A 56,265-nucleotide genomic window follows, 5' to 3' on the forward strand; every position below is an offset into this window, starting at 1 on the left:
AGCTCGTCCCGCCAGTCCGAAAGGGATTGGCCCTGCCTCGCGTAGATCAGGTCGAAGGATACGCGGTCGAACGTGCTGCGCGCGACATCCAACGCCGCGAGTGCTTCATCCCGGCTGTGGAGCCGTCCGAGAGCCTTCAGCGACGCATTGTCCAGCGCCTGGACGCCGACGGAGACGCGGTTTACCCCGGCTTCCCTGTAGCTGGCGAAGCGGGAGGCCTCGACCGATGTCGGGTTCGCCTCGAGCGTCACCTCCCAGTCATTGGCGACGGACCAGCCGGCGCGGACGGCGTCCAGGATCGCCTGCACGGTCGCAGGCTCCATCAACGACGGCGTTCCGCCTCCGAAATAGACACTATCAAGGCGCCGTTCGCCCATTTCGGCGGCCAGGCGGGCAATCTCCCGAACGTACGCATCCGCCCACGCTCCATGGTCCACCGCTTTGGTGACATGGGAGTTGAAGTCGCAATACGGGCATTTGGCCGCGCAGAACGGCCAGTGGATGTACAGCCCGAACCCGCCTTCGACGATGTCAGCCAAAATGTGCCTTCACGAGCTTGGAGAAGGCGTCCGCCCTGTGGCTGACCTCGGCCTTCCGGTCCGGGTCCATCTCCCCGAACGTGATCGTCTCCCCGTCCATGACGAAGATCGGATCGTATCCGTGCCCGTTCTCTCCGCGGGGTGGCCACTCGAGATGCCCGCGAACGGTCCCCTCGACCAGCGATGTCACGCCGTCAGGCCATGCAAGACAGAGCGTGCAATGGAACACGGCGGCGGGGAGGTGTTCCGCGCCCTTCTCCGCGCAGGCCTTGCGGACCTTTTCCATCGCCATGGCGAAGTCCCGGCCGTCCGGCGTTTCCGCCCAATCGGCGGTGTAGACACCGGGATCGCCCCCGAGCGGCACCACGCTGAGGCCGCTATCGTCGGCGAGGGCGGGAAGGCCGCTGGCCTCGGCGCCCGCAAGCGCCTTGATGCGGGCGTTTTCGGCAAAGGTCGTGCCTGTCTCAACGGGCACGGGGAGGCCCAGATCGCCCGCAGTCACGACCTCCGTGCCATAGGGCGCGAGAAGCGCGGAGATCTCGGCGGCCTTGCCCGCGTTGTGCGTGGCGAGGAGGAGCCGCTCCGCCCCGATCTTCCGCGCGACGTTCATCGGCCGGTCGCCGCGTTCTGGGCCTTCACGAGCTCGGCGATGCCGCCCTCGGCGAGACCGAGAAGCGCGTCCAGTTCGTCGCGCGAGAAGGTTGCGCCCTCGGCGGAGGCCTGAAGCTCGATCAGGCGCCCCTTGCCGGTCATGACGAAGTTCCCGTCAGTCCCTGCTTCGCTGTCCTCGGCGTAGTCCAGATCGGCAACCGGCTGACCGCCATAAATGCCGCAGGAAATGGCGGCGACGTTGTCCGTCATCGGGTCTGTCGTGATCAGCTTCTTGTCCATGAGCTTGTCGATGGCGAGCCGCAGGGCCACCCAGCCACCGGTGATGGAGGCGCAACGCGTGCCACCGTCAGCCTGGATCACGTCGCAGTCGACGGTGATCTGCCGCTCGCCGAGCGCGACCCGGTCGATGCCGGCGCGCAGGGCGCGGCCGATCAGGCGCTGAATTTCCTGCGTCCGGCCGGACTGACCGTTCTTCGCCTCGCGGCGCCCGCGGGTATGCGTGGCGCGGGGCAACATGCCGTATTCCGCCGTGACCCATCCGAGGCCGGTGTTCCGCATGAAGGGCGGGACGCGGTCCTCGATGGACGCGGTGCACAGCACGTGCGTGTCGCCCATCCGGATCAGGCAGGAGCCCTCGGCGTGGAGCGTGAAGTTCGTCTCGATGCTGACGGGGCGGATCTGGTCGAGGGACCGGCCGGAAGGACGCATGTCTGGGGCTCCTGATGTCTCGCTGGCGTCGCTCTTCTGACACCAAGGCGGCACGGGGGAAACCCCCCCGTGCGGCTGCGGATACCTTGCACCCGGCGACGCGAGACCCCAAGATTCGTGAGGTCATGCCACGCCATATGCGGAGGAAATCGACGTCTCATGGGCGATGCATCCACCCTGCTCACAGAAATGAACGACCGCTCCCGGGAAGTCTTCCGGCGTGTCGTCGAATCCTACCTCGCCTCGGGGGAGCCTGTCGGCTCACGGACGTTGACGCGCCATCTGACGGAGAAGGTCTCCGCTGCGACGATCCGCAACGTGATGCAGGATCTCGAATATCTGGGGCTGCTGAACTCGCCGCATGTCTCCGCCGGACGCATTCCGACCCAGCTCGGCCTGCGGCTGTTCGTGGACGGACTTCTGGAGATGCGAGAGCCGGACGGATCCGATCGCGAGCGGCTCGACGCGACGCTTGGGAACAATTCGCACGATCTCGCTGATGTGATGTCCCGCATCGGGTTGGCGCTGTCGGGTGCGACACAAGGTGCGAGCCTCGTCCTCGCACCCAAGCACGAAGCTCCGATCCGGCATATCGAGTTCGTTCAGCTCGGCCACGATCGAGGGCTCGTCGTTCTCGTCTTCGCGGACGGACATGTGGAGAATCGCCTCTTCGCGCCGCCGCCGGGCCAGACGCCGTCCTCAATGCGGGAGGCTGCGAATTTCCTGAATGCGCTGATCGAGGGCAAGACCCTCACCGAAGTCCGGAGCATAATGGAAAAGGAGATCGCGGCGCGCCGTCAGGAGATCGACGGCCTCGCGCGGGACCTGATCGAAAGCGGCCTCGCCGCCTGGTCCGAGGATCCGGGCGGCTCCCCCGATCGCCTCATCGTGCGGGGCCGCGCGCATCTGCTCGGGGAGGGGACGGCGCCGGAGGAGCTGGAGCGAATCAAGGAACTGTTCGACGAGCTCGAGCGCAAGCGGGACATAGCCGAGTTCCTGTCCCTGACGGAGCACGGTGACGGCGTGCGGATTTTCATCGGTTCGGAGAACAAACTCTTCTCACTTTCGGGTTCCTCTCTGGTGGTCTCTCCATATATGAACAACGACCGAAAGATCGTGGGGGCCGTCGGCGTGATCGGACCGACGCGGCTCAATTATGGCCGCATCGTTCCGATCGTGGACTACACCGCCCAGCTCCTTGGGCGGCTGATGGCGGACCGGACATAAGGACTTGGAATGTCGAATTCGGAAAAGCACCAGACGTTGGACGAAATGATGAACGAGACGCCGGAAGAGCCCGGGGCCGAGCCGCCCCTGGATGCGCCGGCGGATGACGAGGTGGAAACGCTGCGAGCGGAGCGCGACGACATGCGCGACCGCTTCATGCGTGCGCTCGCCGACGCCGAGAACGCCCGGAAGCGCTCCGAGCGGGATCGCAAGGAGGCCGAGAACTACGGCGGCTCCAAGCTGTCGCGGGATATCCTGCCGGTCTATGACAACCTGCGCCGCGCGGTCGAGACGGTGACGGACGAGCAGCGCGAGGCGAACAAGGCGCTGATCGAGGGTGTCGAGCTGACGATGAAGGAGCTGATCTCGGTCTTCTCGAAGCACGGCATCATCCCGATCGAGCCCGAGACCGGCGAGAAGTTCGACCCGAACCAGCATCAGGCGATGTTCGAAGCCCCCGTGCCCGACACGAAGGCTGGCGAGATCATCCAGGTGATGGCGACCGGCTTCATGCTGCACGACCGCCTGCTCCGCCCCGCTCAGGTCGGCGTGTCGTCCAATCCGGGCTGAGCGTCCGGACCTGCGAGCGCGCGAAGCTCGTAGACCAGATCGAGCGCCTCGCGCGGGCTCAGATTGTCGGGAGAGATCCCGGCGATCTTCTCTAGAAGCGGCGAGGCTTCGGGGCGCGGAGCGGGGGCCGGCCTTGGCGGCGCGGCCGAGAACAGCGGCAGATCGTCGATCATCGCGCCCGGCTTGTGCCCCGCCTCCCTGTCCCCGGCTTCGAGACGTTCCAGGACCTCGCTCGCCCGTGCCACGACAGAGGCCGGAAGTCCGGCAAGGCGCCCGACCTGAACGCCGTAGGACCGGTCCGCAGCGCCGTCCCGGACCTCGTGCAGGAAGATGACCTCTCCCTCCCATTCCTTGACCGCCACGGTTGCGTTGCGCAGCCCCGGCAGCTTCGACGCCAGGGCAGTTAGCTCGTGATAGTGAGTGGCGAAGAGGGCGCGGCAGCCGTTCACCTCGTGCAGATGCTCAAGCGTCGCCCAGGCGATCGAAAGACCGTCATAGGTTGCCGTGCCGCGGCCTATCTCGTCGAGGATGACGAGGGCGCGCTCGTCGGCCTGGTTGAGGATCGCGGCGGTCTCGACCATTTCGACCATGAACGTGGAGCGGCCGCGCGCCAGGTCGTCCGCCGCCCCGACACGGGAAAACAGGCTCGATACAAGGCCGATATGGGCGCTTAAAGCCGGAACGTAGCTGCCCGCCTGCGCCAGGAGGGCGATCAGGGCGTTCTGCCGGAGCCACGTCGATTTACCGGCCATGTTCGGACCGGTCAGGAGCCGGATCGTCGCGCCGTCCTCTGCCGTCAGATCGCAGTCATTCGCGACAAAACTCTCGCCAGAGCGCTTGAGCGCACGTTCAACCACCGGATGCCGTCCGTCCGCGATATCGAACGCTCGGCTGTCGTCCACCCTGGGGCGGCACCAGTTCTCGCCGCGCGCAAGGTCGGCCAGTGCGGCGGCGACGTCGATCTCCGCCAAGGCGCGGGCCGCGGTCCCGATGGCGGGCGCGGCGTCGATGACGGCTTTGCGGAGGGTCTCGAAGATCCGTTTCTCCGTCTCCAGCGCGCGCCCGCCTGCATTGAGGATGCGCGTCTCCAGTTCGGAAAGCTCCGTCGTGGTGAAACGGACGGCGCTGGCCGTCGTCTGGCGGTGGATGAAGCGGTTCGCTTCGGGGCCCGCGCGCAGGCGTTCGGCATGGGCCGCGGTGGTCTCGATGAAGTAGCCGAGGACGTTGTTGTGCTTGATCTTGAGGGAGGCGATGCCGGTTGCCTCGGCATACTCCGCCTGCATCCCGGCGATCACGCCACGGCCCTCGTCCCGAAGGGTGCGGGCCTCGTCGAGGTCCGCGTCATAGCCGGGCGCGATCATGCCGCCGTCCCGTGCGAGGAGGGGAGGCTCGGCGACAAGGGCCGCATCCAGAAGGTCGATCAGCTCGCCATGGCCGCGCAGAGCGCCGGCCTGCTCCTTCAGAAGCTCGGGCGCGTCTTCGAGACGTGGCGACAAAGCTTCGCCTTGTGTCAGGCCCGCACGGATCGCGGCGAGGTCCCGTGGGCCGCCACGGTCGAGCGCGAGCCGCGACAGGGCCCGGTCCATGTCCGGCACCTTTCCAAGAGCGCCCCGCAGCTTTTCCGCCCGCCCGGTGTCCTCGCAGAGCCAGCTTACCGCGTCTAGCCGCGCCGCGATGGTCGCCACGGTGCGGGACGGCGCGGAGATCCGGCGTTCCAGAAGTCGGGCGCCCGGCGCCGTGAGCGTCCGGTCGATCGTCGCCAGAAGAGAGCCGTCCCGACGCCCGTCAGGGCCGCGCACGAGTTCGAGGTTCCGCCGGGTGGCCGCGTCGATCTGCATCGTCTGCGCGCCCGATTCACGAAGCGGAGCTCGAAGGAGCGGAAGCCTGCCGCGTTGGGTGATTTCGAGATAGGAGACGACGGCCCCGAGCGCTCCCAGTTCCGCCCGCCCGAATGTCCCGAACGCGGCCAGGTCGCCGACCTTGTAGAGCGCCTTCAGCCGCGCCTCAGCGCCCGAGCTGTCGAAGGCAGACCGGGCGATCGGGGTCAGGGCGGCGCCGCTGTCCTCCACGATCTCGGCCAGTTCAGCACCGGCGCCGTCCACGACCAGGACCTCGCGTGGCCCGAGCCGGGCGAGTTCGGGACCGAGCCGCACGGCGGGGCAGGGGGCGACGCGGATCTCGCCCGTCGAGATATCCGCCCAGGCGAGCGCGCCCTCCCCACGGATCTCCGTCCAGGCGGCGAGGAAATTGTGCCTCCGTGCCTCTAGAAGCGTGTCCTCGGTCAGGGTACCGGGGGTCACGAGACGAACGACGTCACGCTTCACCACCGACTTGGACCCGCGTTTCTTCGCCTCCGCGGGATCTTCCATCTGCTCGCAGACGGCCACGCGGAACCCCTTGCGGATCAGCGTGAGAAGGTAGCTCTCCGCGGAATGGGCGGGCACGCCGCACATCTCGATGTCGCGGCCGTCATGCTTGCCCCGCTTGGTGAGCGCGATGTCGAGTGCGGACGCGGCGGCGATCGCGTCCTCGAAGAACATCTCGTAGAAGTCGCCCATCCGGTAGAACAGCAGGGTCCCGGGATTGGCGGCCTTCAGGTCGAGATACTGGGCCATCATCGGCGTGATTTGCGCGGTCATCTCGCCTCCATTGCAGCGAGGCGCACCTTACCGCGTCCCGGCTTCCGGTTTGAAGGCACCACACGCGATTTCTGCGTATCCCGGCGCGAGATAAGTGCCTTCCCCGACGGCCGATCTGCGGTATGACGGTGGTCCTGAGCACCGATGGGAGGAGCCGGTAAGCCAATGTCGAAATCGAGGATCACGCGCGAAGAGGCACTGACGTTTCACCTCGAGCCTGTACCCGGCAAGCTCGAAATCAGCTCCACGGTGCCGATGACCACGCAGCGGGACCTTTCGCTGGCCTATTCTCCGGGTGTCGCCGTGCCGTGCGAGGAGATCGCGGCGAACCCCGAGACCGCCTACGACTACACGGCCAAGGGCAACCTCGTCGCCGTCATCTCGAACGGGACGGCCGTTCTCGGCCTCGGAAACCTCGGCGCCCTCGCCTCGAAGCCGGTGATGGAAGGCAAGGCCGTCCTCTTCAAACGCTTCGCCGACGTGAACTCCATCGACCTGGAGCTCGACACGGAGGATCCGGAGGCGTTCATCGCGGCGGTGAAGCTGATGGGGCCCTCCTTCGGCGGCATCAATCTCGAGGACATCAAGGCGCCCGAGTGCTTCATCATCGAGCAGCGCCTCAAGGAAGAGATGGACATCCCCGTCTTCCATGACGACCAGCATGGCACCGCCGTGATCTGTGCGGCCGGTCTCATCAACGCGCTGCACCTCACCGGCAAGAAGCTGGAGGAGTGTCGCATCGTCCTCAACGGTGCGGGTGCGGCGGGGATCGCCTGCCTCGAACTGATCAAGGCAATGGGTGCGAAGCACGACAACTGCATCATGTGCGACACGAAGGGCGTCATCTACCAGGGACGCACCGAGGGCATGAACCAGTGGAAGAGCGCCCATGCCGCGCGGACCGACCTGCGCACCCTCGAAGAGGCAATGGACGGGGCGGACGTGTTTCTCGGGGTGTCCGTCAAAGGTGCGGTGACACAGAAAATGGTCGCCAGCATGGCCGAGAACCCGGTGATCTTCGCGATGGCGAACCCCGATCCCGAAATCACCACCGAGGACGCGCACGAGGTCCGGCCCGACGCGATCGTCGCGACCGGCCGCTCGGATTATCCCAACCAGGTCAACAACGTCCTCGGGTTTCCCTACCTCTTCCGCGGGGCGCTCGACATCAACGCGACGGCGATCAACGACGAGATGAAGATCGCCTGCGCCGAGGCCCTGGCGGAACTCGCGCGTGAGGACGTCCCCGACGAGGTTGCCATCGCCTACGGGCGCAAGCTCTCCTTCGGTCGCGATTACATCATTCCGACGCCGTTCGATCCGCGTCTCATCTGGCGCGTGCCACCGGCGGTCGCGGAAGCGGGCATGGCAACCCGTGTCGCCCGCCGCCCCATCGTCGACATGGACGGCTATCGCCACACGCTGCAGGCCCGCATGGATCCGACCGCCTCGGTCCTGTCCTCCATCGCGGCACGGGCGCGCGCGGCGCAGGCGCGGATGATCTTCGCTGAGGGAGACGATCCTCGGGTGCTGCGCGCCGCGATCGCCTACCAGCGCGCCGGTCTCGGCAAGGCGCTGGTCGTCGGGCGCGAGTCTGATGTTCGGGAAAAGCTGGAGACGGCGGGCCTCGGCGAAGCCGTCCGTGAGCTGGAGGTGGTGAATGCCGCCAACACCCGGCATCTCGATACCTACAAGTCCTTCCTCTACGAGCGGCTTCAGCGGCAGGGCTACGATGCGCAGGACGTCCACCGCCTCGCCGCGCGGGACCGGCACGTCTTCTCGGCTCTGATGCTGGCCCATGGTCATGGCGACGGCCTCGTGACGGGCGCCACCCGCAAGTCGGCCCACGCGCTCCGGCAGATCTCGATGGTGTACGACACGACGACGGCGGCCGGCGTCGCCGGCGTGACGGCGGTTCTTCATCGCGGCCGCATCGTGCTGATCTCGGATACCCTCGTTGCCGAATGGCCGGATGAGAAGGATCTCGCGATCATAGCGCAGCGCGCCGCGGAGGTCGCGCGCGGGCTAGGTCTCGAGCCGCGCGTCGCGTTCGTCAGCTTCTCGACCTTCGGCTATCCCGTCTCGGAGCGGGCCGAGAAGATGACGCTGGCCTCGAAAGTGCTCGACGCGAAGGGCGTCGATTTCGAGTACGAGGGCGAGATGACCGTGGACGTCGCGCTGAACCCCGAGCAGATGCGCGCCTATCCCTTCAGCCGGCTGACCGGGCCTGCGAACGTCCTCGTCGTGCCTGCGCGGCACTCCGCGTCCATCTCGGTCAAGCTGATGCAGGAGATGGCCGGGGCGACCGTGGTGGGCCCGATCCTCGCGGGGCTCGATGCGTCGATCCAGATCTGCTCGACCGGCTCCACCGTCAACGACATCTACAACATGGCTGCCATCGCGGCCTGCAAGATCGGTGTTGCCCGGTAGTCGTCATGCAGAAAGGCCCGCGCCGGATGGTCCGGTGCGGGCCTTTCAGTCAGGCGGGACGGGCGGTCAGGACGCGCCCTTGATGAAGGGATTGTCCGCGCCCCAGATCTGCCGGAGGCGCGCGTCGCGGCCGCAGCCCTCGCGATATCGCTCGTAGGCCACCGATTTCGGAACGGCGAGCCCGACCGACGTCACCGGAAGACGATCGTCGGACTTGTAGTAATCCTGATGGTAGTCCTCCGCCTCGTAGAACGCGGCTTCATCGAGGACCGGCGTCACGATGTCCTTGCCAAGTTCCTGCTCCGCCGCGGCGATCTGCTCCTCGGCGATGCGGCGCTCTTCCTCGTTCCCAACGAAGATGGCAGTGGTGTAGCTCTCACCCCTGTCACAGAACTGACCGCCCGCATCGAGCGGATCGACGGACCGCAGGAACAGATTGATGAGCGTGGCATAATCGATTTGCGCTGGGTCATAGACGATCCGCGCTGCCTCCCGGTGTCCGGTGCCGCCGCGGACCACCTGCTTGTAGGTCGGGTTCTCCACCGTGCCGCCGGAATAGCCGGAAACGACTTCGCTCACGCCCTGAACCTTCTCGAAGTCCGCCTCGACGCACCAGAAGCATCCCCCGGCGACGACGGCGGTCTCGGTCTGCTGCGCGAGCGCAGGACCGGCGAAGCCAGACAGCGCGGCAAAGGCGGCGGCCGCGATTTGCGGTTTGAAGGTCATACTGTATCTCCCCTTTGTTCCTTACCTCGAAAGATGCGGCCCGGGCCTCCTTACGGCAACAAGTGCGATCCCTAACTCACGCAAGGGTGACGATCACGAAAGAGTTGGAGGCGCAGGCGCAACTCTCTTGCCCGGCTCTGCGTATCTAAGGGGAAGCCGCTGGCGAGGAACGCCGGGGGTCGACATACAGACTAGGAGACGATCAATGATGATGCGCCTTACGACCATCACCGCAATCGCCACCCTCACCGCGGGCGCCGCGTTCGCCCAGGACGACATGACCCCCTCCATCACCGCGTCCGACCAGCCGCTCGAAAACGGCGTCGTGAGCGCGGAGAGCATCACCGCCGCCGAGAATGGCTGGCTCGTCGTGCACCGCACCGATTCCGAGATGGCACCCGGTCCCGTGGTCGGTCACGCGCCGATCCGCATGGGCACGACCGAGGATGTTGCCGCGATCCTCACCGAAGACGTTGCAGCGGGCGACATGCTGATGCTCATGGTCCACTCCGAGGCCGGCGGCAACGAGACGGGTATCTTCGAATACACCCTCGGCGCGGAAGAGGACGGCCCGATCCGCGTGGATGGCGACCTTGTCACCACCGTGATCACGGCCGAGTAAATGCTCCAGTGAGCACCTGCGCCACGCGTGGCGCAGCGATGGGGCGGTTCCTCTCGGGCGACCGCCCCTTTTCACATCGTCAGCCTTTCAGCCGGCGGTCCCGCGCGGCGAGAAGCTTGAGGCGCAGGGCGTTGAGCTGGATGAAGCCCGCCGCGTCCTTCTGGTCGTAGGCGCCTGCATCGTCTTCGAAGGTGACGTGCGCCTCGGAGTAGAGGCTGTGGTCGGACCAGCGACCCACCGTGTGCGCGGATCCCTTGTAGAGCTTGAGACGCACCGTGCCGGTGACGTGACGCTGGGAGCGGTCGATGGCGGCCTGCAGCATCTCGCGTTCGGGCGAGAACCAGAACCCGTTGTAGATCAGTTCGGCGTAGCGCGGCATCAGCTCGTCCTTGAGGTGCGCCTCGCCGCGGTCGAGCGTGATCTGCTCGATGCCGCGATGCGCCTCCAGAAGGAGCGTGCCGCCGGGCGTTTCGTAGATCCCGCGGGATTTCATGCCGACGAAACGGCCTTCCACGAGGTCCAGCCGGCCGCATCCGTGCTTGCCGCCCAGCTCGTTGAGCTTCGTGAGGATCTCGGCGGGGGACATGCGCTGCCCGTCGATCGAGACTGCGTCGCCCTGTTCGAAGCCGATCTCGACATATTGCGGCTCGTTCGGTGCATCCTCGGGATGGGTCGTGCGCTGGTAGACGTAATCCGGCGCATCCACAGCCGGATCTTCCAGCACGACGCCTTCGGAAGAGGTGTGCAGAAGGTTCGCATCGACGCTGAACGGCGCCTCGCCACGCTTGTTCTTCGCGATCGGGATCTGGTGGGCTTCGGCGAACTCGATGAGCTTCGTGCGGCTCGACAGGTCCCATTCCCGCCAGGGCGCGATCACCTTGATATCGGGGTTGAGCGCATAGGCGGACAGCTCGAAGCGGACCTGATCGTTGCCCTTGCCCGTCGCACCGTGGGCGACGGCATCGGCGCCGGTTTCCTCCGCAATCTCCACGAGGCGCTTGGAGATCAGCGGCCGCGCGATGGAGGTGCCGAGCAGGTAGAGCCCTTCATAGACGGCATTGGCGCGGAACATCGGAAAGACGAAGTCGCGTACGAATTCCTCGCGCACGTCCTCGATGAAGATGTTCTCGGGCTTGATGCCGAGCAGTTCGGCCTTCTGACGGGCGGGATCCAGTTCCTCGCCCTGTCCGAGGTCGGCGGTGAAGGTCACGACCTCGCAGCCATACTCGGTTTGCAGCCATTTCAGGATGATCGAGGTATCCAGGCCGCCCGAATAGGCGAGAACGACTTTCTTCGGCGCGGTCATCTTCGGCTTCCTCTTTCCTCGTGGCATCCAGCGGCCGCGGTGTAATGCCGCCTATAGGGCGCGGCAAGGCGGTTTCGGGCGGGCCCGGGCGGTGCTAACGGGGTTTGCATGGACGATTTCATTCAAGGTGCGCAGGCCGCAGAGGCCGCGATGCGGGAACTCTTTCCCCCCACGCCTCTCTTGCGCAACGATTATCTGTCGGACCGGTTCGGCGGTGAGATCCTGCTGAAGCGCGAGGACCTGACCCCGGTGCGCTCCTACAAGCTGCGCGGAGCCTTCAACGCCATGCGCAAGGTGCGGCAGGCCGATCCGGGGCAGGACCTGTTCGTATGCGCCTCCGCCGGGAACCACGCGCAGGGCGTCGCGTATGCCTGCCGGCATTTCGGCGTGCGTGCGGTCATCTTCATGCCGGTGACCACGCCGCGCCAGAAGGTCGACAAGACTGTGACGCTCGGAGGCGATCACGTCGAAGTCCGAATGACGGGGGACTATTTCGACGACACGCTGGACGAGGCGCAGGAGTGGTGCGCGGCGGAGGGCGGGCATTTCCTCTCCCCCTTCGACGATCCGGACGTGATCGAGGGTCAGGCCAGCGTCGCGGCCGAGATCCTGAGCCAAATCGAACGCCCTGACGGGCTGATCCTCCCGGTTGGCGGCGGCGGCCTGTCCGCGGGCATCACCCGCTACCTTCGGTCCGAAGCCCCGGGAATCGACATCCGTTACGTCGAACCTGCGGGTGCGGCGAGTCTTGCGGCCGCCGTGAAGGGCGGCGCGCCCGAGACGTTGAGCCAAGTGGACAGCTTCGTGGACGGCGCCGCGGTCGCCCGCATCGGCGCGCGGCCGTTCGAGGTCCTGTCATCGGTGCGGCCCGATCAGGTCCTGCAGGTGCCCGAGAACCGGCTCTGCATCACGATCTCGGAGCTACTCAACGCCGAGGGGATCGTTCTCGAGCCTGCGGGCGCCCTGTCCGTCGATGCGCTTCGTGATCTCGGCGACTGGGTGCGTGGGCGGCGGATCGTCTGCGTGACGTCCGGCGGCAATTTCGATTTCGAACGCCTTCCCGAAGTGAAGGAACGGGCGCAGCGCTACGCGGGCCTCAAGAAGTACCTGATCCTGCGGATGCCGCAGCGCCCCGGCGCGCTCAGGGACTTCCTCGACCTGCTCGGCCCGGAGGATGACATCGCCCGCTTCGAGTATCTCAAGAAGTCCAACCGCAACTTCGGCTCCGTTCTTCTCGGTATCGAAACCACCGATCCCGTCAATTTCGACCGCTTCTTCGAGCGGCTCGCCGGCAACGGTCTCGTCTGGCGGGACATCACGAATGACGACACGATGGTCCAGTTCATCATCTGAGTGCGCGCCGGGCCCCCTGATCAGGCGGCGGATCTGCCCAGCAACCCCTCCCGCAGGGCTTGCCGCGCGGTATCGAGCGCGGCGAGGCAGGGCATCACGTGGCGCCGCGCCGAACTGCATTGTTCGTACGCGTCCCGCTCCCCGGCCGTGGACAACTCGATCACCTCGGTCAGGCCGAGGTTGAGCGCGGACCCCTTCATGGCGTGGAACGCGAAGGCGAGATCCTCGTCCGGCGCCGTTTCCAGCCGGAAGGCGCGGGTGTCCAGATCCGCGAAGATATCCGGCAGGAGGCGGTCGAACAGGTCCTGCCCCACGTCCCTGCGCAGGTCCGAAATACGTTTCCAGTTGATCATCCGCAGTCCCCGTTCAGCGGCCCCCCACAGGTCGGTGAAGATCGCGCCGAGGTATGAACGAACGGTGTCCGCCTGAGCTGGGATGTTGAGCATTTTACCCTTCATCCGCGATTAAGATGGATGTGGAAGGACTTGGTCCATCGAAAGGATCGGGTCGTGCAACCTTCCATTGAGATTCGGGCCGATGCGCCTGCCCTCGGGGTGTCTTCCCCCGCCTGCGTCCTCGTGGTGGACGACGATCCGATCCAGCGCCGGATCCTGTCCTCCATGCTGACGCGATGGGGCTACGAAGTGCGGGAGGCCGGCAGCGGCGAGGCGGCGCTCGAGCTTTGCGATGCCAAGGCGCCGGACATCGTCGTGAGCGACTGGATGATGCCGGGGATGGATGGCACCGAGCTCTGCCGCCGGTTCCGCGCCCGCGAAGGGGTGTCCTACGGGTACTTCGTGCTCCTGACCTCGAAGACCGAAACGCTCGACGTCGCGGAGGGCCTCGATGCCGGGGCGGACGATTTCCTGTTGAAACCGGTGGAGGCGACGGAACTCCGAGCGCGCCTCAATGCCGGGCACCGGATCCTGGAGATGGAGCGGGAGCTGACGCGGAAGAACGCCCAGCTCGAAAGGACGCTGGCCGAGTTTCAGGCACTGAACAAGGCTCTCGATGACGACCTGATCGAGGCGAAGCGGCTTCAGCAATCGCTGGTGACGGAGCGGTACAGGGAGTTCGGGACCTCCACGGTCTCGCTCCTTCTGCGGCCGAGCGGGCATGTCGGGGGCGATCTCGTCGGCGTGTTTCCCACCGGCCCCGGCTGCATCGGGCTCTTCGCGATCGACGTGGCCGGGCACGGCGTGACTTCGGCGCTCATGACGGCGCGCCTGGCGGGGTATCTTTCCGAAACGGCCACCGATCATAACATCGCGATGCTGCAGGACGAGAATGGCCGTCTGAAGGGTCGCCCGCCGGGGGAGGTGGCCACGCTTCTCAATTCGATCGTGCTGAGGGATCTGCAGACAGAGATCTACTTCACCTTCCTCTACGCGGAAATCGAACGGGCGAGCGGCGCGCTCCGCTTCGTGCAGGCCGGGCATCCGCATCCGGCGATCCTGCGCGCCGGCGGCGAGATCGAGTTCATCGGCGATGGCGGCATTCCGGTCGGCCTCCTGCCGGACGCGGACTTCTCCGAGAGTTCCGCGCACCTCGAGCCGGGCGACCGGCTTCTGCTGATGTCAGACGGAATGACGGAGCGGGAGGACGCATCCGGCATGCCGCTCGAGGAGGAGGGCATCGCCGGGCTGATCAGGCGCAACGCGGCGCTGACAGGGACGTCCTTTCTGGAGGCGCTCTACCGGGATCTGTCCGAGATCGGAAAGGGCGACTTTGCCGATGACGTCTCCGCGGTCCTCTTCGAGTTCGGCGGGCCGGACGAGGGGCCGTGATCCTCAGCCCGCCAGCCCCGCCGTCCTCAGGTGCCGGGCGAGGAAGCTGCGGTCCCCGGGATCGTCGAGCGCATCCAAGGCATCGCGCAGCGGCAGCCAGAGCGGTGCATGGTCTGGCTCCGTCGGCGGGCCGAGGCGCCGGCCGGGACGCGCGACATAGACGTGGCAGAGCTTCTCGGCGTTGAACCCGTAATCGGGCATCCAGACGAACCGGCGAAAGGCTCCCAGACGTCTGGGGCCGGACAGCGACCAGCCGGTTTCCTCGAACACCTCGCGGTGCAGCGCGTGCAGGGGGGACTCGCCCGGATCGATCCCGCCACCGGGCAACTGGATCTCATCCGTCGCGGTCAGGAGGACCTCCCGACCCCGCACCAGAACCGCGTAGGCGCCGGGGCGCAGGCGGTACGCCGTGCCACGCACGGGCGGCTTGCCGTATCTCGGGATCATCGCGCCCCCTTTCGCCCGAACGTTGCGGGCCCTACATGGACTGCGATATGCCACCCCCCGGCAAGCAGGAAAACCCATGACCATCGGCTCGCAAATCGCGTGGGACGATACCGTTCTGCCCTTTCAACTCGACCGCTCGGATATCCGTGGGCGCGTCGCACGGCTGGACGGTACGCTCGACCAAGTCCTGTCCAAGCATGATTACCCGCCCGCCGTGGAGGCGCTCGTCGCCGAGATGGCGCTCCTGACGGCGCTGATCGGCCAGACGATCAAGCTGCGCTGGAAGCTCTCCCTCCAGGTTCGGGGCGACGGGCCGGTGCGTCTCATCGCGACGGATTACTATGGCCCGACCGAAAGCGGACAAGCCGCCCGGATCCGCGCCTATGCCTCCTATGACAAGGAGGCGGATCTGTCCGGCGAGCCGTTCGACCTCGTGGGCAAGGGCTATTTCGCGATCCTAATCGACCAGGGTCAGGGCATGACGCCGTACCAGGGCATCACTCCGCTCGCCGGCGATTCGCTGAAAGCCTGCGCGGAGACTTACTTCGCCCAGTCCGAGCAGCTTCCGACCCGGTTCGAGCTCACCTTCGGCCGCTCCCGCGTCCCGGGGCAGGGGGAAGCGTGGCGAGCCGGCGGCGTGATGCTCCAGCACATGCCGAAGGCCAGCCCCCATGTCACCGGCGAAGGCGGCAGCGGCGACGAGGGCCTGCTGTCCGCCTCGGACATCGTGGACGGCGAGGAGGGCGAGAACTGGACCCGCGCCAACATGCTTCTCGACACGGTCGAGGCGATCGAGCTCGTCGGGCCGCAGGTTCAGCCGACGGATCTTCTGGTCCGGCTGTTTCACGAAGAGAGCCCACGCGTCTATGACGGTCAGCCTGTCACCTTCGGCTGCACCTGCTCGAAGGAACGGGTCCGCACGTCCCTGTCCATCTACTCCGCCAAGGACATCGCGACGATGACCACGGAGGAGGGGATCGTGACTGCGGATTGTCAGTTCTGCGGCGCGCATTACGAACTCGACCCCAGGACGCTCGGCTTCGAGGCCGAGGAGGCGCCCGATGACGGCGAGGGCGCCTGAGACTACGGATCCGCTGCGGGCCGCGCTTTCGCGGCCCGGGCGCCCGTCCTCCGACTACGATCTGAACTCGGATGCCATGCGTCCGGCTGCGCAGAGTGTGCGGCCCGCCGGCGTCCTGATCGCGGTGGAGGGCCCCCCGGGGGCGGAGCGCGTCTGGCTCACGGCGCGCTCGCCGATGCTGAGGCATCATCCGGGGCAGATCGCCTTTCCGGGCGGCAAGGTCGATCCCGGCGATGACGGGCCGGTCGCGGCGGCCCTGCGCGAGGCGCGCGAGGAGATCGGATTGCCGCAGGACGCGGTCGAGATCGTCGGCACCATGCCCGAGCATCTCACCGTGACGGGGTTCTCGATCACGCCCGTTCTTGGCCGGGTCCGCCGGAGTTTCGTGCCGCGGGCCGAACCGGGGGAGGTGGCCGAGATCTTCACCGTTCCGCTCGCCCACCTTGCCGATCCCGCGCGCTACCGGGTGGAGTGCCGGGCGTGGCAGGGGAAATGGCGGCATTATTACGTGGTGCCGTTCGGGCCCTACTACGTCTGGGGTGCGACGGCGCGGATCTGCCGGGCGCTGGCTGACAGGATGACGCCGTGAGCCCGCGCCTAGATGCGGAATGGCTGTCGGACCCGGCCCTCCTTGCGGTCACGGGGGCGCTCGAGGCGGCGGGGCACCGCGCGCTCCTCGTCGGCGGCTGCGTCAGGGATGCTCTGATCGGGCGGCGCGGCGGGGACGTGGACATCGCGACCGATGCGCGGCCCGAAGAGACAGTGCACGCCCTGGAGGCGGCCGGGCTGAAGGCCGTGCCGACGGGATTCGAGCACGGCACCGTGACGGCCGTTGCCGAGGGGCGCGGCTTCGAGATCACCACCTTCCGGCGCGATGTCGAGACGGACGGGCGGCATGCCCGGGTCACTTTTTCCGATGACCCGGCGGACGACGCGGCGCGCCGGGATTTCACCATGAATGCGCTTTATGCCACCCCCGGGGGCGACGTGCTTGATCCGCTCGGAACGGGGCTGGGTGATCTGGCGGCCCGGCATGTGCGGTTCGTCGGGGTCGCGGCCGAGCGCGCGCGGGAGGATTACCTGCGCATCCTGCGCTTTTTCCGGTTTCATGCATGGTACGCGGATCCCGCCGGCGGGATAAATGCCGACGCGCTCGATGCCTGCGCGCGCCATGCCGAGGGGCTGGAGGGCATATCCCGCGAGAGGATCGGCTCGGAATTCATGCGTCTCCTCGCCGCGCCGGATCCGGGTCCCGCGGTCGCCGCCATGGCCGGGTGCGGCGTTCTCGGGCGGATCCTGCCCGGCGCGGATCCCGAAGCGTTGCCGCGGCTCGTTCACCTCGGGGAGTGCGATCCGATCGTACGTCTTGCCTCCCTCGGCGGGGAGGACGTGGCCGATCGGCTCAGGCTGTCCAAGGCGGAGAGCAGACGGCTCCGGGCGATAACGGATGCCGCGCGGGAGGAGGAGCGCCCGGCGGTGCTGGGCTATCGTCTCGGCGCCGCAGACGGACTGCCCGCCCTCCGGCTCCGCGCGGCCCTGATCGGCACGCACCCGGCGCCGGGCAGCGAGGCGGCGGTGAGCGAAGGTGCGGCGGCCCGGTTTCCCGTCACCGCGCGGGACCTGATGCCGGCCTGGGAGGGCCGCGCCCTGGGTGAGCGGATCGCCGAGCTGGAACAGAGATGGATCGACAGCGGCTTCGCCCTCTCCCGCGAGGCTCTGCTTGCATCGGGGGAAGGTTAGGCGCCATGTCCCCCCGGCGGGCGCGCGCTACATCAGCGGCTCTCCGCAAGACACTCCCAGCCACGAGACGTGTTCGCCGTGTTCCGCTACTTCGAGACCCTGATCGACCCGTATCAGCCCTCCGATGAGGCCGATACGCCACCGAAGCGGCTCTGGCCGTTCCTGAAGGGCTATACCCGGCCCTTCAACGGCATCATGGCGGTGGCGACGATCCTGTCCGTGCTCGTGGCGGTCATCGAGGTCGGCCTGATCTGGTACATGGGGCGGCTGGTCGACATGCTGGGCGGCACGGACCCGGGAGAGGCCTGGGCGGAGCACGGGGCCGAACTGGTTCTCGTCGCGCTCGGTATCCTGACGGTGCGGCCGCTCATACAGGGCGTCGGCGTCGCGGTCCTGAACAACACGCTCCTGCCGAACCTGACCGCGCTCATCCGCTGGCGCGCGCACAAGCACGTCCTGCGCCAGTCGGTCGGCTGGTTCGAGAACGATTTCGCGGGGCGCATCGCCAACCGGATCATGCAGACGCCGCCCGCTGCCGGCGAGGCGGTCTTCCAGGTGTTCGACGCGCTGACCTATTCCGTCAGCTACCTCATCGGCGCGGCCGTCCTCTTGTCGGGCTCCGACCCCAGGCTCGTCCTGCCCCTGCTGATCTGGTTCGCGCTCTATTCGCTTCTCGTGACGTGGACGATCAGGCGCGTCGGTCCGGCCTCAAAGGCGGCGAGCGATGCGCGGAGCCATCTGACGGGGCGCATCGTGGACAGCTACACGAACATCCACTCGGTGAAGATGTTCGCCCATCACGAGACCGAGCTCAGCTATGCCAAGGATGCGATAGAGACCTCGCGGCGCACCTTCATGACGGAGATGCGGATCTTCACGATCATGGACCTGTCCCTGACCGTGCTGAACGGCCTCCTGATCGTCGGCGTGGTGGGCTGGGCGCTTCTTCTCTGGACCGGCGGGACGGCGACGGTGGGCGTGGTCGCGGCAGCGACGGCGCTGACGCTCCGGCTGAACTCGATGACGGGCTGGATCATGTGGGCCCTGTCCTCCTTCTTCCGCGAGCTCGGCGTCGTGTCCGAAGGGATGGAGACCATCGCGCAACCGGTGGGGCTGACGGATCGCCGCGATGCCGCTCCGCTGGCGCCCGGATTTGGCAGGATCGCGTTCGAAGGGGTCTCTCATCACTACGGACGGGGGCAGGGCGGGCTCGATCACCTGACGCTCAGGATCGCGGCGGGCGAGAAGGTCGGCCTCGTGGGACGGTCGGGGACGGGCAAATCGACTCTCGTGAAGCTGCTCCTGCGGTTCTACGACACCGAGGACGGCCGCATCGAGATCGACGGGCAAGACATCTCCGGCGTGACGCAGGACTCCCTTCGGCGCGCCATCGGAATGGTGCAACAGGACAGCTCGCTGCTGCATCGCTCCATCCGCGAGAACATCCTCTATGGCCGCCCCGATGCGACCGAGGCGGAGATGCGCGCCGCAGCGGCCCGCGCCTCCGCGGACGGGTTCATCCCGGAGCTGTCGGACAGCGACGGGCGCACGGGGTATGACGCGCATGTCGGCGAGCGGGGCGTGAAGCTCTCCGGCGGCCAGCGGCAGAGGATCGCCCTGGCGCGGGTGATCCTGAAGAACGCACCGATCCTCGTGCTCGACGAGGCGACCAGCGCGCTCGACTCCGAGGCCGAGGCAGAGATACAGGACGCGCTCTATGGCGTCATGAAGGGCAAGACGGTGATCGCCGTGGCGCACCGGCTCTCCACCATCGCCCACATGGACCGGATCGTCGTCCTCGAGGACGGACGCATCGCCGAGGAAGGGACCCATGCCGAGCTTCTCGCGCGGGATGGTCTCTACGCAGGCTTCTGGCGCAGGCAATCCGGGGGCTTCATCGGAACGGACGACGATCCCGAGACGAACGGACAGGCGACATGACACCTCTTGCCGATCTCATCCGGCCTTTCACCCCGGCCGATGGCGGCCCGCCCCGCTCGCTGATCGCGTTCATGCGCTGGGCGCTGAGGGGGTCGATGGGCGTGATCGCCCTTGCAGGTCTCGTCTCGGCGCTCGTCGGCACGATGGAGGTCGTCAGCGCGGCCGTGCTCGGCTGGCTCATAGACGGCGCGCTCGCATCGGGACCGGACGCGGTCTTCTCGGAGCAACTGGGCCTCATCGTCTTCGCCGCGCTCTTCTTCGTCCTTCTGCGCCCGATCGCCTTCGGCGCCTCGGCCGCGGCGAACGCCATCGTCATCCAGCCCAACGTCTTCCCGCTCGTCCTGTCCCGCATCAACCGCTACACGCTCGGCCAGTCCGTCACCTATTTCGACAATGATTTCGCCGGCCGCATCGCCCAGAAGCAGATGCAGACGGCGCGCGCGGCGACCGAAGTGGTGAGCGAGATCGTCAACACGATCCTCTTCGCGCTCGCCTCCATCATCGGTGCGGGGGTGCTCCTCCTCGGGATCGACTGGCGGGTGGCCCTGTCCCTGATCGTCTGGCTTGGCGCCTATTTCGCGCTCATCGGCTGGTTCATGCCGCGTATTCGCCTGCGCTCCAAGGACCGGGCGGCGGCGCGGGCCATGGTCTCGGGGCAGATCGTGGACACGATCACCAACATCAAGACCGTGAAGCTCTTCGGTCATTCGGAGCACGAGGACGGCGCCGCGCTCGAGACGATGGAGCGCTACCGCACCGACGCGATCTCCTTCGGTCGCCTGTCCTCGGCATTCCGCCTGTGTCTGATGACGGTGGCGGGGTTCCTGCCGGTCCTTCTCATCGGCGGCACGCTCTGGCTCTGGTCCCTCGGCGGGGCGAGCGCGGGGGACATCGCGGCCACCGGGGCCATCGCCATCCGCATCGCGCAGATGACGGGCTGGGTGTCCTTCACGCTGATGGGGATCTACGCCAATGTCGGCGAGGTCGAGGACGGGATCCGCACCCTGACCCCGCCCCACGCACTGACCGACAAGCCGGATGCCAAGCCGCTTCCCCAGGTGCGCGGCCTTGTCGAGTTCGACGACGTCACCTTCACCTATGGCCGCGGGCCGGGCGCGGGCGGTGGCTTGCGGAATATCTCGCTGACATTGCACGAGGGGGAGAAGGTCGGCCTCGTCGGGGCGTCCGGTGCCGGCAAATCGACCCTCGTGTCGCTGCTCCTGCGGCTCTACGACACCGAACACGGCGCGATCCGCATCGACGGACACGACGTGCGGGACATCACGCAGGAGAGCCTGCGCAAGCAGATCTCGATGGTCACGCAGGAGACCGCCATGTTCAACCGGTCCGCGCGGGACAACCTGCTCTACGGCAGGCCCGGCGCTGGCGAGGAGAGCATGGTCGAGGCGGCGGACCAGGCCGAGGCCCATGCTTTCATCGGTGATCTGAGGGACTTCAAGGGACGCTCCGGGTACGAGGCGCATCTCGGCGAGCGGGGCGTGCGGCTCTCCGGCGGGCAACGCCAGCGGATCGCGCTCGCCCGCGCCATCCTGAAGGACGCGCCGATCCTCGTTCTGGACGAAGCGACGAGCGCGCTCGACAGCGAGGTGGAGGCGCAGATCCAGACGGCGCTGGAGAGGGTAATGGAGCACAAGACGGTTCTCGCCATCGCCCACCGTCTGTCCACCATCGCGCATATGGACCGGATCGTCGTCATGGAGGAGGGCCGGATCGTGGAACAGGGCACGCATACGGAGCTGCTTCGCCTCGGCGGGGTCTATGCCGGTTTCTGGGAAAAGCAGTCGGGCGGTTTCCTCGGACTGGACGCAGCGGAGTAAGGCAATGTCGGATCGGATCACTGCCCAGATCGAGCGGCTGGGACATCTCGGCGACGGCATCGCGCCCGGACCGTACTTTGCGCCGCGGATGCTCCCGGGGGAGGTCGTCTCCGCAGTGCCGGAGGGCTCCCGCCTGACGCAGCTGCGGATCGAGACACCCTCGGCCGACCGGATCGCGGCGCCCTGCCGCCACTACAAGGCCTGCGGCGGGTGCTCGCTGCAACATGCCTCGGACGCGTTCGTCGCCTCCTGGAAGGAGGAGGTTGTGCGAACGGCGCTGGCGGCGCAGGGTCTGGACGCGCCGTTCCGGGACATCCACGTGGTCCCGCCGAACAGCAGGCGCCGGGCGACGCTCTCGGGGCGCCGCCTGAAGAAGGGAGCCCTCATCGGGTTCCATGCAGCCGCAAGCGATACGGTCACCGATATTCCCGGCTGCCTGATCCTCACGCCGAAGCTCCTCGCCGCACGGGCGGTGCTGGCGGAGATCGTCCAGGCCGGGGCGTCGCGCAGCGGGGAGGTCGCCCTGACCGTGATCGATGCAGAGAACGGCATCGACCTGTCCGTCCGCGGCGGAAAGCCCCTCGATCGGGAGCTGAGGACGGACCTCGCACGGCTTGCCGGGGCCAATGGAATCGTGCGTTTCACGTGGAACGGCGAGCCCATCGCGCAGGAGGAGCCGCCGGTGGTGCGGGTGGACGGGATCGCCGTCACGCCCCCGCCCGGCGCTTTTCTGCAGGCGACCGCATCCAGCGAAGCCGCGATCCGGGCGGATGTGGCGGAGGCCCTGTCGGGAGCCGAGCGGGTGGCGGACCTCTTCGCCGGCTGCGGGACATTCGCCCTGCCGCTGGCCCGGTCCGCCGAGGTGATCGCGGTGGAAGGCGAGCGCGAGTCCATCGATGCGCTGGACGCGGCGTGGCGGAATGCGAGCGGACTGAAGAAGATCACCACCATTGCCCGGGATCTGTTTCGCCGGCCGCTTCTGCCTGATGAGCTTGCGAAGGTGGACGGGATCGTCATCGATCCGCCGCGCGCCGGCGCCGAAGCCCAGATGAGGGAAATAGCGGCGTCGAACGTTCCGGTCGTCGCTTCCGTATCCTGCAGCCCGGCCACCTTCGCGCGCGATGCGGCGATCCTCGTGGAGGCAGGCTTCCGCATCGACTGGCTGCGGGTGGTGGATCAGTTCCGCTGGTCCCCTCACGTGGAGATCGTGGCGAAGCTGTCGCGCGGCTGACCGCTCACCTGCATGTGAACTTCAACGTCGGCCCGTTTTCGGATATGTTTACCTCAAAATAACACGGGCAGTGGACAAACGAAGAATGATCTTCACGCGGCGATCGATGCTCCTTGCGGGCACCGCGGCCCTCCTCGCGGGCTGCGCAGACAAGTTCCGGACCTATAACGGGCCGGAAGTCACTCGCGTTCAGCTCTATAAATCGCAGCGGAAGCTGGTGCTCTGGCACTACGACAAGCCCCTTCGGACCTACGATGTCGGCCTCGGCTTCAGGCCCGTGGGCCACAAGGTCTACGAGGGGGACGGGCGCACGCCCGAGGGCGCCTACACCATCGACAAGCGCAATCCGAACAGCGCCTTCCATCTGTCCATCGGCATTTCCTACCCCAACGAGCGGGATGTCGAGGTGGCGCGGGCGCTCAATCGCTCTCCGGGTGGGGACATCTTCATCCATGGCGGGCCGCGCAAGGGCCGCGATCCCGAGAACGTCCGGGATTGGACGGCCGGCTGCATCGCCGTTTCCGACAAGCAGATGGAACACATCTACGCCATGGTGCGCGACGGAACCCCGATCGACATTTTCCCATGACATCGCAGGCGGTTACGTCTTGCCCGCCTTCTGCCGCATGCTGCGCATCCTGACCGGGAACGGAAAGGTCGGGCGATGCTCGGGAGCGTCGTCCTGCGTCTTGATCCAGCGCCCGTAACGCCCGGCAAGCGGAGCCGCGGCCGCGCCGTGGAGCACGATGGACATCAGCACGGTCAGGAACACGACGCGCTGGATTTCCTCGATCCCTGGCACCGCACCGCTTTCCGTCAGAAGCAGAAGGTAGAGGATGGAGGCGAGGCCGCGCGGGCCGAACCAGCCGAGGAACAGCACCGTCGCTGGCGCCATCCTCGTCCCGACGAGGGACAGCGCAACCGGCACCATCCGCAGCACCGTCAGCGACAGGATCGCGTAGAGCACGTGCCGCAGCCCTAGCGATTCGAGCTCCGGCAGCAGGACCGCCCCGAAGAGCAGGAAGACGAGCAGCGTCAGAAGCTGTCCCTCCGTCTCCCCGAAATCCTCGACACCCTCGAGCACGACGCGGGAGCGCGTCCCGACGATCAGCCCCCCGGCAAACGCCGCGATGAAGCCGTTGCCGCCCACCAGCTCGGCGGCGGTGAAGGCGATGATGGCGAGGCAGAGGGTGGAGATTCGCAGGAAGATCTCGTTCATCCACTCCCGCGCATGGGCCCGCGTGATGAGGTACGTCCCGCCGAGCCCGACACCGAGGCCGACGAGCGGGCCGAGGATGAGCTGGCCTAGGATGAAGGACGCCCAGCCCATTGCACCGATCTCGCCGCTGCCGACGCCAAGATCCTCCACCGCGCCGCCCGCGAAGGACGCGATGAAGAGAAGGGCGGGAAAGGCGATGCCGTCATTGAGCCCGCTCTCGACGTTCAGACCCTGGCGAATGCGCTGCGGCACGCGGGCATCCGACACGACGGCCTGTCCGAGGGCCGCATCGGTCGGCGCGAGGATGACGCCGATGAGCAGCGCCGGCCAGAGACCGAGGGTCGGAAAGAGGAGCATCGCGGCGCCCGTCCCGGCCGCCACGGTCAACGGAAGCCCGATCCCGAGGAGGCGAAGTGGCACGTCATGTTCGCTGCCGAGGCGGCGCAGGTCGATTCGGGCGGCATCGGTGAAGAGCGCGACCACGAGGGTGAGTTCGGCGAAGGTCTGAAGGCTGCTGCTCTGGATCTGCGGATCGATCACGCCGAGGACGCCACTGCCTGCGACGAAGCCGAAGGCGGTGAAGACCATCGGCGCCGTCACCATCCCGGCCTCGGCCCTGCGCGAGATCAGGGCGAAGGCGAGGATGCCGGCGGCGATGGCGAGAAGAGCGGTGGTGTCCACTGTTCAGGGCGCGATCAGGTGCCGGTGATCAGCGTCCACCAGATCTTGCCGTTGCGCTCCTGGAACCAGGAGAAGCCCAGGGACCGGGCCTGCGGATCCATGATGACCGAGCGCGTATCGGGTTCGGTCATCCAAGCGGACAGGGTCTGGAGCTCGGTTTCATAGGTCTCGGAGATGTTCTCGCCGATGAGCTGCCGATTGAAGCCGGCGCGGCGCACCCGATCGAGCGGGGAGGAGCCGTCGGAGCCGAAATGCCAGGGCCGGTTCTGCACGCTCATGTCACGCGAATGGGTGGCGGCGGCGGCGTTCAGCGAGGCGTCGAGCTGGAGCTGCGTCAGGCCCTGCGCCGAGCGCAGCGTGTTGACCGAATCGAGGACCCGGAACTGGATCTCCCCTGCATCCCTGGCGCTGATGTTGTAGACGCGGATGCCGTCCGGCGTGGTCGTGTCGATCGGAGCGACAGGGGTGCAAGCCGCGATAACGAGAGCGAGAATCGAGAGCGCCGGGAATAGTCGCAGCATGGATCTGTCCTGATTGGGCATCAAAATGAGACCGTGACCCCATACCCTTGCCCAACGGAACCTTCAAACAAATCCGCCGATCGTGCGACATTGGCGGTGGAATGATGCCGACGCGCCGATATTCGCGATGCGTTTACGAAGCGTTAACCCTTCGTCGTTGCCGCGTGCCCCCCTCCGCCGTACACTGCGACGTCCCCAACCAGTCAGGAGGGCTCCCATGTCAGATGAGCTTTCACACCGCCTGTCCCGGCGCGCGCTCCTTGCGGCCGGCCTTGCGACACTTGCGACCCCGGCCCTTGCCCAGAGCACGACCCCGATCGGTGGCCTCTCCCCCACCAGCCGGAACCAGTCGTCCTTCATCATGCAGGGCTGGCGGGAGCACTTCAAATCCCTGCGCGGCGGAGCGATCCTGGTCGATACCAAGTCCCGCGCCCTGCATTACTGGTCCGCCGATGGCGGGACGTACAAGCTGTATCCCAGCTCCGTCCCCCTGTCGGATGATCTGACCCGGCTGGGGCGGACATCCGTGGTTCGAAAGGTCGAGGGGCCGTCCTGGTCGCCGACACCGAACATGCGCAAACGCAATCCCGAATGGCCGGCGCACGTCCCTCCGGGGCCGGACAATCCGCTCGGCACGCATGCGCTCTACCTGTCGTGGAAGTATTACCGCATCCATGGCACGCATGACACGCGCAAGATCGGCCGGCGTTCTTCCAGCGGTTGTATCGGCCTCTACAACGAGCATATCGCAGAACTTTATTCGCTCGTGAGGCCCGGCGCCCAGGTGTTGCTAATTTGACGACATCGCCTTCGGGAGGCGGAATTTCGAGCTTTGCGCAATTGCAATGGCGAGGTCGCTCTGCAACAGATTTGGACACGAGGTACTACTTGGGTGCGCGGGCATCCTCACTGACCGTGTCCGTGCGTTAACTGGAGGTTGACATGAAAAAAGTCGCTCTCGCCGCTGCGCTCTCCGTGGCTGCAACCGGTGCGTTCGCTGGCGGTCTCGCCGAGCCGATCATGGAGCCGGAAGTCATCGTTGAGGACACCTCGTCCTCCAACGGCGGCATCATTGTTCCGATCCTGCTGCTCGTCCTGATCGCAGCCGCCGTCTCCAACTCGTAAGACACGGGTTCACGACGTAAATTACGGAAAAAGGCGGGGTATTCCCCGCCTTTTTTCACATTCAGCGTTCGCTTCGCGGCGCGAGTGGCATCCGGATCAGTCGACCCAGCCTCGCAGGTTCTCCTCGATGACGCGGGTCAGCATGTCGAGATGCGCGGCGCCTTCGTTGAGGCACGGCACGTAGGTGAAGCTCTCGCCGCCGGCATGCTCGAAGCTCTCCCGGATCTCCTCGTTGATCTCCTCCAGCGTCTCGATGCAGTCGGCCGAGAAGGCAGGCGCCATGACCGCGATGCGCTTCTTGCCCGCCTTCGCCAGACGCGCGACCTCTTCGACGGTGTAGGGCTGAAGCCACTCCTCGGGGCCGAATTTCGACTGGAACGTCGTGACCACCCGGTCCGTGTCCCACCCGAGGCGATCCCGGAGCAGGCGCGTCGTCTTCTGGCACTGGCAGTGATACGGATCGCCCTGCTTGAGGTAGCGTTCAGGCAGCCCGTGATAGGAGCAGACGAGCACGTCCGGCTGCGTCTCTCCAAGCGTCTCGAGCACCGATCCGGCCAGAGCGTCGATGTAATCGGGGCGGTCGAAATAGGGCGGAACGACGCGCGCAACCGGTTGCCAGGTTTCCTTCATCAGGGCCCGGAAGAAGGCATCGTTCGCCGTGGCGGAGGTCGCGCCGGCGTAATGCGGGTAGAGCGGGAAGAAGAGGATGCGGTGGCAGCCCGCCTCGGTCATCGCGCGGACCTTGGATTCGGTCGAGGGATTGCCGTAGCGCATGCAGTAGTCGATCATCACGTCATCGCCATGCGCCGCCTTCAGCCGCGCCTCGATGCCGGCCTTCTGCGCCTTGGTGATCGTCGCGAGCGGGCTCTCGTCCGCCTCGATGTTCCAGATGGAGCGGTAGGCCTTCCCGGATGTGAAGGGGCGCTTGGACAGGATGATTCCCTGCAGAAGCGGCTGCCAGATCCAGGGCGAGTAGTCGATCACGCGCCGGTCGCTCAGGAACTCCGAAAGGTATCGGCGCATGGAGCGGTAATCGGTGCCGTCGGGCGTGCCAAGGTTGGCGACCAGGATGCCGACCTTCGGACGCTTGACGGGCGGGTGGTCCGCCGGGAGGTGCGCCGCGGTCGACGGTGTCATGTCGTTCATCGTGTCGAATCCTCGGAATTGCGTGGCGTCCGCTGTCCCGCGGGCCCGGTATCCTCGCCCGGCATGGCTTCATCATGCAACGGCTCTTCGGCCGTCCCGAGCGCGTCAGCGAGCCGCACCTGCGCGCTGCCGGGCCGGAGTGGTTGCTGCTGGGAGGCATCCGGGCTCCAGCCTGTCAGCCAGACGAGGTCGAAGGTTGCCGGCAGGCGGCCGTCTGCATCCCGCGGGTAAAGCGCCTCGGCGCGCTCGAAAAGCGAACGGGGCGGCACGGCCCGGTGGCGTGCGGCAAGGGCGTTCGTCTCTCCCATCGCGCGGAGGTCATGCATCAGTGCGCCGAGGCTGCCGTAGCTTACCTTGAGCCGCGTCTGATCGGCCACGGGAAGGGCCAGCCCGGCGCGTTGGATCAGGGCGCCGAGATCCCGGATTTCGCCCATCGGAGCCACGCGGGGAGACAGGCCGCCGGCGATCTCCGCCTCCGCCGAGGCGAGGGCGGTGCGCAGCTCGGTCAGCGTCTCGCCGCCGAAACAGCAGGCGATGTAGAGCCCGTCCGGCTTCAGGGCGCGGCGCGCCTGGATCATCTGCCCGACCGGATCGTTCGACCAGTGGAGGGACAGGACGTCGAGGACCAGATCATGAGCCCCCGGCGACAGCGGCAGCGTCTCGGCATCCGCGACGCACGTACTTCCGGGCCGCAGGCCCGACCAGAGTTCAGGAAAGGGGGAGATGACGGCAGGCGCTGTAAACGCCCTGTTAACGTCCATCAGTCTTTCATCGGCCTCGTCGGCGACGGCCAGATGCAGGAAATCGGCAAGGCCGGCGCGAAGGGCGCGGGCACGTCTGAGGGCGAGGGCCGGGCGGTCGGCCAGTAGCGGGCGTTCACTCATGCAAGCGGAGCTAGACATTGCTGGCGCGAATGCAAACCCTCCTGAGGCAGGTCTATCCGCCGCACTGCATCTGCTGCCCCGTGCCGGTGGCCGACCATGGCGGCCTCTGCGCAGACTGCTGGTCCGGATTGGAGGTGATATCGGGCGCGATCTGCGAGCTGTGCGGCGTTCCGGTCGGGGGCGAAGAGGAGGCGGCCGGCGTGATTTGCGACGCCTGCCTGTCCATCGCGAGACCATGGAAGAGGGGGCGTGCGGCGCTCGTCTATGGCGGAAGCGCGCGGCGCATCGTCCTCGGTCTGAAACACGGCGACAGGACGGAACTGGCACGCCCGGCAGGTCGCTGGATGGCCGCGGCCGGAGCGGATCTGCTGAGCGGCGCTCCCCTGATCGCGCCCATTCCCCTCCACTGGACCCGGCTCGCCGGACGCCGCTACAATCAGGCCGCTCTTCTTGCGCAATCCGTCGCGCGCCACGCGGAGGCGGAGTGCGTTCCCGACCTCCTCACCCGTACCCAGTACACGCCGACGCAGGCGGGCCGCGGCTATGACGGGCGTTTCGCCAACGTGATGGACCGCCTCGCCCTGCATCCGCGGCGCCGGGGGGCGGCAAAGGGGCGCGATATCGTCCTCATCGATGACGTGATGACCTCCGGAGCGACTTTTGCCGCGGCGACGGAGGCCTGTCTCGCCGGGGGCGCGGCCTCGGTTTCGGTGCTGGCGTTGGCAAGGGCCCTTCCTCAAGCCTAAGTAAGACCCAACCAGACCTTGGAAGGGCGACCCATGGCGATTGTCGAAATCTACACCACCCAGACCTGCGGCTTCTGCCACGCGGCGAAGCGGCTACTGAAGCAGAAGGACGTTCCGTTCACCGAGATCGATGTGACCGGAGACGCCGAGGCGCGGGAGAGCCTGATGGAGAAGGCCGGCGGGCGCCGCACGGTGCCGCAGATCTTCATCGACGGTCAGGGCATCGGCGGCTTCGACGAGCTGGCCGGGCTCGAGCGGGAGGGCAAGCTCGATCCTCTCCTGACGGCCTGACGGGATGCGCATCGCGCTCCTCCAGACCAATGCGTCGGACGATCCTGCCCGAAACCTTGCCGCCACCCACGACATGATCGTGGAGGCCGCCGAGGGCGGCGCGACGTTCGTGCTGACCCCGGAGGTCACCAATTGCGTCTCCGCCAACCGCACCCGGCAAACCTCCGTGCTGCGGCCGGAGGAGAAGGATGCGACCCTGTCCGCGCTCGCCGCCGCTGCCGAGGAATACGGGATCTGGCTCCTGATCGGATCGCTGGCGCTGCAATCGGGCGATCCGGACGGGCGCTTTGCCAACCGCTCCTTCCTGATCGGGCCGGATGGCATGGTGCGGGCCCGGTACGACAAGATCCACATGTTCGACGTGGATGTCTCGCCGGAGGAGACGTACCGCGAATCGGCCGGATATCGCCCCGGCAGCGAAGCGATCCTGGCACGGACGGAAATCGGCACGATCGGAATGACGATCTGCTACGACGTCCGTTTCCCGCATCTTTACCGCAGCCTCGCGCAGCAAGGGGCGGAGATTCTCACCGTCCCCGCCGCCTTCTCTCCCGGCACCGGCCCGATGCACTGGGAGCCGCTCCTGCGCGCGCGCGCCATCGAGACGGGATCCTTCGTCCTCGCCCCGGCACAGACCGGAACGCATAGCGCCACATCGGGCCGGGAGCGGCGGACGCACGGTCATTCGCTCGTGGTGTCCCCCTGGGGCGAGGTCCTGCTCGATGCCGGCACCGAGCCCGGGGTCCATTTCGCCGAGATCGACCTCGCCGCCGTCTCGGAGGCGCGCCGCAAGGTCCCCTCCGTGCTCTCAGACGCGGTCTTCGACGTGCGGGTCATGGGAGAGCCGACGTGAGCGAACGGACGGACAGTCTCGCCGTCGCGCTCTTCAGCGAGATCTTCACGGTCGACCAACTTGCACGGAACCGTCTGTCCCGCGCCATGCCGCGGGGGATGGAACTCAGTCACTTCGCGGTCCTCAACCACCTCGCCCGGCTGGAAGAGGAACGCAGCCCCGCCCAGCTCGCCCAGTCCTTCCAGGTCACGCGGGCGGCGATGAGCAACACCTTGGCGAAGCTGGAATGGGCGGGGCACATCCATGTCCGCCCCGATTGGGAGGATGCCCGGCGCAAGCGGGTCTCCGTCTCCCCTGCCGGTCGCAAGGCGCGGGATGCCGCTCTGCAGGCCATCGCGCCCATCGTGGCGCAGGTCGTGGAGGAAATCGGACCGGAGCGCGTGCGTGCCGCGTTACCGGTCCTGAGGGAGTTGCGGGAGCGGCTCGGCGCCGGCTGAGCGTCAAGCGGCGCCTCAGATCTGGTTGCGCAGCTTCTTCGCGGATTCTTTGACTGTCGAATACTGGCCCGACGGGCGGAAGCGCCACAGGTAGTCCGGCAGGACCGCTTCCATCGCGGCGGGCTGAATTCCGAGATCGTCGAACCCCATGTGAGTGCCGGAGACCACGTTGTCCTGGCGCAGGTTCGCGACCTGATCGTGGGTGATCGGGCCCTTGATCAGCCCGAAGGTCAGCGCACGCACCGCACCGAAGCCGCTGGCCATCAGGTTGGCGATGCCGAACGGCACGTTCGCGACGAACCGGTTCTTGCGGATGACGTGCAGCATCTGCTGCATCAGCTCCCGGAAGGTGTGGGTATCGGGGCCGCCGAGCTCGTAGATGCCCGGTTTCGCCGTGCCGGACAGGCCCGCCATCGCGGCGCGAGCGACATCGTCCACCCAGACCGGCTGAAACTTCGTCTCGCCACCCACGACCGGAAGGACAGGGCCAAACCGCGACATGCCGGCGAAACGGTTGAAGAACTCGTCCTCCGCACCGAACACGATGGACGGGCGCAGGACCACGGCCTGCGGCATGTGCTGCAGCACGCCCGCCTCGCCGGCGGCCTTGGTGCGGGCATAGGCGCTATCTGAGTCTGCATCCGCTCCGATGGCCGAGATCTGGACGAAGTCCCGGATCCCGTCGGCCGCGGCCAGCCGCGCGATGCGGGTCGCGCCCTCGTCCTGGACGGCCTCGAAGGTGTTCTTGCCGGATTCGTCGAGAACTCCGACGCAGTTCGCCACCGCATCGGCGCCATTGAGGGCCTGCGCGACGGAGGCGTCGTCCCTGATGTTGCAGAAGATCGGTTCGACCTGCCCGACAACGCCGTAGGTGCGGACGAAGCCTGCTTCCTCCGGGCGGCGGCAGGCGACACGGACGCGCCAGCCTTCCGCGGCCGCACGGCGCGCGATGTATCGTCCAACGAATCCCGATCCGCCGAAGATCGTCACCAGCCTGGTCATGCCGCGCGCTCCATCTGCTTTTGACCGGTTAGGGATTACCGGTAGGCCCGTCGGGGAACAAGCCGCAAGCGTCTTATCTGCGCTGCTCCGCCGCAGCGAAAGACTAGTTCTCAAATCGCCGTTGACAGCCCCCCGCCCGCCTTATAGATCCCCCGCTCACGACACCTGCCCAGGTGGCGGAATTGGTAGACGCGCCAGCTTCAGGTGCTGGTGTCTGTATGGACGTGGAGGTTCGAGTCCTCTCCTGGGCACCAGTTATCCCCGGTAACTCCTTGGCTCGCCTCAGCTTTTCTTGAGCTGACCAGAGGCGTAGTACCATCCCATGGCTACGCCGTGGCCGGGCGAGAGCGCACGCGCTCATCCCTTCACTCGCCGGTCTTCGTTTCCGTCATCTGTGTGCGCCAGGCTGGCAGGCGGATGATGGCGCGGGTTCGGTCCGGCTCGGCGCGGACTTCGAATTCGCCGCCATGCAGTTCGACCAGCTTGCGGGTCAGGGGAAGGCCGAGGCCGAGGCCGCCGCGCGTGTCGCGGTTGTCGATATTACCGCCGACGACAAAGGGGGCGTAAAGCTCTGCCAGATCGACGTGATCGCCGATACTGCCACTGTCGCAGACATCGATCTCGATATGCCCGCCATCGACCAGGCGCGCACCGACGGTGACGTCAGCGCCGCCATGGTTAATGGCATTGAGGATCAGCGCGTCCAGGGCGAGCCAGATCTGATCGGGATCGAGGTAGATCCGCGCATCGATCGAGTCGTCCGCGAGGGCAACGGTCTTGATCGCCCCGTCCTTCCCCGGCAACTGCATCGCGGCAACTTCGTCCAGAATGTCGCCCAGGTCGCAATGGCGCTCGTTGAGGCGCAATTCGCCGGTCGAGGCATCGCTGAACGCGATGATCGTCTCGACGAGCTTGATGATGTGATCGACGGACTTGCGCGCGCCGGTGAGCAGCTTCGGATTCGCACCCTTCCCGAGCGTGAGTTCCAGCAGCTGAAGGCTTCCGAACAGGATCGTCAGCGGCGTGCGGAGTTCATGCCCGATGAGCGCGATGAAGGTGGACTTGGCGATCTCGTCCGACTTGTGCGCGGTGGTCTCGGGCGGCCTGGCTTCGAGCGCGGCGACGACGGCGCGGCCAAGCTCGGTCAGAATGGAGAGCTCCCGCTCGGATGGCGCCTCGTGGGGCACAAGGTCGATGCCGCAGAGGGAGCCGAAGCGGTGCCCCGACGAGAGAACGAGGGGGACGCCGGCATAGTACCGCGCCTGTGGCCCGCCCTCGACCACCATCGGGTGGCGCGCGAAGCGGGGATCCTTGCTGAGGTCGGGGACGACCATCGGCTGGTCCGACATGATCGTGTGGGCGCAGAAACCCGTATCCCGCGGCATCGGGCCGAGGTCGTACCCGACGACGGACTTGTACCACTGCCCCTCGTCCTCGACGATGCTGATATGCGCGACCTGACATCCCAGAAGCTCGCGTGTCGCTCTGCAGATCGAATCGAAGAGGGCCTCGTTCTGCGCTGTCAGTCCCGGAATGCCGAGAAGAGAACGAAGGCGGGCCTCCTCGTTGAAGGGGATGGGATAGGTTCGAATGGGTAATCTCGCAGGCATGACGAACGGGAAGCGGGCATCGATAGTCGCCCCGTCCGGAGCAATCTTGCCTGCCGTATCGTCATATCGCTATCGGGACCGCACGTGCCTGTCCACCTGCGATGGAGGCCGGGAGCGCGTTTCAGGGGCGCCAGAAGGGTTTGGAACACTCCGTGCGCATGTCGAACTCATCGATGCCCATGTCATGCAGCCGCTCGAGGGGAAGGTCTTCCAGCTTGCGGCGCATCTGCCAGCGGGTGTGCCAGATGCGCAGCCGCTCCAGAAGACCGGGCGCGGGCGGGATCGGGGCATAGGTGGCCCGCCGTGAAACGTTTTGATGTGCCATTTTGTATTGATACAATTTAGGAATCAGGGTACGTATTAGGGATACAATACCTGCCAGTCCGATTGGAACGGTTTCATTGTCATGGATACAATTTCGATGTCGGACCAGGGCCGGGGCCCCAAATACCTCGCGTTGGCCGATGCGATCCGGGAGAGGATCGAGACCGGTGCGCTGACGCCCGAGGCCAAGTTGCCTCCTGTCCGGGAGCTGGCATGGCAACTGGGCATCACGCCCGGCACCGTGTCCCGCGCCTATTCCGCCCTGACCGAGGAAGGGCGGCTCGTCGCGCGGGTGGGCAGCGGAACGTTCGTCGCTCCGCGCCATTCCGAAGGACCGCCGCCGCTGGTCGCGACCCCCCTGAGGGGAGAGGCGAACCTGCGCAGCTCCGTGATTCCCGAGGTTGGTCAGGCTGCGGTCATCGGCGCGGCGATGGCTCGGGTCGGGGCGTCCCTGACGGCGGAAATGGTGGAATATCCCCGCCGGGCGGACGAGCTCGAGGTGATCGACGCGCTGCTCGCCTTCCTTCCCCGCGCGCAGACGGGACCCGCGTCGCGCGAGGACGTGGTGGTGACGGCGGGGGCGCAGCATGCTCTCCACGTCGCGGCGGAGACGCTCCTGCGAGGTCGGCGGCGGACGCTCATCGTGGAGGAGCTGTCCTATCCCGGCTTCCGCAATGTCGGCGCGCTGGCGCAGGCGAAGGTGCTTTCCATACCGATGGACGGGGAGGGGCCGTCGGCCGAGGCGCTCGACGCGATCTGCGCCCGCTCCGGCCCCGCCGTCTTCATGACGTCCTCCCGCCTTCACAATCCGACACTCGTGCGCAGCAGCGCTTCGCGTCGGGCGCGGATCGTGGAGATTGCCCGCGACCGCGATCTGCACATCGTGGACGACGATACGTTCTCCTTCGGCGAGGACGAGGTCTCGGGCTACCGCGATCTCGCGCCCGAGCGAGCCTGGCACGTCGCCTCGCTCTCGAAATCCATCAGCCCGACGCTTCGCTTCGGCTCCCTTATCGCGCCGGTCGGCTGGGGCAACCAGGCGCTGACGGTGGCGCAGCAGCAGATGTACGGTCTGTCGGGGCTCATCCTGCGGGTGGTGCTGGACCTGTTCCGGAGCGGGGAGGCGATGCGGATCGCCGCGGACGTGCGTGCCGCCTGCAACCGCCGCGTCGTGATGGCGCGCGGGATCTTCGGCGAGGGGCCGGTCTACGACGCGGACACGCCCTTCATCTGGCTGCCCCTGCCGCCCCATTGGCGCGCCTCGTCCTTCAGCGCGGCCTGTGCGGAAAGGGGGGTCCTCGTGAAGCCGTCCGACCAGTTCGCCGCCGCGGACGGGGCCGCTCCGAACGCGGTTCGCGTCTATCTCAACGGACGGCTGAGCGATGCGTGGCTCGCCGAGGCGCTCGGCAAGGTGGCGGACCTGATGGCGCGGCCGGTCATGGGGGTCGAACCCTGAGGCGTCAGCCCGCCGGATCGTCGTCGTAGCGCTCGTCGAGGATACGGGCGCGGTCGCCGTCCGGATCGTCATACTGCGAGGCGCGCATGGTCCAGACGAAGGCGGCCAGCCCGAGGATGCCGAGGGAGACGGAGACCGGGATGAGGATGGCGAGGACGTTCATGCCAGCTTCCTCGCCGCATTGAGCGACACCGTCAACGAAGACGCGGACATGGCGAGCGCGGCGATCAGCGGGGTCGCGTGGCCGGAGAAGGCGAGCGGCACCGCCACCACGTTGTAGAGACCGGCCAGCGCGATGTTCTGCTTCATCCGGACCGTGCTTGCGCGGGCGGTCGCGAGAAGCGTCGCGATGGGTTCGAGGCGATCCGAGAGCAGCACCACGTCCGCGAGACTTCGCGCGGCTTCGAGGGCGGAGCCGGGGGACAGGGCTGCATGCGCGACGGAGAGCGCGCCGGTGTCGTTCAGGCCGTCTCCGATCATCAGTGTCCGGCGGCCCTCCGCGGCGCGCGCCTCGAGCCAGGCGGCCTTCTCCTCGGGCGTCATCCGCCCCGTGGCGGATTCGATCCCGAGGCGCCCGGCGATGCGGGCGACCGCGGCGGAGGCGTCGCCCGAGAGAAGGGCGATGTCATAGCCGTGGGCCTCGAGGGTGCGCAGGCACTCTTCGGCATCGGGGCGCGGTTCTTCCTCGAAGGTGAAGAGGGTGACATGCGTACCGTCGCCGAGGGCGACCCCATCGGGATCGGCGTCGCCCGGTCCGGCCCAGTCCGGCCGCCCGAGCCGGACGCGGCGCCCGCCCGACCGGCCCTCGACACCGCGGCCGGCGACCTCCGTCACATCCTGAACCGGGGCCGGCTCAAGGCCTCTTTCCGCTGCCGCCGCGACAATGGCGCGGGAATAGGGATGGTTCGATCCCTGCGCGAGACCGGCCGCAAGGGACAGCGCCGCAGGGTCCGGCTCGCCGCGGAGCCGCGCGGCGCCGGTCGTCAGCGTGCCGGTCTTGTCGAATACCACGAGGTCGATCTCCGACAGCCGCTCCAGCGCGGTGCGCGATTTGACGAGGAGGCCCAGCTTGTAGAGGCGCGCGGTCGCGACCGTGGACACGGCGGGCACGGCGAGCCCGAGCGCGCAGGGGCAGGTGATGACGAGGACGGAAATCGCGACGTCGAGCGCGCGCCACGCATCTCCGGTGAGAGCGAGCCAGAGCAGGAACGCGGCGGCGCCGAGGATGTGGACGACGGGCGCATAGGCGCGCGCGGCACGGTCGGCGATGCCGGCATGGCGGGAGCGCTGCGCCTCCGCCGTGGCCACGAGATCCGTCAGGCGACTGAGCGCGGTATCCCGCCCGGCCCGCACCACGCGGATGTCGAGCGGCCCGGTGAGGTTCACCTCGCCCGCCGCGACCTCTTCCCCGGGTCCGACCCGGCCGGCCTTCGATTCTCCGGTGAGGGCGGAGCGGTCGAGATCGCTGAGGCCACTTGTCACCACCCCGTCCGCCGGCAGCCTGTCCCCCGGCCGTGCGCGTATCATGTCTCCCGGAGCGAGGTCCTCGGCCCTCACGATCCGCTCGGCGCCCCCCTCGAGGAGGATTGCCTGCGACACGTCGAGCGCGGCGAGTTCCGCCGCGGCGGACCGGGCTGCGTTGCGCCCGGCATGGTCGAGATACCGTCCGATGAGGAGGAAGAAGGTCAGCGCCAGCGCCGCGTCGAACCAGCCGTGCTGCTCACCGCCGAAGAGGGCGCTCGCGAGGGAGACGAGAGCCGCCAGCGTGATCGCAAGCGAGATCGGCACGTCCATGTTCAGTCTGCCGCGAGAGAGGGCCGTGAGCGCCGAGGCGAAGAACGGACGGCCCGAAAAGGCGACGGCGGGCAGGGCGATGGCAGCCGAGATCAGGTGAAAGAGCCGCTCCGTCGCGCCGGCGGCGCCGGACCATACGGCGACGGACAGGAGCATCACGTTCATCATCGCGAACCCGGCCACGCCGATCCGCATGAGAAGATCCCGTCCCTCGTTTCCCTGCCGTCCGAGGCGCCCTGTATCGAGCTCCTGCGCCCTGTGTCCGGCGCCGGCGAGCGCGTCGATCATGGGGCCGGGCGCGATATTCGCCCCGGCGATGAAGACGCGGCGCAGGGTCAGGTTCACCCGCGCCTCCCGGACCTCCGGAAGCCGCCCGAGCGTCTCTTCCACCGACGCGATGCAGCCCGCGCAATGGATGTCCGGCAGGTGCAGGACGAGATCGGGATCGGCGTCCCGCGCCGCCGCCCGTTCCGGCAAGGCAACGCAGGCGGGGCAGGCGGCTGTCATGGCGTGACCCGGAGCTTCAGCCGGCGCGTGAAGGCGGTCCCGTCCGGCGCCTCGGCCTCGACGTCCACCCGCCAGAGACCCGGCTCCAGCTCCATCAGCCAGCTGTCTTGGCCCTCGAACCGGCGGGCGAGGTCGTCCCGCCCCTCGGTGGGCCGACCGAGGGTCAGAAGGGCGGGGCTCGTCACCGGCACGCCCGCCGCATCGCGGAGCGTCACGCTCAGGATGCCTCCGTCGTAGTCCGCGTCGAGGTCCCAGGCGAGCGCCTCCTGCGCGGCCTTGCGGTCGTCGAAGCTCTGGCTCGCGACGTAAGAGTTCGCGACCTCGAGGCCCGGAAAGGTCCGCACGGCGTTGTAGGCAAGGGCGAGGTTCACCCCGATGATCACGCTGAAGGCGCCGATAAAGAGTGCAAGAACCTTGCGTCCCGTAAGGGTCATCGGGTGCCCCTCCCGTTGAATGTGGTGGGAGCGGAGGCGCGCTCCCCGGAGATGTCGTCCATGATCCAGATCCGCAGATCCGTCGTATCGCCTTGGGCCGCCTTCGCGCCGGCCGGGGCCGTCACGTAGACGCGCGTGAGGGCCTGCGCATCCGCCGGCACCTCGACGCTTGTTTCCGCAACGCCTTCGACGCTGAGCGACAAATCGGAGGAGGTCGTCACGCCGAGCGTGAAATCCCGCGGTTCGCCGTGCTTGTTGCGCAGGCGCACGTCATAGGCATTGCGGACGGCGCCATCCGAGAGGGTCACGAAGGTCGGATTCCGCACCGGCGCGACGGTGAGTTCGATATCGGGGCGAATGAAGAGCGCGAAGACGAGGGCAAGGCCGATCCCGCCCCAGAGGGCGAAGTAGAAGATATTCCGCGGCCGCAGGACGTGTCGCCAGACGGAGCGCGGGGCGCGTCCTTCCCGCTCCGCCGGGGCATCGGCCAGGGCGATATAGTCGATCAGACCGCGCGGGCGGCCGATCTTTCCCATGACCTCGTCGCAGGCATCGATGCACAGCGCGCAGGTGATGCAGGCCATCTGCTGCCCGTCGCGGATATCGATCCCCATGGGGCAGACGTTCACGCAGGCATTGCAGTCGATGCAGTCCCCGGGGGCGTTGTCCGGGATCGGGCCGCCGACGCCTGTCGGCATCCCCGGCATCGGGATCGCGGGGGAGCGTCCGCCGATCTGTGGCCCGGCGGCTCGGGTGGTCGTTTCCGCCGCTTCGGCGACGGCCCGGCGCCTCAGGCCCTTCCCCCGCGGCTCCCCCCGCCATTCGCGATAGGCGACGGTCAGCGTGTCCTCGTCCATCATCGCGCCCTGGATGCGGGGCCATGGGCAGGCATAGATGCAGATCTGCTCCCGCATGAAGCCGCCGAAGGTGAAGGTCGTCGCCGTGAGAAGCGCGATCGCGGACCAGGCGGCGGGGTGGGCGTTCAGCGTCACGAGATCCAGCGCCAGCGTCGGCGCGTCCGTGAAGTAGAAGACCCACGCGCCCCCGGTCGCCACCGAGATGAGGAGCCAGATCGTCCACTTCGTCAGGCGCAGCCGCCATTTGCGGGCGCTCCACGGTGCCTTGTCGAGCCTCATTCGGGCATTGCGGTCCCCTTCGACCCATCGTTCGACGAGGATGAAGAGGTCCGTCCAGACGGTCTGCGGGCAGGTATAGCCGCACCAGACCCGGCCGAGCGCCGCGGTGAAGAGGAAGAGGCCGAGCCCCGCCATGACCAGAAGGCCGGCGACGAAGTAGAATTCGTGCGGCCAGATCTCGATCCAGAAGAAGTAGAAGCGTCGGCCCGCCATGTCGACGAGCACCGCCTGGTCCGGCAGGTCCGGCCCGCGATCCCACCTGATCCACGGAACGAAATAATAGATGCCGAGCGTGACTGCCATGATCTGCCACTTGAGGCGGCGGAAGGGACCGGAGACCCGTTTGGGGAAGATCGGCGCGCGCGCGGCGTAGAGGGAGTCTGAATTGGTCGCCATGGCACTTTCGTCCTGTTCGCGCGCCCTGTTCGCAGAGCGGGGGCCGCGGCGCCTTGACGTGGATCAAAGGGCGGGAGGAGGTGCCCGGCCGGCGGTCACATGAACGAGAGGCTCCGTGGGACGTCACCGCGGCCGTGCCGGGATCTGCGGTCGCGGCGTGAGGCCTCCTGTTCAGCGGTCGAGCTTCTCGGCGGCCGCCTGTCCCGCGGCCCAGCCCGACGCCCAGGCCCACTGGAAATTGTACCCTCCGAGCCAGCCGGTGACGTCGACCGCCTCTCCTATGGCATAGAGCCCCGGAACCGACTTCGCCTCCATCGTCCGGGAGGACAGGGCATCGGTCGAAATGCCGCCGGCGGTGACCTCGGCCTTGGCGAACCCTTCGGTCCCGGTCGGATGGAACGTCAGGGCCTGAAGCTCGCCGGCGACCCGCGCGATCTCCTTGTCGGACGTATTGCCCATCTCCGTCTGCAATCCGACGCGCGCGGCCAGAACTTCGGCCAGGCGGTTCGGAAGATGCTCGCTCAGGACGGACCGCAACCGGATGCGCGGGGAGTTCCGCCGCGCCTCCCGAAGGACCTCCTCGGCATTGCTCAGAAGGTTGAGCATTACCGGCGCGCCGGGTGTCCAGTAGGAGGAGGCCTGAAGAATGGCGGGGCCCGACAGCCCGCGATGCGTGAAGAGCGCGGCCTCGGAAAACGCGGCGCCTCCGGCCGATGCCGTGACGCTGGACGAGACGCCCGAAATGTCCCGGAAGGCTTGCGCGTCCTCCCCCAGGGTCAGGGGAACGAGCGCGGGCCGCGGCGTGACGACGGGAAGGCCGAAGCGCTCCGCAATCCGGTAGGCGATCCCCGTCGCCCCCATCTTCGGGATCGACGGGCCGCCGGTGGCGACGATCAGTTGCGGCGCGGTGGCGCCGGCGACGCGGAACAGACCGTCGCCGTGGCCGATGTCGTCGATCTTCGTCGACAGGCGCAGCTCGACACCTCCGGCGGCGCATTCCTCAAGGAGCATCGCCACGATCTGCCGTGCGGAGCCGTCGCAGAAAAGCTGCCCGAGGGTCTTCTCATGCCAGGCGATCCCGTGGCGCTCGACCAGGGCGAGAAAGTCCCACTGGGTGTAGCGCACGAGCGCGGACTTGCTGAAATGCGGGTTCTCGGACAGGAAGTTCTCCGCTTCGGTGCCCGTATTGGTGAAGTTGCACCGGCCCCCGCCCGAAATCAGGATCTTCTTGCCGGCCTTGTCGGCGTGATCGAGCAGGAGCACGCGGGCGCCGGCCTGCCCCGCCGTCGCGGCGGCCATCAAGCCGGCGGCCCCGGCTCCCAGAACGATGAGATCATGTGTCATGCCGGTCCTGTACGATCCCCGGCCGGACAAGAAAACGGTGCGTTGCTCCCCCGCGCTCCTTCGCCGCCCCACTGGACGACAGCCCGCGTCACGAAAAAGGCGGCACCCGGAGTGTCCGGGCGCCGCCAGTCCGAGCGCGCCGCCCCGCCCGATTTTGCGCGAACAGGGTGGGCAGGAGCGACGTGTCGCGCTCAGTCCGTACCGCTCGCCTCCTCGGGGAACGGAACCTGGTCCGGATCGGACGGATCGCCGCCCGTGGGGCCGGCGCCCTCGGGCACATCGCCCTCGCCGATCTGCTCCTCGACATTCGTCTCGGAGCGCGGCTCGCCCGCCTCGCCGCCACCGAGCTGGTGGACATAGGCCGCGAGCGAACGAACATTCGCTTCGCCCAGACGCTCGCCCCAGGGCGGCATGACGCCGAAGGGCCCGCGGGAGATGGTGTCCTCGAGCGAGGCGATATCGCTGCCATAGAGCCAGATCGCGTCCGTCAGGTCGGGCGCGCCGATTTCAGGGTCACCCTGCGCATCGTCGCCGTGACAGGTCGCGCAGTTGTCCGCGAAAAGCTGACCCGCGGGGCCGGAGAGCGGATCAGTGCCGTCCGGCAGGCTCTGGACGTGACGGGCGAGCCCGGCGATCTCTCCCTCGGTCAGCATCTCGCCGAAGGCCGGCATCTGGGAGAAGCGTGCGTCGGGATCTTCCTCGTTCCGGATGCCGTGCCGGATCGTGTAGGCGATGTCCTCGATGCGTCCGCCCCAGAGCCAGTCATCGTCGAGCAGGTTGGGATAGCCGACGGCCCCCGCCGCGCCAGAGCCGTGGCATTGCGAGCAATTGTTGCGGAAGAGCGCCGCACCGGCCTGCACGGCGTAATTCTGGAGTTCCTCGTTGTCGCGGATCATGTGGACATCGACGGCGAGCAGCCCCTCGCGGTACTGCTGCTGCCCCTCGTCGATCTGTGCGATGTCGCGGGCGACCTCGCCGCGGGTGGACCAGCCGAGAACCCCTTGCGTCGCACCCGAGACCAGGGGCCAGGCCGGGAAGAAGATGGTGTAGACCACCGAGAAGAGGATGCAGGCGTAGAAGGTCCAGAGCCACCAGCGTGGCAGCGGATTGTTCAGCTCCTCGATCCCGTCCCAATTGTGGCCGGTGGTCTCGGTGCCGGTGACGTCGTCGATGCGTTTCTCGCTCATTTCGCGCCCTCCGCTGCGTTGCGACGGGGTCCGTCGCAGGTCCTGTCCGAGGCTGCCGCCGGCAGAAGACGCTCCGCTTCGGGGGAGAAGATCGAGTGGGCCGCGTCGTCGTGCAGGGGACGGCTACCGGGCCGCCAGGCCCAGAGGATCGCGCCGACGAAGAAGAAGAAGAGCACCAGGAGGGCCCAGCTGTCGGCAAAGTGGCGCATTATGCTGTAGGTATCGTTCATGATCCTGTCCTCAGCGGCTGTCGTCGGCGGTAAAGGTCGAGAAGTCGACTAGGGTGCCGAGCATCTGCAGATAGGCGATCAGCGCATCCATCTCGGTCAGCTCGGGCTGGCCGTCGAAGTTGCGGACCTGGGCGCCGGGATAGCGCTCCAGAAGCCCGTCCCAATCGCCGAAGGGTTCGACCTGGACGCGGAAGTCGGCCGCCGCGTTCTCGATCATCTCCTCGGTGTAGGGCACGCCGACGAAGGCATGGGTCCGCAGCAGGCTCTCGATATGCTCGGGCGTGATGCGCGTGCGGGCGAGGTAGTCGTATTTCGGCATGATGCTCTCGGGCACGACCGATTGCGGGTCCACCAGGTGATCGACATGCCACTCGTCCGAGTAACGGCCGCCCACGCGGGCGACGTCCGGCCCGGTCCGCTTGGACCCCCACTGGTGCGGGTGATCGTACATAGATTCCGCGGCGAGGCTGTAATGGCCGTAGCGCTCCACCTCGTCGTGCATCGGCCGGATCATCTGGCTGTGGCAGTTGTAGCAGCCCTCGCGGATGTAGATGTCCCGCCCCGCCAGCTCGAGCGGGGAGTAGGGGCGGACGCCCTCCACCTCCTCGATGGTGTTCTCCAGCCAGAAGAGCGGTGCGATCTCGACGATGCCGCCGATCGTGACGACGAGGAACGAGAAGACGAGAAGCAGCGTCGCGTTGCGCTCGATGATCCCGTGCCTGTCGAGCAGCTTGGTATGGTGCGGCAGCTCGTTGGGGACGGAGCCGTCGCGGGCCGTGTCCTTCAGGGTGACGGTCTTGGGATCGCGGTCCGGGTCGGGGATCTGGTCGTTGTGCTTGGTCATCTTGAGATCACTCCGCGGGAATGGCGGTATCGGGAGCGCCCTCACGGGCGGGAGCGGCGCGGACGGTCATCCACATGTTCCAGACCATGACGAGCGCGCCGGTGAGGTAGAGGCCGCCCCCCGCGGCGCGAACCACGTACATCGGGAACTTGGCGGCGACGGTGTCGGCGAAGGAGTTGACCAGGAAGCCCTGCGCATCGACCTCGCGCCACATCAGGCCTTCCATGATCCCCGAGACCCACATCGACGCCGCGTAGAGAACGATGCCGATCGTCGCGAGCCAGAAGTGCCAGTTGATCGCGGAGATCGAGTACATCCGGGCCCGGCCCCAGAGGCGCGGCGTCAGGAAGTAGAGACAGCCGAAGGTGATCAGGCCGTTCCAGCCGAGCGCGCCCGAATGCACGTGGCCGATGGTCCAGTCGGTGTAGTGCGACAGCGAGTTGACCGCGCGGATCGACATCATCGGCCCTTCGAAGGTCGCCATGCCGTAGAAGGCGAGCGAGGCCACGAACATGCGGATGATCGGATCGGTGCGGATCTTGTCCCAGGCACCTTCGAGCGTCATCAGCCCGTTGATCATGCCGCCCCAGCTGGGCATCCAGAGCATGATCGAGAACACCATCCCGAGGGTCGAGGCCCAGTCGGGCAGCGCGGTGTAGTGCAGGTGGTGCGGACCGGCCCAGATGTAGAGGAAGATCAGCGCCCAGAAGTGGATGATCGAGAGCTTGTAGCTGTAGATCGGGCGGTTAGCCTGCTTGGGGACGAAGTAGTACATCATCCCCAGGAACCCGGCGGTCAGGAAGAAGCCCACGGCGTTGTGGCCGTACCACCACTGGGTCATTGCGTCCTGCACGCCCGAGAAGACCTGGACCGACTTGGAGCCGAGGATCGAGACGGGGATGGAGATGTTGTTCACGACATGCAGCAGCGCCACCGTCACGATGAAGGCGAGATAGAACCAGTTGGCGACGTAGATATGCGGCTGGCGGCGCTTCACGATCGTGCCGAGGAACACCGCGAGATAGACCAGCCAGACGATGGTCAGCCAGATGTCCACGTACCATTCGGGCTCGGCGTATTCCTTCGACTGCGTGGCGCCGAGGAGGTACCCGGTCGCGGCCAGGACGATGAAGAGCTGGTACCCCCAGAACACGAACCAGGCCGAGTTGCCGCCCCAGAGCCGTGCCGCGGAGGTCCGCTGCACGACGTAGAACGACGTCGCGATGAGGGCGTTGCCGCCGAAGGCGAAGATCACGGCCGAGGTATGCAGGGGACGCAGCCGGCCGAAATTCGCATATCCCTGGGCCCAATCGAAATTCAGGGCGGGAAAGGCAAGCTGGAGCGCGATGAACACGCCGACGAGAAAGCCCACCACGCCCCAGAAGGCCGTGGCGACGACGCCGGCGCGGATGGGGCCGTCCATGTAGCCCGAGACGTCCAGCACGGGGCGGACCTCCTCGGCGCGACGCAGCTCCCACAGGAACAGCCCGCCCGCCACGAGCATCACGAGCGCTCCGTGAACCCGGTAGGCCAGATCGTGGCCCTGATCGGCTGCGATTGCCGCCAGAAGCGCGATCATGGCCAGTCCTGCCAGCCTCAGATACGGCATGTTTCTTTCCCCATACTGCCCTCGGAAGCCGGGACGGAATCGCCCGGCCGGTCGTCCGGCGTGCTCTGACAGTCCCGTGAGGGGGGCGCCTTGATGTAAATCAAACCGGAGCGGCGAGGGGGGAAATGCGGCTGACCGGCCATCGGGCGGCGGTCCCGGTGCCGTTCACGTCAGGTTCTGGGGGTCGCTCGGGGTTTCTGGATGCCACGACGCCGCAAGCGCCATGTGGCGGGCCGGGGCGCAGTCTCTTCTACGTGGTGAAAGGCCGGGCGCCCTCAGGCGACGATCCCGCCGTCGTCGTCCTCGCCGGCTTCGAGGGCCAGCTTCTCGAAGTCCGGAATGAGGACGGCGCGGAGGGAGGGGGTCTCGATGAGGCCCGCCTTGCGAAGCGCGGTGATCTGGCGGCTCGTCGTCTCGATGGTGAGGCCGAGATGGTCCGCGATTGCCTCGCGGGAGAGCGGCAGCTTCAGCGTCGTCGTCCGTGCGGGCGGGCGGCCGCCATCGGTTTGCGCCTGCCGCCGCGCGAGGCTGACGAAGAAGGCCGCGACCTTCTCCCGCGCCGTCATGCGGCCCAGCACCACGGCCCATTCCCGCGCCACGTCCAGCTCGTCCAGTGTCATCATCAGAAGGCGCGCCGCGATGTGCGGCGTATCCTGCACCATGCGCTCAAAGGTCCGGCGTTCGAACCGGCAAAGCGTCACCTCCGACGCCGCCTCCACATCATAGATGGAACATTCCCGCCCCGGACGGCCGATGAAATTCGACGGCAGAAGAAGGCCCACGGTCTGCCGCCGGCCATCTTCCAGCGTCCGCGACATGGTCGCGCAGCCCGTGATTATGGAGCTCAGATGCGTGAGCGGCTCGCCGGCGGAGGCGATGGTCGCCCCCGCGGGAATCGTCATGTAGCTCTTGGACGCTTCGAGCATCGCAAGTTCCGCCGCGTCGCATTCGGCGCAGACGGCATTGTGCCGGATCGGGCATTCGTCACAGCGGCTGATGCGGTCAATCTTGCTCATGCGGGGGGGATACGCACTGACTTGACGTGGATCAATGCGCCTCTTTGTCCGTCTCGGCATCTGATCGCCGCATGACACATCACCCGCTCCGCACCGCCCTGCTCGATTCACGCGTTCCGCGCTACACGAGCTATCCGCCGGCCAACAGGTTCTCAGCTTCGGTCGGTCCCGAGACCGTGGATCGCTGGCTCGGAGCGCTGCCGGACCGCGACGAGGTGTCGCTCTACGTGCATGTGCCATTCTGTCGTCGCCTCTGCTGGTTCTGTGCCTGCCGCACTCAAGGCACCCGCACCGACGCGCCGCTCGATCGCTATCTCGATCACCTCGCGATGGAGATCCCCGCCGTGCGCGAACGCCTGCCGGAGCGGCTCGGGATTTCGGCGCTGCACCTCGGCGGCGGAACGCCGACCCTGTTGTCGCCGGAGCGGCTGGACCGTCTGGCCGCGATGCTGCGCGGTGCGTTCGGTGCGATGGAGGAAGCGGCAGTCTCGGCGGAGATCGACCCCTGCGAATGCGACGATGCCCGCTTGGATGCGCTGGCCCGGCTCGGCCTCTCCCGCGCCTCCATAGGGGTGCAGGATTTCGATCCAAAGGTGCAGGCCGCGATCGGGCGGGAGCAGCCGGCGGACGTGACGCGGACCGTCGTCGAGGGCCTCCGCGCAAGGGGCACGACATCGGTCAACTTCGACCTGCTCTACGGCCTGCCGTACCAGACCGAGCCGGGGATCCTGGCTACGCTCCGCACCATGCTGGAGATGCGCCCGGACCGGATCGCGCTCTACGGCTATGCGCATGTCCCGTGGATGGCCCGGCGCCAGCGGCTGATCCCCGAGGACGCGCTGCCGGGGGCGGAGGAACGCCTCGCGCTCGCCGCGGCCGCGCGGGAGGTCCTGACGGCCGAGGGGTACATCGCCGTCGGCATCGACCACTACGCCTTGCCGGGGGAGGCGCTGGCCGTCGCGGCGGAGCGGGGCGAGGTGCGCCGCAATTTCCAGGGCTACACGACGGACAGGGCAGAAACCCTGATCGGGTTCGGCCCCTCCGCCATATCCCGCTACCGCGACGGTTATGCCCAGAACGCCCCGGCCACGGGGGACTGGCAGCGAGCCGTCGCGGCGGGGATCCTGCCCACGGCCCGGGGCTACGCGATGGACGACGCGGAGAAGCTGACGGCGGAGGCCATCGAGCGGTTGATGTGCGACGGGCGGGTGGACCTCTCCACCCTCGCCGCACGCCACGGTCAACCTGACGAGGGGCTCCTCCGTCGCGCCGCCCGCTCCATCTCGGAACTGCCGGGCATCGGGACACTCGAAAAGGGCGTCCTGACGGCCTCCTCCGGCCTCTACCTGCGCCTCCTCGCCGCGCGGCTCGACCCGTCCTTCGCCCCGGACACCGGTCGTTTCAGCATGGCAAGCTGACACCGGCGGGGGCGGACCGGACCAGGCAGGGCGGAAGTGCGATGCGATCACGCAGGCCGCGGACGCCCCGTTGTCAGCCTTCGAAATCCTGCCTTTTCAGGCCGTGGCGCTGCATCTTCTCGTAAAGCGTCTTTCGCGCCAGACCGAGGGATTCGTAGGTCGCCTTGAGATTGCCGCCGGTCGACGCGAGGGCGGCGGCGATGGTGTCCCGCTCGAAGGCCTCGACCTGTTCGGCGAGCGTCGACGCCGCGCGCGCGCCCGCCGCGGGGTCGCCGTCGAGGCCGAGGACGTGGCGCTCGGCCGCGCTCTTGAGTTCGCGCAGGTTTCCGGGCCACGGGCGCTGCGAGACGGCGATCATCGCCCCGGGCCCGATCTGCGGCGCCTCCCGCCCGAAGCGGTCTGCTGCCTCCTGGATGAAACGCTGGTAGATCCGTGCGATGTCCCCCGCCCGCGCGCGCAGGGGCGGAAGGCGCAGGGTCACGGGGTTCACGCGGTAGAGCAGATCGTCCCGGAAGGTGCCGGCCTCCACCAGGTCTTCGAGCGGCTGGCGGCTCGACGCGACGAAGCGCAGGTCCAGCTCGACCGGTTCGGCCGCGCCAAGAGGCAGGATCGCCCGCTCCTCGATCACCCGCAGCAGCTTGGCCTGGAGCGACATGGGCGCCGAGCCTATCTCGTCGAGATAGACCGTCCCGCCGCGCGCGTGCTCCAGCCGGCCGGTGCGCGCCCTGACGGCACCGGGGAAGGCGCTGGCGACGTAGCCGAAGAGCTCCGCCTCCACGTGCTCGGCCGGCAGCGCGGCGAGGTTCAGCGCGACGAACGGACCGCCCGGACGGTCCGACAGGGCATGGATCGCGCGCGCCACTGCTTCCTTCCCGGTGCCCGTCTCGCCGGTGACGAGAACGTCGAGCGTGGTTCCGGCGATGGTCCTGATCTTCCGTCGAAGCTCGGCGATTTCGGGAGCGTGGCCGAGGATCATGTCATCGAGAGGATCGGCGGCGGGCGCGGCCGCCCTGGCCCGGAGGCCCCGTATCTCCATCGCCATGCGCCGCTTTTCCAGGGCGCGCCGGATGGAGGAGACGAGACGGTCGCTCGCGAAGGGTTTCTCGATGAAATCGTAGGCGCCCTTGCCGAGCGCCTCGACCGCGAGCGGCACGTCCCCGTGACCGGTGATCAGGATGACCGGGAGGGTGGGGTCGATCTCCAGCGCCGCCCCCAGAAGGTCGATCCCGCTCATGCGGGGCATCCTGATGTCGGACACGACGACACCATCGAAGCCCGGCCCGATCCGGTCCAGCGCACGCTCCGGCCGGGCGAAGGTTGTCACGTCGAAGCCGCCGAGCTCGAGCGTCTGCTCAAGCGAGACGCGGATATCCTCCTCGTCGTCGACCAGGATCACAGCTCCGCTCATTCCGCGGCCTCCTGCGCGGGGGCCTCGGCGCGGCGCAGCGTGACGGTCATCCGGGCGCCGCCCTCGCTCCGGTTCTCCGCCTGCATCGTGCCGCCGAAATCCCGGACGATGTTGTAGGAAATGGAGAGCCCGAGGCCGAGCCCCTTGCCCACCTCCTTCGTGGTGAAGAACGGATCAAAGATGGAGTCCAGCGCCGCGTCCGGAATGCCGTGTCCGTTGTCCTCGACGATCATGGCGACCTCCTCGCCCCGCGGCTCGAGCCTGATGGCAATGACGGGAGGGCCGGAGGGGGAGGCGTCGATCGCATTGCCAACGAGGTTCATCACCACGTGCTGTAGCCGCACCGCCCCGCCGAAGACCTGCACATCCACCTGCCCCTCGACCGTCACACGCGCGTCCGCCCGCTCGATCCGGGCGGACAGCAGCGTCAGCGCCTCGGCGATCACCGGTCCCACTCTCACCGGGGAAATGCCGTCCGGCGAGCGGCGGGCGAAGCGGGTGAGATGCTTGGAGAGCTGTGCCATGCGTTCCGTCAGGCGCAGGACGCGGCCGAGGTTCTCCGCGGCCCGATCACCGCGTCCGGCCTCGAAGAAGGCGATGGCATTTTCGGAGTAGGAACGGATGGCGGTCAGCGGCTGGTTGAACTCGTGGCTGAGGCCGGCGGACATCTGGCCGAGGGCCGCGAGTTTCCCCGCCTGGATGAGCTCGCTCTGGGTCCGCCGCAGTTCCGCCTCCGCCGCGCGCCGTTCGGCGACCTCCGCCTCCAGGCGCTCGTTCGCCCGCGTCAGGTCCGCGGTGCGCAGCGCAACGCGCCGCTCCAGCGCGTCCCGCGCCCGCTCCCGCTCCCCCAGACGCTCGATCAGTCTCCGCCGCCTCTGGAGCGCCAGCGCGATGAGCGACGAGATGGCAATCGCCGCCGCCGCGAGCGCCAGCGCGGCGATCCAGAATTGCCGGTTCAGGCCAGCCGCGTCGTAGAGCAGGTGTAGCCGCCACTCCCGGCTCGGCAGCGCGCGGGAGAGGTGCAGGTAGGAGCGCGGTTCCGCATTCGCGTTCGGTGCGGGGGCCCGCACGACCGGGAATTCGCCGCCGAGCCAGGACCCGGCGGGCTCGATCGGCGCGGGCGTCACCGCGGAGAGGGCGAACTTGCGGGTTTCCTCGATCCGGGCGCGGTCGGTTTCGTCGATCTCCCCGAGGGCCGTAAGCCGCAGGGCCGGACTACCGGAAATGATGATGACCCCCGCCTCGTCCGTGACGAAGACGGGATGCGCGGTGTCGCGCAGGGTCCGCTCCAGCGCATCGATGGTGATCTTCACCACGAGCACCCCGAGGATCGCACCCCCTTCCCCGACGATGGGGGCGGAGAAGTAGTATCCCCTGAGGCCCGAGGTCGTCCCCAGTCCGAAGAACTCGGCCGGCTCGCCCGCCATCGCGTTCTTGAAGTAGGGACGATAGGCGAAGTTCTGGCCGACGAAGCTGACCTCGCCGTTCCAGTTGGACGCCGCAAGCGTGGTGCCGTCCGGTGCCATGACATACGTGTCCGACGAGCCGGCGAGACGGTTCCATGCCTCGAGCTCGAGGTTCAGCTCCCTGAGCTCCCCCGGCGCCCGGCTTTGCTCCATCGCCGCGATGACGCGCGGATCCCTGGCGTAGATCGGCGCAAGGGCGCTGTAACGGGCAAACCAGGTCTCGATGGTTTCGGACACGCGCTCCACCGTCGCCGAACCATCCTCGACCGCTTCCTTCCGGAAGACGTGGGAGAGCAGCAGGAGGGACGCCCCGGCGACGAGCGCGATCAGCACGGCAAGGGGCAGGGCTGCCGTCCCCCCGATCCCGCGAAGTCCCGCCGCCTGCTTCATCGATAAGGTCCGCCCCCTTGAGATCAGGGAAAGGAGCCTAGCCGCGCTGGGCGGTCCCGTCGAGATCGGGCATGGCGGGTCCCGGGCCTACCCGTCGCCGGGCACGATCACGCCCGGGTTCATCAGCCCCTCGGGATCGAGCGCGGCCTTGATCCGCGCCATCGCCCGGCGTTCCGTTTCGCTCCTCAGCCGGTCCGCAAGAGCGATCTTGGAGCGGCCGAGACCATGCTCCGCGGCGAAGCTTCCGCCCATGCGTTCGGCCAGGGCGCCGATCTCCTCGCCCAGGCGTTGCGCCGTATCGCCGAAGTCGTTCGACCCCTCCGGCGGACTGAGATTGTAGTGCACGTTCCCGTCGCCCAAATGCCCGAACGGGTTGATCCGCACCCCCGGCAGTGCCGCCTCGCAGATCCCCTCCGCCTCTTCGAGGAACGCTGCGAGCCGCCCCGGCGGGACCGAGATGTCATGCTTGAGCTGCTTGCCCTCGAGCCGCTGGCCCTCCGGCTGCTCCTCCCGCAGGCGCCAGAAATGCGCGCGCTGGGCTTCCGACATCGCGAGGGCTCCATCCGTCACGTGGCCGGCCTCCATTCCGCCCTCCAGCGCCGCTTCGAGGATCTCGGAGAGCGGCACCTTCTCGGACCCGCAGGTCAACTCCACGAGCAGGTAGAACGGTGCCCGGCTCTCGAGCGGCAGGTCCAGCCCGGAGACGTGGCGCCGAACCAGCTCCATCCCGGTCTCGCAGAAGAACTCGAGGCCGGTAACGAATTCCCCCGCCTCCCGCCGCAGGGCCGTTCCGAAGGCGATCAGCGAGGCTGCGTTCGGCAGGGCGAGCAAGGCGGCCTCGGTGCGGGCGGGCGCGGGATGGAGCCGCAACACGGCTTTCGTGACGATCCCGAGCGTCCCCTCGGCGCCGCAGAAGAGCTTGCGAAGCTGGTAGCCCGCATTGTCCTTCTGGACCGCGCGGAGGCCGGACCAGACACTGCCATCCGCCAGCACCGCTTCGAGTCCGATGACGAGGTCCTGCATCATGCCGTAGCGCGCGGCGTGGCTGCCGCCGGCATTTGTACCGATGAGGCCGCCGATGCGAGCCGACCCCTCGGCGCCCAGGTGCAGCGGAAAGATCAGTCCCGTCGCACCCAGCGCGGAATGCAGGTCCGACAGCACGGCGCCCGCCTCGACCTCGATGCATCCGGCATCCGCATCCGCCGCGCCAACCTTTGTCATGCGCTCAAGGGTCAGGATCACGGCGCCTGCCTGCCCCGCTACCGCCGCGCCGCAAAGGCCGGTATTGCCGCCCTGTGGCACGACGGGAACGCCGGCCTCGGCGCAGGCGGCGACGATTGCGGCAACCTCCTCGGTCGAAGCGGGGCGCGCGATGCCGAGCGGCATCTCCCCGAACCGGTCCAGCCAGTCCCGCGTGCGGCCGCCGGCCTCGCCTGCGTCGAGCCACCCTCCGCGGCCGAGCGTGTCCGAAAGCCGCATCTGCAGATCGTTCATACCGTCACTCCCTGGCATCCCGTCCGGATAGATAGCGGGGAGGGGCAGGAGGGTAAAACGCTGCGTCTCGGCCAGCGACGGGGCGCGTGGAGCCCTAGCGGCGCTCCGCGTTCACCCAGACGGTGCGGGCGGGCGTGTCGCCGTGATTGCGGATCCTGTGCGGCCGGTCGGACGCGAATGAAATGAGATCACCCTCCTCGAGGACGTGGCTCGTGCCCTCGATATCGACCGTGAGACTTCCCTCGATGACGAAGCCATGCCCGACGCCGCGCTGAGTGATCGGAACTGGCCCGGTGGACGTGCCGGGGGCGTATTCGTCGACCGAAAGGCTGATGCCGGTCGCCTGATCCTCCCGCATCATCCGTCGCATCACCTGCTCGGGCAGGACGACGGGCTGCACGTTCCTGTGGCGTACCACGAGATCGCCCGAGTGGTCGTCCGTCGCCATCAGCTCGGAGATGCTCACGCCCAGGGCTTCGCCGACGACGATGAGGGACCCGATGGACGGCGAGGTGAGGCCGCGCTCCACGAGGCTCAGCATCGAGGCGCTGACACCGCTCGAGGCGGCCAGCTGCTGAAGCGTCATGTCGCGGGACTTGCGCAGGTAACGGATGCGGCGGCCGATCGCGGCGAGCATGCGTTCCGTGGTCTCGTCCTGCCGCGTGACATCCGCAGTCCCCGGACCCGTGTCGGTCATCTTCTTCACGCCGATCGCTCTCGGTTGAATGTCCTGCGCATCCCGGCCCCCTCCATCGTGTCGTTTCAATTTCTGCGAATGATCGGGAGAATTGAAGACCTGATTGGTGGAATAATGACGGATCAGATAACTCGTTCCGTCCGACGCCCGATCGGGCATGAAAGGGTTTGATCCTGATCGCAGATCCCGCAGCGCCCCCAGGTCCGTTGAAAATGGCAGGAATAGTATCAGGCGAAGAAAGAGAAGGCGCCCGGTTCGGGCCATTGGGCTATCGCGGGGCGTTCCTCTCAGGACCGAAGTTCATTCCAATAGGCGCAATTGGCCGTGCGCGGGTGTGGGGGGAGGCGATGCATGGATCGCCTTCCACCTCACATTTCATCGAGACAGCGGAGGTCTGGAATATGGCGGGCCCTTAAATGAGGAGCAGGTAACGATGGCGGCAATATCGGGACGCCACCATCGCCCGATTACCCTCTCAGGGCGTCTTCTTCCGCCGCGCTCAGGAACCACGCATAGGTCTCGCGCACGCCGTCTTCGAGCGATGTTCTTGCGGTCCAGCCGAGGCGGGAGAGGCGGCTGACGTCCATGAGCTTCCGCGGCGTGCCGTCCGGCTTGCCGGTGTCGAACCCGATCCGCCCCTGATAGCCGGTCACGTCGGCGACGAGGCGGGCAAGGTCCGCGATTGAGATGTCCTCGCCGGTACCGACGTTGATGTGGCTGAGCATGGGATCGGTTTCTGCCGCGTAGGTCTCGTCCGAGAGCGCCATGACGAAGAGGGACGCTTCCGCCATGTCGTCCACGTGCAGGAACTCCCGGCGCGGGGTGCCGGTGCCCCAGATCGTGACCTCCTCGCGGCCTTCGCGCACGGCTTCATGGAAGCGGCGGATGAGGGCGGGCAGGACGTGTGAATTCTGCGGGTGGAAGTTGTCGCCCGGGCCGTAGAGGTTCGTCGGCATGACGGATCGGTAATCGCGGCCATGCTGGCGGCTGTAGCTTTCGCAAAGCTTGATCCCGGCGATCTTGGCGATGGCGTAGGGCTCGTTCGTCGGCTCCAGCCTGCCGGTCAGAAGCGCGTCCTCCGCCATGGGCTGCGGCGCGAGGCGGGGATAGATGCACGAGGAGCCGAGAAAGAGCAGCCGCTGGACCCCGGCCTCGTGGGCCTGGTGGATGACGTTCGCCTCGATCATCAGGTTCTCGTAGATGAAATCGGCCGGGTAGGTGTCGTTGGCATGGATGCCGCCCACCTTCGCCGCGGCGAGGATCACGGCGTCCGGCCTCTCGGCCTGCATGAAGCTGCGGACGGCAGACTGGTCGGCAAGGTCGAGCTCGGCATGGGAGCGGGTGAGGGGCTGCGTTCCGCGCGCGCGCAGCTGCCGCAGGATTGCACCGCCCACCATGCCGCGATGCCCGGCGAGGAAGATACCGCCGCTCATTCGACCGCCACCGGCAAGGCGTACCCGTGCTCCTTCAGAAGCGCGTGGCGGCGGGCCGTCAGAAGATCCGACGCGACCATCTCGGCGCACATCTCGCGGGCGGTAATCTCGGGTTCCCAGCCGAGCAGGGTCTTGGCCTTGGAGGAATCGCCGAGCAGCGTCTCCACCTCGGCCGGGCGGAAGTACTGGGGATCGATCCGCATCACGACGTCCCCCGGCGTCACGGACGGCACATCGCCCCCTGTCACATCCGTCACCACCGCATGCTCCTCGATTCCCTCGCCGCGGAACTCCAGCGTCATGCCCAGCTCTTCGGCCGACCAGCGGATGAATTCGCGGACGGAATACTGCTTGCCGGTGGCGATGACGAAGTCGTCCGGGCTCTCCTGCTGAAGCATCATCCACTGCATGCGGACGTAATCCTTCGCGTGCCCCCAGTCCCGGAGCGACGAGATGTTGCCCATGTAGAGGCAGTCCTCGAGGCCTTGCGCGATATTGGCGAGACCACGTGTGATCTTGCGGGTGACGAAGGTCTCGCCGCGCCGGGGGCTCTCGTGATTGAAGAGGATTCCGTTGCAGGCATAGAGGCCGTAGGCCTCCCGGTAGTTCACGCAGATCCAGTAGGCATACATCTTCGCCACCGCGTAGGGGCTGCGGGGGTGGAAGGGGGTCGTCTCTGTCTGCGGCGTCTCCAGCACCTTGCCGTAGAGCTCCGACGTTGACGCCTGGTAGAAGCGCGTCGTCTTCTCCATTCCGAGGAAACGGATGGCTTCCAGCAGCCGGAGCGTTCCCAGCCCGTCCACGTCGGCGGTGTATTCCGGCGCCTCGAAACTGACGGCGACATGGGACTGCGCCGCGAGGTTGTAGACCTCGTCCGGACGGATTTCCGACATCAGGCGGATCAGGTTGGAGCTGTCCGACAGGTCCCCGTAATGCAGCTTGAGCTTCGGATTGGGCTCGTGGGGATCCTCGTAGATATGATCGATCCGCTGGGTGTTGAACGAGGAGGCGCGGCGCTTGATGCCGTGAACCTCGTAGCCCTTTCCAAGCAGGAACTCCGCAAGGTAGGAGCCGTCCTGACCGGTGATGCCGGTGATGAGTGCGCGCTTCACGTGGGCTCCTGCAGTTGGGGTCGGGTGCCGCAAGGGACTTCCGCCCGGTGATGGCCGAGGGGATGCTGCGCGTTCAAGCGAAAACGGCGGCATCGCGCACGGCAGGATTGAAATGAAGCAACACGCGGCGTCGACGGGGGGCCCTCGGCCCTGCCAGGGTTGCAAAGCGTCGTGCTGTGCCGAACATGAGCGCGGCAAAGATGAGCATGTTCGGTATGCGAGGGGAGAGCGGAATGATGAAGCGCGCGATGCGGCCGATCCTGATGGTTGCAGCGGCGGCGGCCCTTGCAGGGTGCGGCGTCATCTACAACTCACCGCAGGTCGGACGCGGCTTCGCCGGCGACGATACGGCGGTGCGCGTCGTTCCGATCACTCCGCAGACAGTGCTCGCGGCCAACCGCTCTGCCTATCAGCCGAAACAGTTGCCCGCTGCCTTCAGCCAGACCGCCGGCACCTCCGCCGCGACCGGCCCGGGCCTCGGCGCGCTTCCGCCCCCGATCTTCCGTCCCGAGGACCGGCCGGGCGAACTCGCCCTCCGCGTGCCCCCGGAAGCGCAGGAGCGGCCTTACCGTATCGGCGTCGGAGACGTGCTTCTCCTTGCGACGCCGACCGGGTCCTCCGTCGAGCAGCTCTCCGGCCTCCTCGCCGCGCAGAACAGCCGGCAGGGGTACACCGTTCAGGATGACGGCGCGATCGCGGTGCCCGATGTCGGCCGGATCAGCGTGTCCGGCATGACCGTGCCTGAAGCCGAGGACCGGGTCTTCCAGCGGCTCGTCGAGGCGCAGATCGATCCGACGTTCAGCCTCGAGATCGCCGAATTCAACTCCTCCCGCGTGTCCCTCGGCGGGGCCGTTTCGAATCCGGGCGTGATCCCGATCACCCTGACCCCGCTCTACCTCGAGGAGGCGCTCGCGAATGCTGGCGGCGTGACGGCGCAGGACGTGGACTATGCCTCGGTGCGGATCTACCGCGACGGGCAGATCTACCAGATCCCGGTCAACGACCTCTATGCGAGCGACCAGCTCCGCCGCATCAAGCTGCTGAAGGGCGATGCGATCTTCGTGGACGATACCTACGACCTCGCTCAGGCGCAGGCATACTTCGAAGAGGTCATCACCCGAAGCCAGCTTCAGCAGACCGCGCGGACCCAGGCCCTGGCCGAGTTGAATTCCGCCGTCGGCTTCCAGCGGGCCGCGCTCGCCGAGCAGAGGGGCAATTTCACGGCCCGCCAGTCCCTCGGCGCGGAGCAACCCGACTT

Annotated in this window: 53 protein-coding genes and 1 tRNA gene (2 of these 54 running past the window's edge); 23 read left to right on the forward strand and 31 right to left on the reverse strand. The window is 67.4% G+C overall.

Features of this window, described 5'->3' with window-relative positions; genetic code table 11:
- The 3 genes in view from hemW to rph are tightly spaced (each overlapping or abutting the next) and all read right to left on the reverse strand, a layout consistent with a single transcriptional unit that may run on beyond the window.
- Positions 1-542: the 5' portion of a radical SAM family heme chaperone HemW gene (hemW, locus tag RM543_RS02230; protein ID WP_432280429.1), read on the reverse strand. It extends 613 nt beyond the left edge of the window; the window shows 542 of its 1,155 coding nt (coding positions 1-542); the start codon lies at positions 540-542; the stop codon falls past the left edge of the window.
- Positions 532-1,149 carry a non-canonical purine NTP pyrophosphatase gene (locus tag RM543_RS02235; protein WP_311689212.1) on the reverse strand — a complete coding sequence of 206 codons (618 nt, stop codon included), beginning with the start codon at positions 1,147-1,149 and terminating at the stop codon, positions 532-534. The genes hemW and RM543_RS02235 overlap by 11 nt, the downstream gene beginning before the upstream one ends.
- The gene (gene rph / locus RM543_RS02240) at positions 1,146-1,859 is read right to left on the reverse strand and encodes a ribonuclease PH (protein ID WP_311689214.1); all 714 of its coding nucleotides are present in this window, start codon (positions 1,857-1,859) and stop codon (positions 1,146-1,148) included. Before rph ends, RM543_RS02235 begins: the two co-directional genes overlap by 4 nt.
- 159 nt (positions 1,860-2,018) lie before the next feature.
- On the opposite strand from rph, the gene hrcA reads away from it, so the two are divergent.
- Both hrcA and RM543_RS02250 read left to right on the forward strand, forming a co-directional pair.
- Positions 2,019-3,086 (forward strand): heat-inducible transcriptional repressor HrcA, encoded by a 1,068-nt coding sequence (hrcA, locus tag RM543_RS02245; protein ID WP_311689216.1) that lies wholly within the window; start codon positions 2,019-2,021, stop codon positions 3,084-3,086.
- 9 nt (positions 3,087-3,095) lie between these two features.
- Positions 3,096-3,656: a nucleotide exchange factor GrpE gene (locus tag RM543_RS02250; protein ID WP_311689218.1), complete on the forward strand. Its 561-nt coding sequence runs from the start codon at positions 3,096-3,098 to the stop codon at positions 3,654-3,656.
- Here the strand turns inward: RM543_RS02250 and mutS are convergent.
- Positions 3,626-6,295, reverse strand: a complete 2,670-nt coding sequence (gene mutS, locus RM543_RS02255; protein ID WP_311689220.1) for a DNA mismatch repair protein MutS — start codon at positions 6,293-6,295, stop codon at positions 3,626-3,628. The genes RM543_RS02250 and mutS overlap by 31 nt on opposite strands.
- Positions 6,296-6,460: 165 nt before the next feature.
- Between mutS and RM543_RS02260 the strand changes: the two genes are divergently transcribed.
- A complete protein-coding gene (locus RM543_RS02260) occupies positions 6,461-8,725 on the forward strand; it encodes an NADP-dependent malic enzyme (RefSeq protein ID WP_311689222.1) in 2,265 nt (754 codons plus the stop codon).
- A 66-nt stretch (positions 8,726-8,791) separates the two neighbouring features.
- Here the strand turns inward: RM543_RS02260 and msrA are convergent, their stop codons facing one another.
- Entirely contained in the window at positions 8,792-9,451 is a 660-nt protein-coding gene (msrA, locus tag RM543_RS02265) for a peptide-methionine (S)-S-oxide reductase MsrA (protein WP_311689223.1), read from the reverse strand.
- A gap of 211 nt (positions 9,452-9,662) precedes the next feature.
- Between msrA and RM543_RS02270 the strand changes: the two genes are divergently transcribed.
- Entirely contained in the window at positions 9,663-10,073 is a 411-nt protein-coding gene (locus RM543_RS02270; protein WP_311689847.1) for a DUF7282 domain-containing protein, read from the forward strand.
- A 79-nt stretch (positions 10,074-10,152) separates the two neighbouring features.
- On the opposite strand, the gene RM543_RS02275 is transcribed toward RM543_RS02270, so the two are convergent.
- Positions 10,153-11,379, reverse strand: a complete 1,227-nt coding sequence (locus tag RM543_RS02275) for an argininosuccinate synthase (RefSeq protein WP_311689224.1) — start codon at positions 11,377-11,379, stop codon at positions 10,153-10,155.
- 108 nt (positions 11,380-11,487) lie between these two features.
- Here RM543_RS02275 and ilvA point away from each other — a divergent pair, with 108 nt between their 5' ends.
- On the forward strand, positions 11,488-12,732 hold the full coding sequence (gene ilvA, locus RM543_RS02280) for a threonine ammonia-lyase IlvA (protein WP_311689225.1): 1,245 nt from the start codon (positions 11,488-11,490) through the stop codon (positions 12,730-12,732).
- 20 nt (positions 12,733-12,752) lie between these two features.
- Here ilvA and RM543_RS02285 read toward each other — a convergent pair whose 3' ends face one another.
- On the reverse strand, positions 12,753-13,190 hold the full coding sequence (locus tag RM543_RS02285; RefSeq protein WP_311689227.1) for an Hpt domain-containing protein: 438 nt from the start codon (positions 13,188-13,190) through the stop codon (positions 12,753-12,755).
- Between the two features lie 51 nt (positions 13,191-13,241).
- Here RM543_RS02285 and RM543_RS02290 point away from each other — a divergent pair, with 51 nt between their 5' ends.
- Positions 13,242-14,519, forward strand: coding sequence for a PP2C family protein-serine/threonine phosphatase (locus tag RM543_RS02290; RefSeq protein WP_311689228.1), 1,278 nt, complete (start codon positions 13,242-13,244; stop codon positions 14,517-14,519).
- Positions 14,520-14,522: 3 nt separating this feature from the next.
- Here RM543_RS02290 and RM543_RS02295 read toward each other — a convergent pair whose 3' ends face one another.
- Complete coding sequence (locus tag RM543_RS02295) at positions 14,523-14,966, reverse strand: NUDIX domain-containing protein (RefSeq protein WP_311689230.1); 444 nt, start codon at positions 14,964-14,966, stop codon at positions 14,523-14,525.
- A 76-nt stretch (positions 14,967-15,042) separates the two neighbouring features.
- Here RM543_RS02295 and hslO point away from each other — a divergent pair, with 76 nt between their 5' ends.
- From hslO to RM543_RS02330, 7 genes are all read left to right on the forward strand, one after another.
- Positions 15,043-16,047 (forward strand): Hsp33 family molecular chaperone HslO, encoded by a 1,005-nt coding sequence (hslO, locus tag RM543_RS02300; protein ID WP_311689232.1) that lies wholly within the window; start codon positions 15,043-15,045, stop codon positions 16,045-16,047.
- Positions 16,028-16,636 carry a CoA pyrophosphatase gene (locus RM543_RS02305; RefSeq protein ID WP_311689234.1) on the forward strand — a complete coding sequence of 203 codons (609 nt, stop codon included), beginning with the start codon at positions 16,028-16,030 and terminating at the stop codon, positions 16,634-16,636. Before hslO ends, RM543_RS02305 begins: the two co-directional genes overlap by 20 nt.
- Positions 16,633-17,787: a CCA tRNA nucleotidyltransferase gene (locus RM543_RS02310; RefSeq protein ID WP_432280424.1), complete on the forward strand. Its 1,155-nt coding sequence runs from the start codon at positions 16,633-16,635 to the stop codon at positions 17,785-17,787. Before RM543_RS02305 ends, RM543_RS02310 begins: the two co-directional genes overlap by 4 nt.
- Before the next feature lie 78 nt (positions 17,788-17,865).
- A complete protein-coding gene (locus RM543_RS02315; protein ID WP_311689236.1) occupies positions 17,866-19,728 on the forward strand; it encodes an ABC transporter ATP-binding protein in 1,863 nt (620 codons plus the stop codon).
- Positions 19,725-21,566: an ABC transporter ATP-binding protein gene (locus RM543_RS02320; protein WP_311689238.1), complete on the forward strand. Its 1,842-nt coding sequence runs from the start codon at positions 19,725-19,727 to the stop codon at positions 21,564-21,566. Before RM543_RS02315 ends, RM543_RS02320 begins: the two co-directional genes overlap by 4 nt.
- Positions 21,567-21,570: 4 nt before the next feature.
- The gene (locus RM543_RS02325) at positions 21,571-22,797 is read left to right on the forward strand and encodes a class I SAM-dependent RNA methyltransferase (RefSeq protein ID WP_311689240.1); all 1,227 of its coding nucleotides are present in this window, start codon (positions 21,571-21,573) and stop codon (positions 22,795-22,797) included.
- A gap of 85 nt (positions 22,798-22,882) precedes the next feature.
- A complete protein-coding gene (locus tag RM543_RS02330; RefSeq protein WP_311689242.1) occupies positions 22,883-23,386 on the forward strand; it encodes a L,D-transpeptidase family protein in 504 nt (167 codons plus the stop codon).
- A gap of 12 nt (positions 23,387-23,398) precedes the next feature.
- On the opposite strand, the gene RM543_RS02335 is transcribed toward RM543_RS02330, so the two are convergent.
- Together RM543_RS02335 and dalA are read right to left on the reverse strand one after the other, a co-directional pair.
- Positions 23,399-24,697, reverse strand: coding sequence for a cation:proton antiporter (locus tag RM543_RS02335; RefSeq protein ID WP_311689243.1), 1,299 nt, complete (start codon positions 24,695-24,697; stop codon positions 23,399-23,401).
- 14 nt (positions 24,698-24,711) lie between these two features.
- Positions 24,712-25,218, reverse strand: coding sequence for a divisome-associated lipoprotein DalA (dalA, locus tag RM543_RS02340; protein ID WP_311689245.1), 507 nt, complete (start codon positions 25,216-25,218; stop codon positions 24,712-24,714).
- Positions 25,219-25,435: 217 nt separating this feature from the next.
- Between dalA and RM543_RS02345 the strand changes: the two genes are divergently transcribed.
- Both RM543_RS02345 and RM543_RS02350 read left to right on the forward strand, forming a co-directional pair.
- Positions 25,436-26,017, forward strand: coding sequence for a L,D-transpeptidase (locus RM543_RS02345; RefSeq protein ID WP_311689247.1), 582 nt, complete (start codon positions 25,436-25,438; stop codon positions 26,015-26,017).
- Positions 26,018-26,160: 143 nt separating this feature from the next.
- A complete protein-coding gene (locus tag RM543_RS02350; protein ID WP_116084780.1) occupies positions 26,161-26,343 on the forward strand; it encodes a hypothetical protein in 183 nt (60 codons plus the stop codon).
- 96 nt (positions 26,344-26,439) lie between these two features.
- Here the strand turns inward: RM543_RS02350 and hemH are convergent, their stop codons facing one another.
- On the reverse strand, positions 26,440-27,489 hold the full coding sequence (hemH, locus tag RM543_RS02355; protein ID WP_311689250.1) for a ferrochelatase: 1,050 nt from the start codon (positions 27,487-27,489) through the stop codon (positions 26,440-26,442).
- Positions 27,486-28,373 carry a methyltransferase domain-containing protein gene (locus RM543_RS02360; protein ID WP_311689252.1) on the reverse strand — a complete coding sequence of 296 codons (888 nt, stop codon included), beginning with the start codon at positions 28,371-28,373 and terminating at the stop codon, positions 27,486-27,488. Before RM543_RS02360 ends, hemH begins: the two co-directional genes overlap by 4 nt.
- Before the next feature lie 29 nt (positions 28,374-28,402).
- Here RM543_RS02360 and RM543_RS02365 point away from each other — a divergent pair, with 29 nt between their 5' ends.
- The 4 genes from RM543_RS02365 to RM543_RS02380 are packed head-to-tail and all read left to right on the forward strand — an operon-like array spanning position 28,403 to position 30,700.
- A complete protein-coding gene (locus RM543_RS02365) occupies positions 28,403-29,119 on the forward strand; it encodes a ComFC family protein (protein ID WP_311689254.1) in 717 nt (238 codons plus the stop codon).
- A 33-nt stretch (positions 29,120-29,152) separates the two neighbouring features.
- Positions 29,153-29,410, forward strand: coding sequence for a glutaredoxin 3 (gene grxC / locus RM543_RS02370; RefSeq protein ID WP_311689256.1), 258 nt, complete (start codon positions 29,153-29,155; stop codon positions 29,408-29,410).
- A 4-nt stretch (positions 29,411-29,414) separates the two neighbouring features.
- Positions 29,415-30,263 carry a carbon-nitrogen hydrolase family protein gene (locus RM543_RS02375; RefSeq protein ID WP_311689258.1) on the forward strand — a complete coding sequence of 283 codons (849 nt, stop codon included), beginning with the start codon at positions 29,415-29,417 and terminating at the stop codon, positions 30,261-30,263.
- Positions 30,260-30,700 (forward strand): MarR family winged helix-turn-helix transcriptional regulator, encoded by a 441-nt coding sequence (locus RM543_RS02380; protein ID WP_311689260.1) that lies wholly within the window; start codon positions 30,260-30,262, stop codon positions 30,698-30,700. Before RM543_RS02375 ends, RM543_RS02380 begins: the two co-directional genes overlap by 4 nt.
- Before the next feature lie 15 nt (positions 30,701-30,715).
- Here RM543_RS02380 and RM543_RS02385 read toward each other — a convergent pair whose 3' ends face one another.
- Positions 30,716-31,702, reverse strand: coding sequence for a complex I NDUFA9 subunit family protein (locus RM543_RS02385; protein WP_311689262.1), 987 nt, complete (start codon positions 31,700-31,702; stop codon positions 30,716-30,718).
- Positions 31,703-31,869: 167 nt separating this feature from the next.
- Between RM543_RS02385 and RM543_RS02390 the strand changes: the two genes are divergently transcribed.
- Positions 31,870-31,956 (forward strand) — tRNA-Leu (locus RM543_RS02390).
- Between the two features lie 111 nt (positions 31,957-32,067).
- Here RM543_RS02390 and RM543_RS02395 read toward each other — a convergent pair.
- Together RM543_RS02395 and RM543_RS02400 are read right to left on the reverse strand one after the other, a co-directional pair.
- Positions 32,068-33,312 carry a GAF domain-containing sensor histidine kinase gene (locus RM543_RS02395; RefSeq protein WP_311689263.1) on the reverse strand — a complete coding sequence of 415 codons (1,245 nt, stop codon included), beginning with the start codon at positions 33,310-33,312 and terminating at the stop codon, positions 32,068-32,070.
- Positions 33,313-33,433: 121 nt separating this feature from the next.
- The gene (locus tag RM543_RS02400) at positions 33,434-33,637 is read right to left on the reverse strand and encodes a DUF1127 domain-containing protein (RefSeq protein ID WP_311689265.1); all 204 of its coding nucleotides are present in this window, start codon (positions 33,635-33,637) and stop codon (positions 33,434-33,436) included.
- Positions 33,638-33,733: 96 nt separating this feature from the next.
- Between RM543_RS02400 and RM543_RS02405 the strand changes: the two genes are divergently transcribed.
- Entirely contained in the window at positions 33,734-35,092 is a 1,359-nt protein-coding gene (locus RM543_RS02405; RefSeq protein ID WP_311689267.1) for an aminotransferase-like domain-containing protein, read from the forward strand.
- Between the two features lie 4 nt (positions 35,093-35,096).
- Here the strand turns inward: RM543_RS02405 and ccoS are convergent, their stop codons facing one another.
- From ccoS to fnrL, 10 genes are all read right to left on the reverse strand, one after another.
- Positions 35,097-35,255, reverse strand: coding sequence for a cbb3-type cytochrome oxidase assembly protein CcoS (gene ccoS, locus RM543_RS02410; RefSeq protein ID WP_116086302.1), 159 nt, complete (start codon positions 35,253-35,255; stop codon positions 35,097-35,099).
- Positions 35,252-37,393 (reverse strand): heavy metal translocating P-type ATPase, encoded by a 2,142-nt coding sequence (locus RM543_RS02415; RefSeq protein ID WP_311689272.1) that lies wholly within the window; start codon positions 37,391-37,393, stop codon positions 35,252-35,254. Before RM543_RS02415 ends, ccoS begins: the two co-directional genes overlap by 4 nt.
- Entirely contained in the window at positions 37,390-37,827 is a 438-nt protein-coding gene (locus RM543_RS02420; protein WP_311689274.1) for a FixH family protein, read from the reverse strand. Before RM543_RS02420 ends, RM543_RS02415 begins: the two co-directional genes overlap by 4 nt.
- A complete protein-coding gene (locus tag RM543_RS02425) occupies positions 37,824-39,359 on the reverse strand; it encodes an RdxA/RdxB/FixG family protein (RefSeq protein ID WP_311689276.1) in 1,536 nt (511 codons plus the stop codon). Before RM543_RS02425 ends, RM543_RS02420 begins: the two co-directional genes overlap by 4 nt.
- Before the next feature lie 171 nt (positions 39,360-39,530).
- The gene (locus RM543_RS02430; protein ID WP_311689278.1) at positions 39,531-40,703 is read right to left on the reverse strand and encodes a BaiN/RdsA family NAD(P)/FAD-dependent oxidoreductase; all 1,173 of its coding nucleotides are present in this window, start codon (positions 40,701-40,703) and stop codon (positions 39,531-39,533) included.
- Positions 40,704-40,894: 191 nt separating this feature from the next.
- Entirely contained in the window at positions 40,895-41,890 is a 996-nt protein-coding gene (gene ccoP, locus RM543_RS02435; protein ID WP_311689280.1) for a cytochrome-c oxidase, cbb3-type subunit III, read from the reverse strand.
- Positions 41,887-42,120, reverse strand: a complete 234-nt coding sequence (locus RM543_RS02440) for a cbb3-type cytochrome c oxidase subunit 3 (protein WP_311689282.1) — start codon at positions 42,118-42,120, stop codon at positions 41,887-41,889. The genes ccoP and RM543_RS02440 overlap by 4 nt, the downstream gene beginning before the upstream one ends.
- Positions 42,121-42,130: 10 nt before the next feature.
- Complete coding sequence (gene ccoO, locus RM543_RS02445; RefSeq protein WP_311689284.1) at positions 42,131-42,964, reverse strand: cytochrome-c oxidase, cbb3-type subunit II; 834 nt, start codon at positions 42,962-42,964, stop codon at positions 42,131-42,133.
- Positions 42,965-42,971: 7 nt separating this feature from the next.
- Entirely contained in the window at positions 42,972-44,573 is a 1,602-nt protein-coding gene (ccoN, locus tag RM543_RS02450; protein WP_311689286.1) for a cytochrome-c oxidase, cbb3-type subunit I, read from the reverse strand.
- A gap of 275 nt (positions 44,574-44,848) precedes the next feature.
- Entirely contained in the window at positions 44,849-45,589 is a 741-nt protein-coding gene (fnrL, locus tag RM543_RS02455) for a transcriptional regulator FnrL (RefSeq protein WP_311689288.1), read from the reverse strand.
- 71 nt (positions 45,590-45,660) lie between these two features.
- On the opposite strand from fnrL, the gene hemN reads away from it, so the two are divergent.
- Positions 45,661-47,007 carry an oxygen-independent coproporphyrinogen III oxidase gene (gene hemN / locus RM543_RS02460; protein ID WP_311689290.1) on the forward strand — a complete coding sequence of 449 codons (1,347 nt, stop codon included), beginning with the start codon at positions 45,661-45,663 and terminating at the stop codon, positions 47,005-47,007.
- Positions 47,008-47,080: 73 nt separating this feature from the next.
- Here hemN and RM543_RS02465 read toward each other — a convergent pair whose 3' ends face one another.
- The 6 genes from RM543_RS02465 to gmd form a co-directional block, all read right to left on the reverse strand.
- On the reverse strand, positions 47,081-48,415 hold the full coding sequence (locus RM543_RS02465; protein WP_311689292.1) for a sigma-54-dependent transcriptional regulator: 1,335 nt from the start codon (positions 48,413-48,415) through the stop codon (positions 47,081-47,083).
- The gene (locus RM543_RS02470; RefSeq protein WP_311689294.1) at positions 48,412-50,271 is read right to left on the reverse strand and encodes a sensor histidine kinase; all 1,860 of its coding nucleotides are present in this window, start codon (positions 50,269-50,271) and stop codon (positions 48,412-48,414) included. The genes RM543_RS02465 and RM543_RS02470 overlap by 4 nt, the downstream gene beginning before the upstream one ends.
- A gap of 87 nt (positions 50,272-50,358) precedes the next feature.
- The gene (locus RM543_RS02475; RefSeq protein ID WP_311689296.1) at positions 50,359-51,765 is read right to left on the reverse strand and encodes an FAD-binding oxidoreductase; all 1,407 of its coding nucleotides are present in this window, start codon (positions 51,763-51,765) and stop codon (positions 50,359-50,361) included.
- 94 nt (positions 51,766-51,859) lie between these two features.
- Entirely contained in the window at positions 51,860-52,462 is a 603-nt protein-coding gene (locus RM543_RS02480; RefSeq protein ID WP_311689298.1) for a helix-turn-helix domain-containing protein, read from the reverse strand.
- A gap of 467 nt (positions 52,463-52,929) precedes the next feature.
- A complete protein-coding gene (fcl, locus tag RM543_RS02485; RefSeq protein ID WP_311689300.1) occupies positions 52,930-53,895 on the reverse strand; it encodes a GDP-L-fucose synthase in 966 nt (321 codons plus the stop codon).
- Entirely contained in the window at positions 53,892-55,007 is a 1,116-nt protein-coding gene (gene gmd / locus RM543_RS02490) for a GDP-mannose 4,6-dehydratase (protein ID WP_311689302.1), read from the reverse strand. Before gmd ends, fcl begins: the two co-directional genes overlap by 4 nt.
- 206 nt (positions 55,008-55,213) lie before the next feature.
- On the opposite strand from gmd, the gene RM543_RS02495 reads away from it, so the two are divergent.
- On the forward strand, positions 55,214-56,265 hold the 5' portion of the coding sequence (locus tag RM543_RS02495) for a polysaccharide biosynthesis/export family protein (protein ID WP_432280430.1). It continues 355 nt past the right edge of the window; only the first 1,052 of its 1,407 coding nucleotides appear in the window; the start codon lies at positions 55,214-55,216; its stop codon lies beyond the right edge, outside the window.

The organism is Tropicimonas omnivorans (genome assembly GCF_031846565.1).
Taxonomy (GTDB): Bacteria; Pseudomonadota; Alphaproteobacteria; order Rhodobacterales; family Rhodobacteraceae; genus Tropicimonas_B; species Tropicimonas_B omnivorans.

Coding starts and splice junctions, on each gene's coding strand:
- RM543_RS02235 (WP_311689212.1), bottom strand. CDS start 1,149: ATGAACGTCGCGCGGAAGATCGGGGCGGAGCGGCTCCTCCTCGCCACG.
- rph (WP_311689214.1), bottom strand. CDS start 1,859: ATGCGTCCTTCCGGCCGGTCCCTCGACCAGATCCGCCCCGTCAGCATC.
- hrcA (WP_311689216.1), top strand. CDS start 2,019: ATGGGCGATGCATCCACCCTGCTCACAGAAATGAACGACCGCTCCCGG.
- RM543_RS02250 (WP_311689218.1), top strand. CDS start 3,096: ATGTCGAATTCGGAAAAGCACCAGACGTTGGACGAAATGATGAACGAG.
- mutS (WP_311689220.1), bottom strand. CDS start 6,295: ATGACCGCGCAAATCACGCCGATGATGGCCCAGTATCTCGACCTGAAG.
- RM543_RS02260 (WP_311689222.1), top strand. CDS start 6,461: ATGTCGAAATCGAGGATCACGCGCGAAGAGGCACTGACGTTTCACCTC.
- msrA (WP_311689223.1), bottom strand. CDS start 9,451: ATGACCTTCAAACCGCAAATCGCGGCCGCCGCCTTTGCCGCGCTGTCT.
- RM543_RS02270 (WP_311689847.1), top strand. CDS start 9,663: ATGCGCCTTACGACCATCACCGCAATCGCCACCCTCACCGCGGGCGCC.
- RM543_RS02275 (WP_311689224.1), bottom strand. CDS start 11,379: ATGACCGCGCCGAAGAAAGTCGTTCTCGCCTATTCGGGCGGCCTGGAT.
- ilvA (WP_311689225.1), top strand. CDS start 11,488: ATGGACGATTTCATTCAAGGTGCGCAGGCCGCAGAGGCCGCGATGCGG.
- RM543_RS02285 (WP_311689227.1), bottom strand. CDS start 13,190: ATGAAGGGTAAAATGCTCAACATCCCAGCTCAGGCGGACACCGTTCGT.
- RM543_RS02295 (WP_311689230.1), bottom strand. CDS start 14,966: ATGATCCCGAGATACGGCAAGCCGCCCGTGCGTGGCACGGCGTACCGC.
- hslO (WP_311689232.1), top strand. CDS start 15,043: ATGACCATCGGCTCGCAAATCGCGTGGGACGATACCGTTCTGCCCTTT.
- RM543_RS02305 (WP_311689234.1), top strand. CDS start 16,028: ATGACGGCGAGGGCGCCTGAGACTACGGATCCGCTGCGGGCCGCGCTT.
- RM543_RS02320 (WP_311689238.1), top strand. CDS start 19,725: ATGACACCTCTTGCCGATCTCATCCGGCCTTTCACCCCGGCCGATGGC.
- RM543_RS02325 (WP_311689240.1), top strand. CDS start 21,571: ATGTCGGATCGGATCACTGCCCAGATCGAGCGGCTGGGACATCTCGGC.
- RM543_RS02330 (WP_311689242.1), top strand. CDS start 22,883: ATGATCTTCACGCGGCGATCGATGCTCCTTGCGGGCACCGCGGCCCTC.
- dalA (WP_311689245.1), bottom strand. CDS start 25,218: ATGCTGCGACTATTCCCGGCGCTCTCGATTCTCGCTCTCGTTATCGCG.
- RM543_RS02345 (WP_311689247.1), top strand. CDS start 25,436: ATGTCAGATGAGCTTTCACACCGCCTGTCCCGGCGCGCGCTCCTTGCG.
- RM543_RS02350 (WP_116084780.1), top strand. CDS start 26,161: ATGAAAAAAGTCGCTCTCGCCGCTGCGCTCTCCGTGGCTGCAACCGGT.
- hemH (WP_311689250.1), bottom strand. CDS start 27,489: ATGAACGACATGACACCGTCGACCGCGGCGCACCTCCCGGCGGACCAC.
- RM543_RS02360 (WP_311689252.1), bottom strand. CDS start 28,373: ATGAGTGAACGCCCGCTACTGGCCGACCGCCCGGCCCTCGCCCTCAGA.
- RM543_RS02365 (WP_311689254.1), top strand. CDS start 28,403: ATGCAAACCCTCCTGAGGCAGGTCTATCCGCCGCACTGCATCTGCTGC.
- grxC (WP_311689256.1), top strand. CDS start 29,153: ATGGCGATTGTCGAAATCTACACCACCCAGACCTGCGGCTTCTGCCAC.
- RM543_RS02375 (WP_311689258.1), top strand. CDS start 29,415: ATGCGCATCGCGCTCCTCCAGACCAATGCGTCGGACGATCCTGCCCGA.
- RM543_RS02385 (WP_311689262.1), bottom strand. CDS start 31,702: ATGACCAGGCTGGTGACGATCTTCGGCGGATCGGGATTCGTTGGACGA.
- RM543_RS02395 (WP_311689263.1), bottom strand. CDS start 33,312: ATGCCTGCGAGATTACCCATTCGAACCTATCCCATCCCCTTCAACGAG.
- RM543_RS02400 (WP_311689265.1), bottom strand. CDS start 33,637: ATGGCACATCAAAACGTTTCACGGCGGGCCACCTATGCCCCGATCCCG.
- RM543_RS02405 (WP_311689267.1), top strand. CDS start 33,734: ATGTCGGACCAGGGCCGGGGCCCCAAATACCTCGCGTTGGCCGATGCG.
- ccoS (WP_116086302.1), bottom strand. CDS start 35,255: ATGAACGTCCTCGCCATCCTCATCCCGGTCTCCGTCTCCCTCGGCATC.
- RM543_RS02415 (WP_311689272.1), bottom strand. CDS start 37,393: ATGACAGCCGCCTGCCCCGCCTGCGTTGCCTTGCCGGAACGGGCGGCG.
- RM543_RS02420 (WP_311689274.1), bottom strand. CDS start 37,827: ATGACCCTTACGGGACGCAAGGTTCTTGCACTCTTTATCGGCGCCTTC.
- RM543_RS02425 (WP_311689276.1), bottom strand. CDS start 39,359: ATGGCGACCAATTCAGACTCCCTCTACGCCGCGCGCGCGCCGATCTTC.
- RM543_RS02430 (WP_311689278.1), bottom strand. CDS start 40,703: ATGACACATGATCTCATCGTTCTGGGAGCCGGGGCCGCCGGCTTGATG.
- ccoP (WP_311689280.1), bottom strand. CDS start 41,890: ATGAGCGAGAAACGCATCGACGACGTCACCGGCACCGAGACCACCGGC.
- RM543_RS02440 (WP_311689282.1), bottom strand. CDS start 42,120: ATGAACGATACCTACAGCATAATGCGCCACTTTGCCGACAGCTGGGCC.
- ccoO (WP_311689284.1), bottom strand. CDS start 42,964: ATGACCAAGCACAACGACCAGATCCCCGACCCGGACCGCGATCCCAAG.
- ccoN (WP_311689286.1), bottom strand. CDS start 44,573: ATGCCGTATCTGAGGCTGGCAGGACTGGCCATGATCGCGCTTCTGGCG.
- fnrL (WP_311689288.1), bottom strand. CDS start 45,589: ATGAGCAAGATTGACCGCATCAGCCGCTGTGACGAATGCCCGATCCGG.
- hemN (WP_311689290.1), top strand. CDS start 45,661: ATGACACATCACCCGCTCCGCACCGCCCTGCTCGATTCACGCGTTCCG.
- RM543_RS02465 (WP_311689292.1), bottom strand. CDS start 48,415: ATGAGCGGAGCTGTGATCCTGGTCGACGACGAGGAGGATATCCGCGTC.
- RM543_RS02470 (WP_311689294.1), bottom strand. CDS start 50,271: ATGAAGCAGGCGGCGGGACTTCGCGGGATCGGGGGGACGGCAGCCCTG.
- RM543_RS02475 (WP_311689296.1), bottom strand. CDS start 51,765: ATGAACGATCTGCAGATGCGGCTTTCGGACACGCTCGGCCGCGGAGGG.
- RM543_RS02480 (WP_311689298.1), bottom strand. CDS start 52,462: ATGACCGACACGGGTCCGGGGACTGCGGATGTCACGCGGCAGGACGAG.
- fcl (WP_311689300.1), bottom strand. CDS start 53,895: ATGAGCGGCGGTATCTTCCTCGCCGGGCATCGCGGCATGGTGGGCGGT.